Origin of the sequence: Thalassobellus citreus (assembly GCF_044385915.1) — a bacterium.
Lineage (GTDB): Bacteria > Bacteroidota > Bacteroidia > Flavobacteriales > Flavobacteriaceae > Thalassobellus > Thalassobellus citreus.
This window is the reverse complement of record NZ_JBISCC010000120.1, coordinates 230,686-285,484: the sequence shown is the minus strand read 5'-3', so window position 1 is coordinate 285,484 and position 54,799 is coordinate 230,686. Positions and strand designations below refer to the sequence as shown.

At 31.1% G+C, this 54,799-nt stretch carries 45 protein-coding genes and 1 pseudogene (1 of these 46 cut by a window edge); 24 read left to right on the top strand and 22 right to left on the bottom strand.

Annotated elements, in window-relative coordinates; genetic code table 11:
• Positions 1-814 (bottom strand): HEPN domain-containing protein (locus ACH5TX_RS06155; RefSeq protein ID WP_439338651.1); only part of this gene is annotated, 814 nt, incomplete at its 3' end.
• A 152-nt stretch (positions 815-966) separates the two neighbouring features.
• Between ACH5TX_RS06155 and ACH5TX_RS06150 the strand changes: the two genes are divergently transcribed.
• From ACH5TX_RS06150 to ACH5TX_RS06085, 14 genes are all read left to right on the top strand, one after another.
• A complete protein-coding gene (locus ACH5TX_RS06150; RefSeq protein ID WP_439338650.1) occupies positions 967-1,185 on the top strand; it encodes a helix-turn-helix domain-containing protein in 219 nt (72 codons plus the stop codon).
• 204 nt (positions 1,186-1,389) lie between these two features.
• The gene (locus ACH5TX_RS06145) at positions 1,390-1,989 is read left to right on the top strand and encodes a restriction endonuclease subunit S (protein WP_439338649.1); all 600 of its coding nucleotides are present in this window, start codon (positions 1,390-1,392) and stop codon (positions 1,987-1,989) included.
• Positions 1,990-2,000: 11 nt separating this feature from the next.
• Positions 2,001-3,512, top strand: coding sequence for a type I restriction-modification system subunit M (locus ACH5TX_RS06140; RefSeq protein WP_439338648.1), 1,512 nt, complete (start codon positions 2,001-2,003; stop codon positions 3,510-3,512).
• Positions 3,512-4,777, top strand: a complete 1,266-nt coding sequence (locus tag ACH5TX_RS06135) for a restriction endonuclease subunit S (RefSeq protein WP_439338647.1) — start codon at positions 3,512-3,514, stop codon at positions 4,775-4,777. Before ACH5TX_RS06140 ends, ACH5TX_RS06135 begins: the two co-directional genes overlap by 1 nt.
• An 11-nt stretch (positions 4,778-4,788) precedes the next feature.
• Positions 4,789-5,325 carry a TIR domain-containing protein gene (locus ACH5TX_RS06130; RefSeq protein ID WP_439338646.1) on the top strand — a complete coding sequence of 179 codons (537 nt, stop codon included), beginning with the start codon at positions 4,789-4,791 and terminating at the stop codon, positions 5,323-5,325.
• A 2-nt stretch (positions 5,326-5,327) separates the two neighbouring features.
• Complete coding sequence (locus ACH5TX_RS06125; RefSeq protein ID WP_439338645.1) at positions 5,328-5,876, top strand: toll/interleukin-1 receptor domain-containing protein; 549 nt, start codon at positions 5,328-5,330, stop codon at positions 5,874-5,876.
• Positions 5,877-5,892: 16 nt separating this feature from the next.
• Positions 5,893-6,672, top strand: a complete 780-nt coding sequence (locus ACH5TX_RS06120; protein WP_439338644.1) for a TIR domain-containing protein — start codon at positions 5,893-5,895, stop codon at positions 6,670-6,672.
• On the top strand, positions 6,663-7,847 hold the full coding sequence (locus ACH5TX_RS06115) for a toll/interleukin-1 receptor domain-containing protein (protein WP_439338643.1): 1,185 nt from the start codon (positions 6,663-6,665) through the stop codon (positions 7,845-7,847). Before ACH5TX_RS06120 ends, ACH5TX_RS06115 begins: the two co-directional genes overlap by 10 nt.
• On the top strand, positions 7,844-8,812 hold the full coding sequence (locus ACH5TX_RS06110) for a hypothetical protein (RefSeq protein ID WP_439338642.1): 969 nt from the start codon (positions 7,844-7,846) through the stop codon (positions 8,810-8,812). Before ACH5TX_RS06115 ends, ACH5TX_RS06110 begins: the two co-directional genes overlap by 4 nt.
• Before the next feature lie 4 nt (positions 8,813-8,816).
• Positions 8,817-9,050: a DUF2188 domain-containing protein gene (locus tag ACH5TX_RS06105; RefSeq protein ID WP_273277734.1), complete on the top strand. Its 234-nt coding sequence runs from the start codon at positions 8,817-8,819 to the stop codon at positions 9,048-9,050.
• A complete protein-coding gene (locus tag ACH5TX_RS06100; RefSeq protein ID WP_439338641.1) occupies positions 9,050-9,397 on the top strand; it encodes a hypothetical protein in 348 nt (115 codons plus the stop codon). The genes ACH5TX_RS06105 and ACH5TX_RS06100 overlap by 1 nt, the downstream gene beginning before the upstream one ends.
• Positions 9,398-9,412: 15 nt before the next feature.
• Entirely contained in the window at positions 9,413-11,074 is a 1,662-nt protein-coding gene (locus ACH5TX_RS06095) for an RNA/DNA-binding domain-containing protein (RefSeq protein WP_439338640.1), read from the top strand.
• Positions 11,075-11,296: 222 nt separating this feature from the next.
• A complete protein-coding gene (locus ACH5TX_RS06090; protein WP_439338639.1) occupies positions 11,297-14,428 on the top strand; it encodes a type I restriction endonuclease subunit R in 3,132 nt (1,043 codons plus the stop codon).
• On the top strand, positions 14,428-15,129 hold the full coding sequence (locus ACH5TX_RS06085; RefSeq protein ID WP_439338638.1) for a M48 family metallopeptidase: 702 nt from the start codon (positions 14,428-14,430) through the stop codon (positions 15,127-15,129). The genes ACH5TX_RS06090 and ACH5TX_RS06085 overlap by 1 nt, the downstream gene beginning before the upstream one ends.
• 330 nt (positions 15,130-15,459) lie before the next feature.
• On the opposite strand, the gene ACH5TX_RS06080 is transcribed toward ACH5TX_RS06085, so the two are convergent.
• Positions 15,460-16,677, bottom strand: a complete 1,218-nt coding sequence (locus ACH5TX_RS06080) for a tyrosine-type recombinase/integrase (RefSeq protein ID WP_439338637.1) — start codon at positions 16,675-16,677, stop codon at positions 15,460-15,462.
• A 370-nt stretch (positions 16,678-17,047) separates the two neighbouring features.
• Here ACH5TX_RS06080 and ACH5TX_RS06075 point away from each other — a divergent pair, with 370 nt between their 5' ends.
• Positions 17,048-18,232, top strand: a complete 1,185-nt coding sequence (locus tag ACH5TX_RS06075) for an aldose epimerase family protein (RefSeq protein ID WP_439338636.1) — start codon at positions 17,048-17,050, stop codon at positions 18,230-18,232.
• A gap of 69 nt (positions 18,233-18,301) precedes the next feature.
• Here the strand turns inward: ACH5TX_RS06075 and ACH5TX_RS06070 are convergent, their stop codons facing one another.
• From ACH5TX_RS06070 to ACH5TX_RS06050, 5 genes are all read right to left on the bottom strand, one after another.
• A complete protein-coding gene (locus tag ACH5TX_RS06070) occupies positions 18,302-19,018 on the bottom strand; it encodes an NUDIX hydrolase (RefSeq protein ID WP_439338635.1) in 717 nt (238 codons plus the stop codon).
• Positions 19,019-19,021: 3 nt separating this feature from the next.
• Positions 19,022-19,864, bottom strand: coding sequence for an alpha/beta hydrolase family protein (locus ACH5TX_RS06065; RefSeq protein WP_439338634.1), 843 nt, complete (start codon positions 19,862-19,864; stop codon positions 19,022-19,024).
• Complete coding sequence (locus ACH5TX_RS06060; protein WP_439338633.1) at positions 19,865-22,624, bottom strand: PD-(D/E)XK nuclease family protein; 2,760 nt, start codon at positions 22,622-22,624, stop codon at positions 19,865-19,867.
• Between the two features lie 78 nt (positions 22,625-22,702).
• Positions 22,703-24,079 carry an OmpA family protein gene (locus ACH5TX_RS06055; protein ID WP_439338632.1) on the bottom strand — a complete coding sequence of 459 codons (1,377 nt, stop codon included), beginning with the start codon at positions 24,077-24,079 and terminating at the stop codon, positions 22,703-22,705.
• A gap of 374 nt (positions 24,080-24,453) precedes the next feature.
• Entirely contained in the window at positions 24,454-27,585 is a 3,132-nt protein-coding gene (locus ACH5TX_RS06050) for a UvrD-helicase domain-containing protein (protein WP_439338631.1), read from the bottom strand.
• Positions 27,586-27,710: 125 nt separating this feature from the next.
• Here ACH5TX_RS06050 and ACH5TX_RS06045 point away from each other — a divergent pair, with 125 nt between their 5' ends.
• The gene (locus tag ACH5TX_RS06045) at positions 27,711-28,319 is read left to right on the top strand and encodes a superoxide dismutase (RefSeq protein ID WP_439338630.1); all 609 of its coding nucleotides are present in this window, start codon (positions 27,711-27,713) and stop codon (positions 28,317-28,319) included.
• Positions 28,320-28,920: 601 nt separating this feature from the next.
• Here the strand turns inward: ACH5TX_RS06045 and ACH5TX_RS06040 are convergent.
• The 5 genes from ACH5TX_RS06040 to purN form a co-directional block, all read right to left on the bottom strand.
• Complete coding sequence (locus tag ACH5TX_RS06040; RefSeq protein WP_439338629.1) at positions 28,921-30,819, bottom strand: amidophosphoribosyltransferase; 1,899 nt, start codon at positions 30,817-30,819, stop codon at positions 28,921-28,923.
• 80 nt (positions 30,820-30,899) lie between these two features.
• Positions 30,900-31,826 (bottom strand): PfkB family carbohydrate kinase, encoded by a 927-nt coding sequence (locus ACH5TX_RS06035; protein ID WP_439336208.1) that lies wholly within the window; start codon positions 31,824-31,826, stop codon positions 30,900-30,902.
• A 56-nt stretch (positions 31,827-31,882) separates the two neighbouring features.
• Positions 31,883-32,521: a ribonuclease H1 domain-containing protein gene (locus ACH5TX_RS06030; RefSeq protein WP_439338628.1), complete on the bottom strand. Its 639-nt coding sequence runs from the start codon at positions 32,519-32,521 to the stop codon at positions 31,883-31,885.
• A 6-nt stretch (positions 32,522-32,527) separates the two neighbouring features.
• A complete protein-coding gene (locus ACH5TX_RS06025) occupies positions 32,528-33,223 on the bottom strand; it encodes a cyclase family protein (RefSeq protein WP_439338627.1) in 696 nt (231 codons plus the stop codon).
• A gap of 2 nt (positions 33,224-33,225) precedes the next feature.
• Positions 33,226-33,795 carry a phosphoribosylglycinamide formyltransferase gene (gene purN, locus ACH5TX_RS06020; protein WP_439338626.1) on the bottom strand — a complete coding sequence of 190 codons (570 nt, stop codon included), beginning with the start codon at positions 33,793-33,795 and terminating at the stop codon, positions 33,226-33,228.
• Between the two features lie 186 nt (positions 33,796-33,981).
• Here purN and ACH5TX_RS06015 point away from each other — a divergent pair, with 186 nt between their 5' ends.
• From ACH5TX_RS06015 to pyk, 5 genes are all read left to right on the top strand, one after another.
• Positions 33,982-34,215 (top strand): acyl carrier protein, encoded by a 234-nt coding sequence (locus ACH5TX_RS06015; protein ID WP_007647141.1) that lies wholly within the window; start codon positions 33,982-33,984, stop codon positions 34,213-34,215.
• A 12-nt stretch (positions 34,216-34,227) separates the two neighbouring features.
• On the top strand, positions 34,228-35,478 hold the full coding sequence (fabF, locus tag ACH5TX_RS06010; protein WP_439338625.1) for a beta-ketoacyl-ACP synthase II: 1,251 nt from the start codon (positions 34,228-34,230) through the stop codon (positions 35,476-35,478).
• Between the two features lie 96 nt (positions 35,479-35,574).
• The gene (rnc, locus tag ACH5TX_RS06005; RefSeq protein WP_439338624.1) at positions 35,575-36,315 is read left to right on the top strand and encodes a ribonuclease III; all 741 of its coding nucleotides are present in this window, start codon (positions 35,575-35,577) and stop codon (positions 36,313-36,315) included.
• 119 nt (positions 36,316-36,434) lie between these two features.
• Complete coding sequence (locus ACH5TX_RS06000) at positions 36,435-36,920, top strand: IPExxxVDY family protein (RefSeq protein ID WP_439338623.1); 486 nt, start codon at positions 36,435-36,437, stop codon at positions 36,918-36,920.
• Positions 36,920-38,362, top strand: a complete 1,443-nt coding sequence (gene pyk, locus ACH5TX_RS05995) for a pyruvate kinase (protein ID WP_439338622.1) — start codon at positions 36,920-36,922, stop codon at positions 38,360-38,362. Before ACH5TX_RS06000 ends, pyk begins: the two co-directional genes overlap by 1 nt.
• Positions 38,363-38,485: 123 nt before the next feature.
• Here pyk and ACH5TX_RS05990 read toward each other — a convergent pair whose 3' ends face one another.
• From ACH5TX_RS05990 to dinB, 8 genes and pseudogenes are all read right to left on the bottom strand, one after another.
• On the bottom strand, positions 38,486-39,793 hold the full coding sequence (locus tag ACH5TX_RS05990) for a hypothetical protein (protein ID WP_439338621.1): 1,308 nt from the start codon (positions 39,791-39,793) through the stop codon (positions 38,486-38,488).
• A 33-nt stretch (positions 39,794-39,826) separates the two neighbouring features.
• Positions 39,827-42,244, bottom strand: a complete 2,418-nt coding sequence (locus ACH5TX_RS05985; RefSeq protein ID WP_439338620.1) for a TonB-dependent receptor — start codon at positions 42,242-42,244, stop codon at positions 39,827-39,829.
• Positions 42,245-42,519: 275 nt separating this feature from the next.
• Positions 42,520-42,819 (bottom strand): annotated as a pseudogene (locus ACH5TX_RS05980) (DinB/UmuC family translesion DNA polymerase); the annotation flags it as partial.
• A gap of 241 nt (positions 42,820-43,060) precedes the next feature.
• Entirely contained in the window at positions 43,061-43,480 is a 420-nt protein-coding gene (locus ACH5TX_RS05975; RefSeq protein ID WP_439338619.1) for a thioredoxin family protein, read from the bottom strand.
• A 109-nt stretch (positions 43,481-43,589) separates the two neighbouring features.
• Positions 43,590-43,928: an FUSC family protein gene (locus tag ACH5TX_RS05970; RefSeq protein WP_439338618.1), complete on the bottom strand. Its 339-nt coding sequence runs from the start codon at positions 43,926-43,928 to the stop codon at positions 43,590-43,592.
• A gap of 1 nt (position 43,929) precedes the next feature.
• Positions 43,930-44,460 (bottom strand): RNA polymerase sigma factor, encoded by a 531-nt coding sequence (locus tag ACH5TX_RS05965; protein ID WP_439338617.1) that lies wholly within the window; start codon positions 44,458-44,460, stop codon positions 43,930-43,932.
• 2 nt (positions 44,461-44,462) lie between these two features.
• Positions 44,463-44,846, bottom strand: coding sequence for a hypothetical protein (locus ACH5TX_RS05960; RefSeq protein ID WP_439338616.1), 384 nt, complete (start codon positions 44,844-44,846; stop codon positions 44,463-44,465).
• Between the two features lie 74 nt (positions 44,847-44,920).
• Entirely contained in the window at positions 44,921-46,018 is a 1,098-nt protein-coding gene (gene dinB / locus ACH5TX_RS05955) for a DNA polymerase IV (RefSeq protein ID WP_439338615.1), read from the bottom strand.
• A gap of 81 nt (positions 46,019-46,099) precedes the next feature.
• Here dinB and ACH5TX_RS05950 point away from each other — a divergent pair, with 81 nt between their 5' ends.
• From ACH5TX_RS05950 to ACH5TX_RS05940, 3 genes are all read left to right on the top strand, one after another.
• Positions 46,100-46,570, top strand: a complete 471-nt coding sequence (locus ACH5TX_RS05950; protein WP_439338614.1) for a CYTH domain-containing protein — start codon at positions 46,100-46,102, stop codon at positions 46,568-46,570.
• Positions 46,571-46,590: 20 nt separating this feature from the next.
• Positions 46,591-47,136, top strand: coding sequence for a YciI family protein (locus ACH5TX_RS05945; protein WP_439338613.1), 546 nt, complete (start codon positions 46,591-46,593; stop codon positions 47,134-47,136).
• Positions 47,137-47,231: 95 nt separating this feature from the next.
• Positions 47,232-48,011 carry an endonuclease/exonuclease/phosphatase family protein gene (locus ACH5TX_RS05940; protein WP_439338612.1) on the top strand — a complete coding sequence of 260 codons (780 nt, stop codon included), beginning with the start codon at positions 47,232-47,234 and terminating at the stop codon, positions 48,009-48,011.
• Positions 48,012-48,045: 34 nt separating this feature from the next.
• On the opposite strand, the gene ACH5TX_RS05935 is transcribed toward ACH5TX_RS05940, so the two are convergent.
• Entirely contained in the window at positions 48,046-53,547 is a 5,502-nt protein-coding gene (locus ACH5TX_RS05935) for a DUF8693 domain-containing protein (RefSeq protein ID WP_439338611.1), read from the bottom strand.
• 166 nt (positions 53,548-53,713) lie between these two features.
• A protein-coding gene (gene pbpC, locus ACH5TX_RS05930; protein WP_439338610.1) for a penicillin-binding protein 1C crosses the window boundary here: on the bottom strand, positions 53,714-54,799 show its 3' end. 1,266 nt of this gene lie beyond the right edge of the window; only the last 1,086 of its 2,352 coding nucleotides appear in the window; its start codon lies off the right edge, out of view — the gene reads right to left on this strand; the stop codon is at positions 53,714-53,716.

Here is a 54,799-nt window from a genome sequence, read left to right as displayed (position 1 = left end):
CTTTGATATCTTTAGTATTTGATACTTCAACAATACAGGTGTTCAGTTTGTTTTTGAATAGTGACGTAGCCAATGCTTCCATTTTATGAGCTTTCTCTAATATTTTATGGATTTGCTCCAAGTTGATATGGTAATTGTTTTCATAGCGTGTTGTTATATAAGCATCATCCAATAATTTTAAAAGGTTTTGCTCCTCTTCTATTTGTGTATTAAAAAGTTTTCCTAGTTCAGGTGCAAATGCTTTTACATAGGTTTGAAGCTCTTTAATACTATGGCTTTTGCGTTCCTTACCCATTATAAAAAGAGCAGCAAAGCGAAACCATAATTCTATATGTTGGTGTAGCATATAGGCGGCATGAGAAAGATTATTTTTTTCAATAAAAAAGGTCGCGCCCTCCAAAAACACAGTCATTTTATGACATTCTTTTTCGAAAGTCGATTGCATGTTGTTTAGTGTTTTTTCTGGTATATGGTATTCATGAAAGCTATCTAATTCATCATCAGTATTATGAAATACTAGTTTATTCCAAGTACATCCATGAACAAAAAACAGGTTTTCTTCTTTTAACTGTTGATGGGCATATTCAAACGAAAATATTCGGTATAAAAAATCTGTTTCGTCCTGAAATATTTTAGAAACCATTGTCGATAATTCTTGGGTTAAGGAACTACATTTTCCTTTTAGTATTATAATTAATATAGGCTTGATGGTATCTTCTTTTTCTATTCTTGTCTCGTAGATATATTTAATTTCCAAAAGGGAGTTTAGTTTATTTAGAATATTTTTTTGTTTAGTAGAGCTTTTATCATCCATATCTTTTTCTTTTGAATGTTAGACTTCTTAATAATTCTTTAGATTATCTAAACAAATCTATATATAATCTATCAAAATTCAAAATAAAACTTTAGAAATTCTATATTTTTCTATATTCAAAGTACATTTATCTATACAAATTCGAAATATTTATGACATCTTTAGGACTATATCTTACAAAAAAATCAGTGAATAGAGCAATGGTTTCAAGGCGTACTGGAATCAGTCAAGCTAGACTTTCTCAATTGAGTTCTAACGAATCAACTAGACTCCGTGCTGATGAACTTTATTTAATTGCTTTGGCTATTGATGTTGACCCTGGTGATTTATTAAAGGATGTATGTAGCGAGCTTAAGTTGCTGAAAGAGTAAGAATTTCTTCAAACAAAGTATAATATCATCTGTTCTAAAAAAATGAAACCACGTTTTTGTCTTTAAAACCTTGGAATTTATAAAGTAATTTGCCTAGTTTAATTCTAAAGAGCATAATTTACAGTATAACGATTATGTATATTTATTTTTACATGTATTGATATTTTATGTATATTTGCAGTATAGTAATTATGTAAATTATTTATGCAAGTCAAAAATACAACATTAAAAACAATTTTACAGGGAGAAGGTATTTCTTCAGGGTATTCTTTTCGTGGTAAGATTGAAGACGATTCTAATGGCCAACTAAAGGTAGTACAGTTAAAAGATTTAATCAATGATTACACGGCTATTGGTGAAGAATGCTACAAGGTGTCTGCAGAAGGTATTAAGGAGAAGTACATCTTAAAAGATGGCGATATTCTTTTTATTTCTAAAGGTCAGAATAATAATGCTATTGCTTTTACTTCTCATAATAAGCAAGGAACATATATAGCATCTTCCGCTCTTTTTGTAATTGAAGTAAATCAAACAAAAGCAAATCCTAGTTTTATTGCTTGGTACATCAACCAGTCGCCAGTTCAAAACTATATTAAACAAAATCTAACGGGCACCTATACACCCACAGTTAATCGTAAAGTCGTAGAAAATATTCCAATACAACTTCCTAATATAGAAGAGCAATCTAAAATTGCTGCTTTAGGGGTTTTAGCGATTCAAGAAAAAACGCTACACACTAAAATTCTAGAACGTAGAGAAGTCTTAATCAACAATCAATTATTAAATCATATTAACAAAAGATAATTTAACTAAAAATGACAGATAGAAAACCATCCCAAGATCAAATAAATGCAGCATTATGGAATGCTTGCGACACCTTTAGAGGTGCTTTCGACTCTTCCGAGTACAAAAATTACATCCTAGTATTTATGTTTATCAAATACTTAAGTGATGTTTGGGAGGATCATTATCAAGAATACAAAGAAATGTATGGTGATAATGAAGAACTTATTCAACGTAAATTAGGCAGAGAGCGTTTTATTTTGCCTAAAAATTGCACCTTTAAATACATTTATGAAAATAGAGATAATCAGGATATTGGTGGTATTATAGATAAAGTACTTGGTCAAATAGAAGAACAAAATATTGAAAAATTAGATGGCGTATTTCGTAATATTAGCTTCAATTCAGATAAGTTGGGACAAACAAGAGATCGTAACCGTCGTCTAAAAAACTTAATTAACGACTTTGCGCAACCAGAACTAGATTTTCGTCCATCACTTTGGGATGGAAAACAGGATATTTTAGGGGATGCCTATATGTATCTGTTAGAAAAATTTGCTTCTGGAGCTGGTAAAAAAGGCGGTGAATTTTTTACACCTAAAGAAGTGTCTGGGCTACTTGCAAAATTAGTAGATCCAAAAGAAGGCAATCGTATTTTCGATCCTACCTGTGGTTCAGCATCTTTATTAATTAAAGTTGCTGAAGAAGTTAAGGATAGTGAGGGAAATCCAACCAATAATTTTGCACTCTATGGTCAAGAATCTAATGGAGATACCTGGGCATTAAGTAAAATGAACTGCTTCTTGCATAGTATGGACTCGGCTCAAATTGAGTGGTGCGATACCATTAATAACCCAAAACTTATTGAGAACGATAGCTTAATGAAATTTGATGTGGTAGTCGCAAATCCACCATTTAGTTTAGATAAATGGGGTCACGAAAATGCCGAAACAGACCGTTACAAACGTTTTTTAAGAGGGGTGCCACCAAAGTCTAAAGGCGATTATGCCTTTATTCTGCACATGATAGAAACCGCATTACCAACAGGTAAGGTAGGTGTAATTGTGCCACATGGCGTATTGTTTAGAGGGAGCGCAGAAGGTAAAATTCGTCAAAATTTAATTGAAGAAAATCTTTTAGAAGCAGTTATTGGCTTACCAACCAACCTCTTTTTTGGAACAGGGATTCCTGCAGCGATTCTAATCTTTAACAAAGCAAAAACAACAGATAAGGTCTTGTTTATAGATGCTAGTAAAGAATACCAAGATGGTAAAAAACAGAACATACTGCGTAAGCAAGACATCAATAAAGTTGTAGACACGTTCAAACAGTTTACAGAAATAGAAAAATACAGCCATTTAGCAACACTAGAAGAAATAGCCGAAAATGATTTCAATTTAAATATCCCACGCTATGTGGACACCTTTGAGGAAGAAGAACCTGTAGATATAGCGGCAACACAACAAGAAATTGAAAGACTTGAAAGCGAGTTGGTGGAAGTGCGTACGCAAATGGATAGTTATTTAAAAGAATTGGGGCTATAATGAAGCACAACACCGACACAACACCGACAAAAGTCCAAAAAGATGCCAAATTAGGAGTCATTCCTGATGGATGGATTTTTAAGACTTTGGATGAAATCGGAAGCTTTACCAAAGGAAAAGGTATTAGTAAGAGCGAAATACTAGAATTATGTGATTCTGGTTTTTCTTGCATTCGCTATGCGGAAATATATACCAAGTACCATAATTATACAGATGTATTTGAGTCTAGAATAAATGATGAATCTGCTAACAATAGTAATGAAATAAAATACGGTGATATTTTGTTTGCAGGTTCTGGTGAAACTTTGGAAGATATAGGAAAGGCAATTGCTTATTTAGGTAATGAAAAAGCATATGCTGGTGGTGACATAATAATTTTTAGACAAGAGAATGAAGACTCAAAATACCTTGGGTTTTTAATGAATAACGATTTTGTTAGGTCTCAATTACACAAATTAGGTCAAGGACATTCCGTAGTTCATATTTATGGCAAAAGTCTTAAAAAAGTTAAAATCCCAATCCCACCACTACCAGAACAACAAAAAATAGCACAAATTCTTGCTACTTGGGATGTAGCTATAAATAAGCAAGAAGCTTTAATAGAAGAAAAGCAGTTGCAAAAAAAAGCACTTATGCAACAATTGTTAACTGGTAAAAAACGGTTTGCTGGGTTTAATGAGAAGTGGGAAGAAGTAAGATTGGGTGAGATTTCAAAATCATTTTCAGGCGGGACACCTTCAAGTAAGAACTACGATTATTACAATGGTAATATACATTGGATAAAATCTGGAGAATTAAATCAGGTCATTATAACAGATACAGAAGATTTTATTACGGAATTAGGTCTAAAAAACTCTTCAGCTAAAATAGTTCAGCCAAAAACACTTTTAGTAGCAATGTATGGTGCTACAGCAGGTGTTTGTGCAATTACAGAAATCAAAGGAGCGATTAATCAAGCTGTTTTAGCAATTATTCCTTCAGAAAAAATAGACAATACATTTTTGTTTCAAAAATTGAGAATGATAATGCCATCTGTTGTTCACGCTATGACTCAAGGTGGTCAACCTAATTTAAGTGGTGGTATTATAAAAAAAGTTAAAATCAAAATTCCTGAATTCATAGAGCAACAAAAAATAGCAGAGGTTTTAACAGCTGCGGATAATGAAATAGATGCCTTAAAACAGCAATTAAAAAAACTAAAAAATCAAAAACAAGGGTTAATGCAGCAGCTGTTAACGGGTAAAATTAGAGTAAACACAAATTAAAATTAAAATCAATGCTAAAACCGACGAGAAACTTTTTTGTGAGCTACCACCATGATTATGATCAGGAGTTTGTAACAAAACTTCGAGAGATTAAACAAGGTATGAAAGTAGCAGATTATTCTCTTAAAAATGATATATCTGATTATTCAGATGAGCAGATTTATAAAGTAATCAGAAATAAAATGCGGTCTTGTTCAGTAACCATTGTTTTAATTGGAGAGCGCACAGGATATAGAAAATGGATTGATTGGGAGTTATGGGCTTCATTAAGAGCATATAAAAATAGTAAAGACCCTAAAAAGTCTTTTAAACCAAACGGTTTATTGGCTATTTACCTGCCAACAGCAACACATTCAGTACCTAAAAGGTTAAAAGCCAATATAGATTCTGGTTATGCGGTTTCAATGAGGTGGAAAAATGTTGAACGTGATTTAGAAAGTAAAATCAATTATGCCATTTGGAAGCGTAATAATGCTAGCCACGAAATAAGAAATAATATGGAGAGAGCAGATAGAAATGCCATTAACTTTTTTGGAATTAAACTATAGATATGGCAGGTATAAATAGGGCGTTAAGCTTAAACGAATCTAAAGCAAGGGTAAATCTACTAGGAGGTGTTAAATGTGTGTTTATAAGCCATCATAAAAGCGATTTAGAATACTGCAAAAAGGTAGCAGCATATATTATGAAAGCTGGTATTGATGTCTATTTGGATGAGTATGATTACGACTTGAAGCATCAAGTACAAACTAATAATCCAGCAGGTGTGGTTCGTTGCATAAAAAAAGGGATTAATAATAGTACACACATGCTTTGTGTTATTTCACCTAAAACTATTTATTCAAAATGGGTACCATGGGAAATAGGCTATGGTTATGATAAAACAACATTAGGTGCTTTAACATTAAAAGGAATTTCTGCTACATTGTTACCAGACTACATAAAAACAGTTCCGGTAATTAGAGGCACTAAATCATTAAATCAATACATATCTAATATTACAGGCTATAGCGAAGGCTATCTTGAAATGTATAATTACATAAACAAAAACAGTACAATAGGCCACTCACTTGATGATGTAATGGATTGGCAACTTTAAATTAAAAAGTAAGAATATGGAATATTTAATATCAAAATTATCCTTTAGAGCTGATGGACAGCTTATAGAAGATGTGTTAATTAGCCCTACTGATGGCTCAACAGTTAATGACTTTGAAATACAAAACCGTAATTGGTTAGTACAAAAATATAATCAAGGGCATACAATAGGTGGGGTTTTCAAAAGCACAAATGGTAATTGGTTTAGAAAAGGAAGTTTTAGAATGGAAGACGGATATTTTAAATGGGGTTACGGTTTACCAAGAAATATTTCAAAACGCAATGTTTTTGTTAGCTATTATCATAATGACGATCAGGAAAAGAGAGAACATTTCGATAATTTATTTAAAGATTTAATTATTAACCAATCGGTTATGATGGATGAAATAGATGGTGAAAATAGTGACGATTATATCCACAGGTTAATAAATGAAGGTTATATGAAAGATACAACTGTTCTTGCAGTGTTATTAGGTCCAAATACCCAATGTAGAAAACATGTTGACTGGGAAATTGGCGGAGCACTAAACAGAAAAGTAGGAGATAGATATGCTGGTTTATTAGGGATAAGGCTTCCTTCGCATCCAGATTATGGGTTAGGAAATACATATAATGAAGACAATTATTCAGAAAGATTTATGGCTAATATAGAATCAGGCTATGCAGTTGTAATTGATTGGACTGAAAATAGAAAAAAACTACAAGATGCTATCGAATTGGCTTTTTCTAGAAGAAGTGAATCAGACAAAATTGTGAATGCAGGTATACTAAGATTAACAGAAAACTTATGCGAATGAAAAAATTTAAAAGCCCATTATCCATCTATGTCTTGTGGCATCCAGAATTCAAAGAAGGTAAAGAATATGCAGAAAGTATTTATAACACCTATAGTGGTGAAAACGGTAATATAACACACAGTAAATATGATATACCCGTACATTACAGGACGAAGCCCTATAATAAAGAAACCTTTGTTAAAATACCATTTTCAGAATCTGTTAAAAATGCACTTATAGTTTTGGTGGATGAGCATATGTTTAACGATTCTAATTGGACAATTGCAATCGACAAATTATTAAAATCAAAGCCAGCTAACACTCGGGTATTTCCAATTGCTTTTAGTGATTATGCTTTTGATTTAAACCCTGAATATTTAAGTGTTACTCAATTCATCAAGACTACACAGAAAAATCCATGTTCTGGTAATGATTTTGAAAGTAATAATAAGATTATTAAATACAGGCTACTGGAAAGTATAGCTAAACTTTTATTTAATGTAAAAGATAATTACGATACAGCAGAGCATAGCGATCCACCCATTAAATTATTTATTTCACACGCAAAAGATGATGGTGAAGATTTAGCCATAAAGTTTAGAAATCATATTTATAGCAATACTAAATTGAAAGCCTTTTTTGACGCTAACGATATAGCATATGGCCATCAATTTGAACAGGAAATAACAAAACATATTGATCATTCTGCTTTCGTAATATTCAATACTGATATATACTCAGATAGAGAATGGTGTAGAAAAGAGATAATTATTGCTAAAAGATATAGATGCCCAATTATAGGTGTAATTGATATCAAAAAGGGAGAAAGAAGAAGTTTTCCATATAGTGGAAATTTTCCTACTATTACTTGGAATAACAATTTCGAGGAAATTATAAATCTAATATTATCACAAGTAATAAGTGATAAATACAACGAGCTTTATTTGAAATCTATCGTTAAGATGTATGATTTAGAAAAACAATATAGTTGCTTAGTGCTTCCCAAAGCACCAGAATTATTTAATTACATAGACATCGAGAATCTGAAAGAAGAAAATAAAGAAGTTAAATCTCTTATTGTTTTATATCCAGACCCACCAATAGGTATCGAGGAACTCAGTTTACTAAATGATGTGGACAAAAAAATTAAATTTATAACACCTCTATTGCTGCCAACATATATTCCAGAGCTATGAAAAAAGAGAATAAAAAGATCGTAACTACTAAAGATTTAGATAAACATGTTACTAAAGAACTAAAAGATTCATCTGAAGAAAAAGAAATTCATCTTTTTGATGGTCAAAATGTTGCTATTTCAATAAGCGATAGTCCTGAAATAGAACATTTAGGTTTCTCATTAGCACATCAAAGAAATCTAATAACTGAAACAACAAGGTTTTTAATAATTCATGGAAGCAGTTTAGTTTATGGTGGTGATTTACGTCAAAATGGTTACACGAGATTATTCTCTAATCTAGTACATCAATACAGGCCTAGCAAAGAGGTTGGTAAGTTGTTTTTTAAAAACTATTTCAGCTTTCCTATTCATTTAAAACTCACAAAATCTGATATCTTAGAATTTAAGAAAAATGGTGTTTTACCTGTTATTGTTGACCCGCCAAAAAACTTAGATATTGACAAATCAATGCCTTATGTTCCCGTAGGCAATGACAATCTTTTCATATGGGCAGAAAGTCTCACAAAAATGAGACAAGAGATGCAGAACGATACAGGTGCGAGAATTTTTACAGGTGGTAAGATGTCTAATTTTAAAGGTAAATATCCAGGTCTTTTAGAAGAGGCAATTCTTGCACTAGAAAATAATATACCTGTATATTTTATGGGAATATTTGGTGGTATAACATTACGAATAATAGAAGGACTTAATGGACAAAAACCTGAAGAGTTAACTATTGAATGGCAATCATCTCAAAACCAGAATTATGAAAAATTTGTTAATTATTATAATTCCAAAAAGAGTGAAGATAGAATAGACTACAAAGAGTGTATTAAGTTTTTAAATGAATATACTTTAGAAAAATTAAGCAAAAATAATGGTTTGTCTATAGAAGAAAATAAACGTTTGTTTTCTTCTATACACACTTCTGAAATTATTTTTCTAATAATGAAAGGTCTTACCAATAAGCTAAATAAAAAATAAAACAATGCCAAGAAAAGAAAGACACGTGGTTTCTAACCCAGATGGAGGCTGGGACTCAAAAAGAGAAAAAGCACAAAGAGCTTCAAAGCACTTTGAAACTAAAAAAGAAGCGATGGACTGGAGCAGACAAAAAAGCAGATCTGAAGGTTCAGAATTAATACCGCATAAACGAAACGGTCGTATCCAAAACCCAGACAGTCATGGCAATGACCCAAATCCACCAAAAGATAAAAACTAATGAAAGTATTATTAACACAAATATTGGGTTTATGGCGCTGCACTGATGGGAATATTATTATAGATTTTTATGTACGTCAATATGATGAAAGAATACAAAGAGGATTGTCATTTTTTACTGTGTACACTGTAAATGGCAATAATCCGGGAATAAACTATGAATGGCAAGGTATTCCAACAGTGGTTAATGAACCAGAAGAATTACCAGTAATTCAAATAGATAATTTAAATGCCACAGAAGCAGAATCTAGATATCAAGATATTACGATATGGAGTTTTGAAGACAATCAAATGACATTACAATTTGGTGATGGTACTAGATTAACATTTCAAAAAATGGGAAGCTAATTTTATTTAATAATTATGACAATACAACAACTCATAAAACTCAAAGAATCAGAAGATAAAATAGAATTCAAAGAGGCAAAAACACAATACAATTATAATAATGGTCGGAAATCAGTTCTGGGTTATGTATGTGCATTAGCAAATGAAGGTGGAGGAATTCTTGCTTTTGGAATAAAGGAAACAAAACCATATACCTTGGTAAACTCTCAAGCTTATACTGGTAGGATAGGTCAATTAGAGCAGAATATTTATAGAGACAAAGGAATAAGAGTTAAAGTTAGTGAGTTGTTTGATGAAGATAATAATCGTGTTGTTATTATTGAAATTCCCTCTAGACCAATTGGTAAAATGCTTTATTATGAAGATGTAGCATTAATGCGAGTTGGTGACAGGTTGGAGCGAATGAACGAGGAAATGTATGCTTCAATTGTAATGGAGAAAGAACCAGACTTTTCTGCAAAAATATGTCCGGAACTTACTTTGGGAGATATAGACGAACGTGCAGTGGCTATTCTTAAAGAAAAATATGCCATAAAACAGAAAAATCCTGAATTTAGAGAATTACCAACTGATCAAGCCCTTAAGGATTTAGGCTTAATGACTAATGAGGGGTTTACGTATGCTGCATTAATTCTATTGGGTATAGAAGAAGCTTTAGCAGTCTATTTGCCAAATGCCCAGATAAATATTGAATACCGAAAAACACCCGAACAGACACATTTCGATAAACGATACATGTATCTAAAACCATTATTTCTAGAGATAGATGATATTTGGTCGCAGCTAAACGCGCGCAACCTAGACCATAAAATAAACGAAGGGCCCTATAAGTTTGATATACCTTACTTTAATGAAGAGGTTATTCGTGAAGCAGCACTTAATGCAATTGCACATAGAGACTATACGATTAACAGTGAAATTGTAATCAAACAATCACCAGATAAAATTACAATTACAAATGCTGGTGGCTTTCCAAAAGGAGTGAATTTAGAGAATTTATTGACTATTAATAGTACACCAAGAAGCAGATTGTTAACCGAAATTCTTGAAAGAACAGGACTAGTAGAACGTTCCGGCCAAGGAGTTGATAAAATATTTAGAATAACATTGTCTGAAGGAAAACCAAGACCAGACTATTCAAAGTCCGATTTATTTCAAGTAGAGCTAACACTCAATGCTGCAATGCAAGACAAAGCATTCGCAATGTTTATGAGAGATGTGCAAACCAAAAGAGGAGAAGATAATCCAATAGGAACATTTAAAACAATAGCCTTACATAATATTAAAGAAGGAAAATCTGAAGGGATAAATAATGAAATACTAGAAGAACTAGAAAAAGAAGAATTAATTAAACGTTCTGGAGGCTCTACAAGTGAAAAGTATGTATTATCAGATGCTTATTTTGATATTAAAAATACACCTTCTGATATAGGTGGTTTTAGACCTATAGATTTAACTAGGGTCCTTGAAGTTATTAAAACAAATGCAACACCTAAAATGTCTGATTTTGTTGAAGCTTTTAAAGAGGATTTGTCTAGAGATCAAGTTAGATATCTCATTGATAAACTAGTTGATGTTGTTTTAGATAAGAAAGGTTCTGGTAAAGGAACATATTATCAATTGAAAGGAGGAGTTATTGATTTAAATAATATAACCGATATTTTAAAAGGTGGCTAAAGTAGTTCCCCAAAAACAAATAAAGTTTCCCCAAAAACAAGTACTAGAGTTAAAGCTGTAATAAAAGAGTTAACTAATGATGATAGTGTTTTTTTTAGGGTTTACAAGGTTTTTAGGTTAGTGGTAGGTTTTTTTTATATGAAGTTTCAATTCCCCAAAAAACCAACATAGTTCCCCAAAAACAAATACAATTCCCCAAAAGGGAAATAAAAGAATAAAATAATGGCAGTAAATTATAACGAGTTTCAAGATTCACAATTACCGGCAATAAAGTTGCTAAAAAAACTCAACTGGCAATACATCACACCAGAGGAAGTCTTTAAAGCGAGAGGAGAATTGCTATCTAATGTTATTTTAAATGATATCCTCGCAGAACAACTACACAAAATTAATCACTTTGAATATAAGCGGGAAAAGTATAAATTTTCTACGGGCAGTGTTCAAGGAGCAATAAATGCATTAAAAAGTGTACCTAATGAAGGCGTAATAAAAACTAATGAGCATGTATATGATTTACTAACCTTGGGTAAAAGCTTTAACGAGACCGTAAAAGGAGATCGTAAAGCTTACACCATGAAATTCATTGATTGGCAAAATCCAGAAAACAATACGTATCATTTTACCGAAGAGTTTGTTGTTGAGGGGTTAAAAGGTAAACGTCGTCCAGACATTGTGTTATTCGTAAACGGAATTCCTTTTGTGGTCATAGAAAACAAAAGAAGAGATAAAAATTTATCACTTGATGAAGCCATTTCTCAAAATGTAGGAAATCAAAAGGAGGAGGCTATACCAAAACTATTCCATTATTCACAAATCCTTATAGCGGTACAACCTAATGCCGCTAAATATGCAGTAACAGGCACCGATGCTAAATTTTGGGCAGTTTGGAAAGAAGATGTAGAAAATGAGGTTCAGAAATTACTAAAACGTACAGTTAATAATACCCAAGCTGAAAATAGATTGGTAACAGAACAAGATAAAGCATTATTCGCGCTATGCCAGCCAGAGCGTTTACTCGATATGGTGTATAAATATGTCGTGTTCGATGGTCCAGATAAAAAAATATGTCGTTACCAACAATATTTTGCAGTTCAAGAAACCATAAATAGAATAAAACAGCGCAATAAAGAAGGAAACCGAAAAGGTGGTGTCATTTGGCATACTACTGGTAGTGGTAAATCATTAACAATGGTCATGCTATCAAAAGCTTTGGCATTAGAAGAATCTATTGAAAACCCTAGAGTTGTTATTGTTACAGACCGCATTAGTTTAGACAAACAAATATTTAAAACCTTTATAAATTGTGGTAAGAGTGTCAAAAAAGCGAAAAGCGGTAGTAACCTCATTGAACTGTTACAGGATAAAGGTAGCGAAATCATTACTACTATTATCGATAAGTTCAATATAGCATCTAGCAGGATAACCTTTAAAGAAGAATCTCAAAACATCTTTGTATTGGTAGATGAAAGTCATCGTAGTCAATACGGTACTGCCCATGCGCAAATGAAACGCTTGTTACCTAATGCCTCTTATATTGGTTTTACCGGTACACCCTTAATGAAATCTGAAAAGAATACCTCTAAAAAATTTGGTGGGTTCATTCATAAATACACCATCGATCAAGCAGTTAAAGATGGCGCAGTCCTACCACTTTTATATGAAGGGCGTTCAGCAAAACTATCAATTAATAAAGCACAAATAGATAAGGGCTTCGAAAGACTTTCAGAAAATTTAAGTGAAGATGCGCAGAAAGACCTAAAGAAGAAATTTTCATCAATTAATAAAATATTTGAATCAGAACATGTAGTCAATGAAATCGCCTACGATATTTCAAAGCACTATACACAAAACTGGCAACAAGAGAAAGGTTACTTTAAAGCACAATTAGCAGTGCCTAAAATTGATACTGCTATTAAATACCAAAAGTATTTTGAAGCACAACTAGATCCAACATTAAAAATAAATACGCGCGTAGTATTTACACCACCAGATGGTAGACAAGATAATTACGATGTGTGGTCAGAAAGCAGTAATGAGTCCAGAAATTATTGGGATCAATTGATGGCAAAACATAGAAATCAAGAAGAATATGAGAGTTGGGTTTTAGATAAATTTCATGAGGAATCACAGGAAGTAGAATTAATAATCGTGGTCAAAAAACTATTAACAGGTTTTGATGAACCAAGAAATACCATATTATATCTTGCACGACCTTTGGTAGCACACAATTTATTACAAGCAATAGCAAGAGTAAATAGATTGTTTAAAGGGAAAGAACATGGTCATATTATTGATTATGTTGGTGTTCTTGGTAAGTTAGATGAAGCACTAACAGAATACAGCGCATTAGAAGATTTTGATGATGAAGATTTAACCAATGCCTTGGTTGATATTAAAGAAGAAGTTCGTAAAGTACCTGTGAGGCATGCAGAAGTAGCTGACATATTTAATGAAGTCTATAATAAGAATGATATTGAAGCACTGGAACGCCATTTAGCCGAAAAAGACTTACGGGATGAGTTTTATGGCAAGCTATCCAACTTTGCAAAAACGCTACAAACAGCTTTAGCATCGGATGAGTTTTATCAGGAATTCACAACACAGCAAATAGGATATTATAAAAGCGAATTAAAGAAATACCAAAGCTTAAGAATTTCGGTGCAATTTCGTTACGCTGAAGTCGTGTCGTACAAAGAGTATGAACCTAGGATTAAAAAATTATTAGATACCTATATCGATGCAGACCATGTTGAGGTATTAACATCCGATTTAAACATTTTTGATAAGCAGAAAGTAGAAGAAGCTCTAGAAACCTATGGTAAGTCACCAGCTTCAAAAGCAGATTTTATTGCGCATCAAATGAAGAAGGTCATTACCGAAAACATGGAAAAAGATGAAGCGTTCTACAAAAAGTTTTCAGATTTAATTGAAAGAACAATCCAAGACTTTAATGAAGGTAGAATTGATGAAGCAAAATATCTAGAAACCATTTTAAAAGCAAGAACAGATTTACAAGATGGTTATCAAGATGGTATTCCAGATATTTTATTACATAAGCCAGAAGCAAGAGCATTTTTTGGAGCTCTAAATGCTGTTTTGTCAAACAAACATGACGATAATGTTGTAAAAGGTATAGCTGATAATTTAGCGAATGCATCAGTGTCTATTTCCAAAATAGTGGAAGAATTAACCATTAGAGATTGGAAACGAAATCTAGACGTGCAAAGACAAATGGAAAATGATATTGAAGATTATTTAATAAGTCATCGTAAAGATTTAGGCTTGGAAATAACCTTTGATGAAATTGATAGCATATTAGAGAAATGTTTAAAAGTAGCTAAAAACAATTTTTAATGCATTCTATCAATTACGGCACCAAAGAATTGTTTTTTGAATTAAAACAATCAGAAAGAAAATCACTGTCTATTGAAGTCTATCCAGACAATTCAATAAAGGTATTAGCACCTATAAAGTCAAACTTGGCTGAAATAAAAAAAGTGGTATTAAAAAAATCCAGATGGATAATTAAGCAACAGAACTATTTTGAACAATTTCTTCCGAAAACACCAGAACGCGAATATGTTTCAGGAGAAACACATTACTATTTAGGCAAAGGGTATCTTTTAAAAATAAGACCAGGAACTAAAAACAGTGTAAAGCTTAAAGGCGGGTGTTTTAATGTGATGTATCATGGCGGAAATTCACAGGAAATAACCAAGAATCTATTAGCAAAATGGTATTACCAGCATGCTGAAAAGAAATTTTATGCTTTAGCAGAGGTGGTGTTTCAAAAATTCAAAGAGTTTGAAGTAGAACAACCAAATCTTGAAATTAGACGAATGGCCAAACGTTGGGGAAGCTGTCAGAAAAACGGAAAAATAATCATCAATCCAGAAATTATAAAAGCCCCAACTAAATGCATTGAATACGTAATAATACATGAGATGTGCCACCTAGTCCAATTCAATCATAATAAAAAATTCTATAATCTATTGTCTCAAAAAATGCCAAATTGGGAGAAATGGAAAAATAGATTAGAACAAAAATTATCTTGATAATCAACTTCTTAGGTCTTTATTATGTGAAAAATTTTGACACTTCTTGATTGCCAATTCTAGATTTTACGTACCATGAGCTATAAATCCAATTTTTATAGCTCAAATCAATGTTTTTGTACTTAAATCAAGCTATTTAAAAAGTCTTTTATTTTCTAAAATTCAATCATTTTTCATTTTTTTATTATTTTCATGTAACATGAAAAAACAAATACAATGAAAAATTTGATATATATATAAATTTGGAGTTCCTTAATATTCTTAGTAAAAATGGTTCATAACACATAAATGAATAACGCACAAATTGCAATATGATTTAGTTTGGTCATCCTATATGGTAACTAACTTTTTATTATAATCATCTAATACTTCACTGGGTAACGATTTAAGATAAATTTGAGTGGTTGTTAAGCGATTATGTCCAAGCATAGCAGAAATGGCTTGTAAGGGAACATCGTGTAACATAGCTTGAGTAGCAAAGCTATGACGAGACACATAAGATGTTACTCGTTGTTCAATTTTACATTTTTTTGCAATTTGCTTTAGCCCCTTATTATATACTTTACGAGCCCATAACACGTCTTTGTATTGAAGTTCGTATGTATCTCTTTTGATAATGGGAAATATAAAATCGGATTTATCCTTGTTTTTAGTGTAAAAGGTAAGTATCTCTTTTAATTGAGGTGTGATTTTTATATCATATGGTTTGGATGTTTTTCTTCTGAAGAATTTTATGCGGTTATCTACAATGTTTTCAAGTTTCAAAAATGCCATATCAATAAATGAAACACCATAAAGCATATACGACGTTAAAAAATAATTTCTATAATGAAATAGATTATCTGTTTCTTTTAATTGTAACAACATTATTGATTTGATACTGTTAATATCAAGAGCCCTTTTTTCAGTTGGGGTTGTTTTTATTCTATAATTTGTAAAAGGATAGGCTTCTTTCGGGATAATGCCAGCCTTAATAGCTTTATTATAAATAGCTCTGATAGTTTTCATATAAACAGCCAGTCCATTAGTAGAATTTCCTCTAGAATAATGAAATTGCTCAAACTTTTTTAGAAACTCATAATTAACCTCATTAAATTTTAAGTCATTACCCTTATTGAATTTTTTCAATATTTTAGTTACAGCATAATAAGAATTTGCATTTCCATAACGCTCTACCTTTTTAAGGTCTTCGATGATGCTGTTACTATACTCAAAAAACGAATTGACAATAACCTTTTTAGTGATTTTATTTTTTAATTGTGATATAGATAGATAGTTAAGTTCTTCCGTTTCATTCAATTTGTCAATAATATTTATTGCATGCACTTTTGCTTTTAATAGTTTGTTGTTTAATTTTTTTACGGTTTTGGAATCACTATAGGAATTTTTTATTTTTTCGCTTCTTTCATCCCAAAAATTTAATTGTACAGACGTTCCCATTCGTATAGACGTGGTTTTACGGAAATGACTTAACCTTAAAATTATTGGAAAGGAATTGTCATTTTTTTTTCTGCGGGTATCTAAAGAGAGTTTTATATTTGTGTTCATGGTACCCAAAGATATAAAAAAATTTGCACGCAATTTGCACGCAAACCGTTGATTTCATATGATATCAATTAAAACCAAAAAATATCAATTATCTGATAATCAATATTATATGATGTAATTTGGTTGCTGTTGATACCCCATTCGCAACTCTGGCAGTCAAGAGGTCATGGGTTCGAATCCCATCTTCTCCACGTTTTAAAAGCTTTAAAAGTTTAGACTTTTGGAGCTTTTTATTTTAGTGTTGAATTAATAATTTTTTGAGTTCGATTAACATATTTTTGGATATGTTATTTATTTTTAAGTAATTTATAAATGTTTTTATGACACTTATAAATAAATTTAATAAATCAACTAAATAAAAAAGGATATTATGAATAGATTTAAAAAGAGTATCTATGCTTTTTCTCTAATGGGAATAGCGCTTTTAAGTGTGCAATGTAAAAGTGAAAAGAAAAAAGATATAGAAGAAACACCTCAAAAAAAAACAGAAAATATGGTAACAATTTCAAAGGAGGCCTATGGTGTAACATCAGATAGCATTGCCGTAGATAAGTATATAATGAAGAATGAAAAAGGCATGGAAATTAGTGTCATTACTTATGGTGGCATTATTACCTCTTGGACAGCACCAGACAGAAATAATAATTATAAAGATATTGTTTTAGGGTATAATACTTTAGAGGAGTATGAAAAAGAAACACCATTTTTTGGTGCCTTAATAGGAAGATACGGTAACCGAATTGCAAAAGGTAAATTTTCATTAGATGGAACTGAATATACATTAGCGACTAACAATGACACAAACCATTTACATGGTGGTGATAAAGGGTTTGATAAAGTAGTTTGGAATGCTGCTGAAACAAAAACAGATAGCACAGCATCATTAGTACTTACGTATTTAAGTAAAGATATGGAAGAAGGCTACCCAGGGAATTTAGAAACTAAAGTAACTTATACGCTAACTAATGACAATGAATTACAAGTGGTGTATGAAGCAACTACCGATAAGAAAACGATTGTAAACTTAACACAACATTCATATTTTAACCTAACGGGCGATTTTTCTAAAACAATATTAGATCAAGAAATTACTATAAATGCAGATAAATTGGTGCCAGTTGATGCTACATTAATTCCAACAGGAGAATTGACTGATGTAACAAACACACCTTTTGATTTTAGAGTGCCAAAAGCTATTGGAAAAGATATTAATGTAAAAGACGAACAATTAGAAAGAGGTTTAGGTTACGATCATTGTTGGGTGTTAAATAATCAAAATGAAGGTGTAAGACTAGTAGCATCTGCGTATGAAAAAGAAAGCGGAAGACTTTTAGATGTTTATTCTGATGAGCTAGGTATTCAATTATATACAGGAAACTTTTTAGATGGTACATTACCTAACAAACAAGGAGGAACCTATGCACATAGAACAGGTTTTTGTTTAGAAACTCAGCATTATCCAGATTCTCCAAATCAAGAAAATTTCCCAACTACGGTATTAAACCCTGGAGAGAAGTATATTTCTAAAACATCATTCAAATTTTCTGCAAAATAAATTGTAAAGGTTTAAATAAAAATTATATAAAAAATCCCCATAATGATAGCATTACGGGGATTTTAATTTTTATTTAAAAAGAGAAAAATTAAAACCATTTTCCTCTAACTTTTTATATTTTTTATAATCAAATTTATATAAAAAAGCACCTTTTTTAGAGCCAGACATATCCTTTTCGTTTAAAGGAATAAGGAGTTTTAAAGAGAGTAATTTTTTTCTAAAATTTCTAGAATCTAGTTTCTTTTGATGAATGACCTCATAAAGATTTTGTATTTGTGGAATGGTAAACTTTTTTGGTAATAATTCAATACCAATAGGGTAAAATTTAGATTTTCTACGTAAACGGTTTAAAGCGTCTTGAACCATTTCATTATGGTCTAAAACAAGCTCAGGAAGCTTATCTACTTCATACCAAAGGGCTCCATGTTTATCTACAAGTTCTTTATCATATTCATCTATGCGAATTAAAGCATATTGCCCAATAGATATACAGCGTGCTCCAGAATCTCTATCAACCTCAGTATAGGTTTTTAGCTCTTCCATAAAAATATTATCAAGCCCTGTAATTTCTTTTAAAACTCTATGAGCTGCTTGAGGTGCTGTTTCATTAGGTTTTACAAAACTACCAATAAGTGATAATTCGCCTTTTAAAGGATTTACAAGTCTTTCAAAAACAAGAAGTTTTAAAATGCCTTCATCAAAACCGAAAATAATACAATCTGTAGCAATAAATATTTTTTCAGCATTTTCATACCAATTAATTTTAGTTATTTGTTTAGTTGTCATTATTTATTGCTTTAAAAAGTCTGTGGTTATTTTTATTACTTGGTTTAAATGATCTGGTAATGAATCTTTGCTCCAAGGATGTTGGGCTCCAAAAACATGATTAGCACCTTCTATAAGCTTTAATTGGCTATTAGAATTCCATTTGTGAAGGTTTTCTGCTTCATCAATTAATACGCTTGTATCATTGGTGCCATGAATTATTAAATGGGGTATGCTTAAATTAGATACTGCTCGTTTTATAGTTAGGCGTTCTTCATTTTTTATAAAGTCTTCGTAAAACTGATAATAATGTGGCATTTGTTGCTTGGTGCGTCCGTTTAAAACGTATTTAACACCGTCTTTTTTCCATTGTTTTAAATCGCCTGTTGTTGATGTTCTTTTACGAAAACTACTAACACCTGCTAAACTAATAACTTTTTTAATTCGATTATTTTCTTCTGCTTTTATAGAAACTATACCTCCGGCTCTACTGTGTCCTATTAAGTTAATATTTGTTATGTTTGAAATATTCTTTATAATATCATTCTCAGAAACCCAATTAATTACAGATTCTAAATCGTCTAATTCTTTTGTGTAATTATTATTCCCAAAAGCTTCAAGGTCTGGAAAATCTATGGGCTGTTCTATAGTACCGCCATTATGAGAAAAGTTGAATTTTATAAAACAGAAATTAGCTTTAGCATAAGCTTCTGCCATTACATTCCAAGGGCCCCAATCTTTAAAGCCTTTATAGCCGTGACAAAATATGATTATTGGTAGGTTTGTTTTATTTTGAAGATACGTAACATCCATCAAAATAGGTTTTTGATGCTTGCCTTCAATTATAAAATCTTGTTTTAAAATCATTTACACTTCTTTTTCTGTAAAAGGAATATTAATATTACAAATCTCTAAAATAAGATGTTTCAGTTCTTTATAAAAATTATCGAGGGTTTCATTCGTAATTAATGTGTCTTTTTTAGCATGATTACCAGGTTTATCCTTTTTAGCAAATTTTAAAAATCCAGCACTTAAGTTTTTAAAAGAAATAATGCCAGCTTCAATAGGAAGGTTTACATCTTTAGAAAGTTGCATCATATAGGCATAAGTTAGTATTTGAAAGCTTTTGCTATATTTGGTATAATCTGTATTTATGTCTTCCCAATTTACAACTTCCACCTTATTTTGTTCTACACGACCAGTTTTATAATCTATTATTCTGGTTATGCCATTGTATGCGTCTACTCTATCTACTTTTCCTGTAAGTATTACCGGGAAATCTAATTCTGGTATATCAATTTGTACTCTGTTTTCTAACTCTATAGCAAGTATTTTTATCTCGTTACCAGCTTTTAGTTCTTTCATTTCCATGTCTAAGAAATTAGAAACATAGCGTTTAGCAATTTCATAAATAATTAGATTTTTCCCTTTAGTGATGTCTCCTTCTTTATAAACATCAGAAAAATGATGTGTTACGGTTTTATCGATATCTTTTTTAAGATTTTTGATAATTTCAATTGATAAAAACGTACCTATTAAAGGTTTGTAGAAATCTTCAAGAGTATTATGTACAACGGTTCCTAAAGTGTTGGCAGCAACAGTTTCTTCAACATCATTATGTTCTCTAATTTTTAAAATTTTTTGATAATAAAAATCAATAGGATTCCTAATATAATTTGTTAGTGATGATGGAGAAAACCCTTTTTCAGCAAGTTCTTTAAGTTTTAATTGTAAATCAGGTGTCTTTTCAACAACATTTAGAGTAGGCGTAATAACAGGAACTTGTGGTGCTATTATTTGATGATTAATATGGTGAATACCTTCTAATTCTAATTGTGTAATAAATCTGCTTTTTTCACCACCAGTTAAAATATCGGCTTCCGTATTGTAAAGAATATAAACGTTTTTTGCGCGCTGTAAAAGGCGATAAAAATGGTAGGTGTAAACCGCATCTTTTTCTTTATAAGTAGGTAAGCTGTTTTCTATTTTAACATCAAAAGGAATAAAAGAATTATTACTTTTTCCTGACGGAAGTACGCCTTCGTTAACAGATGATATAATAACGGTTTCAAAATCTAAAACACGAGATTCTAACATCCCCATTATTTGTAAACCTTGTAAAGGTTCGCCTTGAAAGTCTAAGGTTTCAGAGCTTAATAATTCTTTATAAATACTAAATAAGGTTGATACATCTTTAATATGATTATAATCTGTATTTAATCTTATAAGCTCATTAAATAATTCGTTAAAACGAAATAAATATTCTAGTGAAAGTACGTTAGAATCTTTGTCGCTATCTAAATAGTTTTTTATGGTTAGTATTAATTGTGAGCAGTTTTTTAGAGCTAAATCAATTGATGTTTCCCAATTGGAAAATAACAAATCAATAATTTTAGTTGACCTTTTAGCTATTTGTTTTAAACGAACTGTTGTTAAATAAACAATATTATTAGCATCTATGGTTTCTATTATTTGTGATGCGTAATCTACATCGTCAATTAAGAATAAAGGTCTTATAAATTGATGCGATAGAATATTTATTACATCTTTATAATAGAAAGTGTTTGATTGGTTTTTATGAATATGAAATAAGGCTTCAAAAAGCGAGGATAAAGGAGTATTTTTTAATGGAAACCCCATGGTTATATTTAGGGCTTCTATGTTTTTAGGAATTGAATTTAATACAGGAATTAATAAGTTTTCATCACCTAAAATAACGGCTGTATTTTGGAGCGACTTATTTTCATTTTGTATTGATTTTAATAAGGATCCAATATATTTAGTTTGTCCTATGTTTTTTGGAATTCCAAACACTGAGATGTTTTTTTCTTTCGAATAATTAGTAGTTACCCAATTAAAAGGATTGTTTTCAAAGTGTTTCCATTTTGTTTTGTGTTCTCTTGTAAATAAAGCTGCATCATGCTTAGGATTGTTTATAAAAACAGTATCAATATCCCAATAGGTTTTTGCTAGTTTGTTTTCAAGGAGTTCTTGTATTATGGTTTCTTCTGCCGTATTTAGAGCGTTAAAGCCTAAAAAAACATGTTGCTTTTCAGAATTATTGCCAATATAATTTTTTAAATTATTAACTGCCTGTCTATAGATTAAACCTTGATAACCTATGTTTTGCTTTAAAAGCGCTTCTGTAAAGTGATTATAATAGTTGTAAAGTTTATTCCAAAAGGATAGATAGTTTTTTACAAACTCTGTTTTTTCTTCTTCTAAAGACCAGTGTTTTAAATCTTGAATAGCACTTAAGTAATTAAATATTTTATCTTGAGGAATTAAGTATCTGTCTATTTCATTAAAATCCTGAAGTAATATTTGTGCCCATTTTGAAAAGGATTCAAAAGAATCTTGCTTTTCTTTTTTTGTTAGTTTAGTATAGCTATTATAAAACTCGAAAAGGAGTTCGGTATTTGAAACTGTTTTTAGTTGAGAGAGTTCTTCAACAAACTCTTCAATGCTAATTATTTCAGGAGCAAAAATGGTTTGGTTAGTAGTTTTTGAAAGTTGATGCTTTAAAAACACACCAGCTCTTTTACTAGGAAGTACAAAGGTTACTTGAGAAAGATTTACATAGCTATTTTGTAAATCTTTTAAAACATCAAAAATGAAAGTTGTCATTCTATAAAAATAAAAAACGCTTCGGATATCCGAAGCGTTTTTTGTAAAACTTATTTATTAAAACTATTTACTAGTTTTTTATTTTGCTAAGTTAATTTCAACACGTCTGTTGTTAGCTCTACCTTTACGAGTCTTGTTAGAATCAATTGGTTTAGCTTCACCATATCCAAGAGCAGATAATCTAAAAGCATCAATACCATGACCAACTAAGTATTCTTTAACAGAATTAGCTCTAGAGTCAGATAATCTTTGGTTTAGTTTTTCACTACCAACACTATCAGTATGACCTTCAACAGTAAATTTAGCTGTAGGGTATTCTTTTAGAATTGCAATAATATCAGCTAATACAGCCTCAGATTGAGATTTGATAGAAGCTTTACCTGTATCAAATAAGATAGTTTTAGCATACTCATTAAGAGTTGCTTGAACTTCTTCACTTACTTCAGGACAACCATTGTTAGCAACAGTACCTTTAACAGTAGGACATTTATCATCTTTGTCTAAAACGCTATCACCATCAGTATCTGGCCAAGGACAACCATTGTTAGCAGCAGGACCAGCAGTGTTAACACATTTGTCATCACCATCAGTTACACCATCACCATCAGCATCAGGACATCCAGCTAAAGCTTTTAATCCAGCAACAGAAGGACAGTTATCATCTTTATCAGCAACACCGTCACCGTCAGCATCAGGACATCCATTAAGTTCAGCTAAACCAGCTTCGTTAGGACAAGAATCTTTGCTATCTTCAATACCATCACCATCAGTATCAGGACAACCATTGAAAGCTTCTAAACCAGCAACATCTGGACAAGCATCATCTTTGTCATATATACCATCACCGTCAGTATCAGTTCCACCAAATTTGATAGAGATACCAGCAGTATGTTGGAAATGTGTTGTTAAGTAATCTTCAAAAGCATGTTTATATGAAGTTTGAATTGTTAAACCAACATTATCATTGAACCAAACATTTAAACCAAGAGTTCCGTTTAAGGTACCAGCTCCAACTTCATCAATCCAAGTGTAACCACCTCCAACTCCTAAATAAGGATCAAGAGTAGTTCCTTCTAAGAAATTGTACTTGATAGTACCATCAAGACCGTAGTAAGATAAATCATCTACTTTGTTTGTTGTGTCAGGGTTAACGCTAATGTCTCCCCATTTATCAATTTTATTTAATGAACCAGCAACTCCAAAAGAGAAACCATCACCTACGTATTTAGATACAGAGATAGTTGATAAAGAAGGTAAGATGTTCCAGTGATCAGTTACATTGGCGAATTCATCAAAAATAGTTTCACTAAAAAGACCGCCATCTCCATTAGGATAAGCGTCTACAGCGTTTGCCCCAATGCTAATTTGCCATGGGTTGTTTTGGTCTTGCGCATTAGCGTTGCTATAACCAAGTACAAGCAACATAGCGAACAATAATCTGCTAAGATTTTTCATATTCAAAAGTTTAATTTTTAAGTGTTAATCGTGAACAAAAGTAAGTTGTTAAATTTTATTAACAAAGATAAATATATAAAAAAAATGGATAAAACTACTATTCATCGATAGTTCAGAACGATTTTAGATAATATTTTTTGTTTTTAAACCTCAATGAACCCTTTAAAATTCGCTAATAGATGCTTTTTTAATCATGAATAATTTACTGTGAGTAGATTCCTCTTTTTTGTCTTAAATTTTTTAAAAAATTAAGGTTGATAGCCCAATTTTATTCGTTTAAAAGCAGTTTTTCAATTTTTAAAGCTTTTTTGAGTGGAAAAATCAGATAAGGATTTAATTCAAAGAATCAGTATTTATAAATTAATAAGGGAAGATTATATTTCTTTTACTTTAATATCACTATTTGTGTATATCAATATTTTCTTTTTTACAGTGATTTCCATGTCTTCTAAAACATCTTGGTATGATTGCAATTGTTGTTCGTGCTTTTTGTCTACTATTCCTGTTTTATAATCAATAATTGTAGCTTCGTTATTCGAATTTATTACAACTCTATCTGGTCTTAAAACCATACCATCTTTAGTAATAATATCACGTTCATTATATATAATGTAACTTGAGGTGAAATATGTTTCTAATAATGGATGGTTTACAATTTGTAATGCGGTGCTTTTTATAATGCTTGCTTGTTCGGTATTTATAGTACCTGTATTAGTAAAATCTGCTATTACAGAATCAATATCTGACTCTGTATTTATATGAGCCATAATATTATGAATAAGATTTCCTTTCTCTATAGCTTCTTCTTGATTAGTATCCCATAAGAATCCAGATTTTGTAACTACTTTTATATTATGATCTTCTTTTGAAGTAGATATAAATTCTTGCTGAATATTTGTTTCTTTTGATTTTAAGATATTTTGCGTATCTCTTTTCGGGTTTCCAAAAGTATAAACCAATTGCGAATCATTCCAAACATTAATATGTTGTAAATAATTTATAAATAGCCCTGAATATTTTTTTGATTTAGCATCGCCTTTTAATGCACTATCATTTTTGGTGATGATGTACAATTGTTCGGCAGCACGTGTTAAACTTACATAAAGTAAATTTATGTTATCTAATTCTTGTTCCGATTTGTGGTTGGTGTATATATGTAATCCTGCTTCACCATAATATTCAAAATCTTTATTATAATTTAATAAGGTGTGCGAAAAGCCATTGTATTTTTCTTTGTCTAACGGGAACCACTCTTTAGGCTCTAATTCTCTATAAATATCTAAATCGGCAAAAGGAAATATAACAACAGGAAACTCTAAACCTTTAGACTTGTGAATAGTCATAATTTGAACCGCATTTTGTCCTTTAGGAGATATAATACTTAAGCTTTCTTTTTTCTTTTCAAAGTAGGATAAAAATCCAGAGATATCCGATCCTTTTTTTTGTGAAAAATCTAAAACAATATCTAAATAAAATTGAATGTAAGCATTAGATGTTTTAACCAAATTAAATTCACGTACAATGGTTTCGGCTAAATCATAAAGAGGTAGCTGAAGCAAAGCGTTATTATTTATAAAGACATGGAAAGCTTCAAAACTTTCAAATAAATCAGAAATTGATAAATTAATATGATTGATAAAGAATTCGTGCTTGTCTTCAATATCAAATAAAGTTGTTAGATAATTTAAAGCTGAAATCTTTTTTTCGTTATTTTTTGGTTGAATTAAAAGCGTTAGTAAATCATTTATGAAATTTACTTCGGTAGAATTTGAAATAAGTAAGGTCTCTGATGATACAATGGGTATTTCATGCTGACTTAAACAATTTGCCACAGCGACACCTTCTTTTTTCTTCCTTACTAAAACACAAATATCTTGTAATGTGTAATTGTTTTCTAAACAATTAGTAATGGTTCTTAAAACGCTTTCTGAAAAGGCAAGATTTCTATCATCGTCTTTATCAATATCTAAAAAAGATAATTCTACATAACCACTTTCATCTTTTGAGCTGTTTTGAGGGGCGTGTTCATAAAGTGTTTCGTAATCTTTTTTACTAAAAACGTGAGATGAAAGAAATTTAAAAAAACCATTATTAAATTGAACGACTTCTTTTAAACTTCTATAATTTGTTGGTAGATTTTTAACGCTTTTTTCAATGTAAAACGGATTATCATTATTAAACAAGCCAATAAATTGTTCTGCTTTTCCACCACGCCAACGGTAAATAGCTTGTTTAGCATCGCCTACTAACATAGTGCTTCCAGTGTCGGTTGCTAATGAATTTCCTAAAAGCGGAATTAAATTATTCCATTGCATTTCTGAGGTATCTTGAAACTCATCAATAAAATAATGATTAAACTTTTCACCTATACGTTCGTAAATAAAAGGTGTTGGCTGGTTTTTAATTTCGTTACTAATAATAGTATTAAATTCTGAAATCAGCATTTTGTTCTGATCTTCTTTCAGCATTTTTAATTCGTTATTAATAGCGTTTAAAACTGATAATGGTGTTATGTTTTTATAAAAGCTTTTTAAAAATTTAAGGTGAAAAACGGCTGTTTTAGTTTCGTTAAAAGCAGTAGCTATTTTAGGTTGAATTTGTTCTATTATTGAAGCTATTTCGCTAGTAACACGTTTTGGGTAAAGTGTTTTTGTTTCTAGGTCTTCTTGCCATTTGGCATTAAAATTAACATCAAAAATGGTGTCGGCTAATTTTTTAAAATGTTTTGGTAAATAGCTTCCAGAAAAATCGTTGAATTCTAAACCAGCTTCTTCAATTAAAGTTAAAACGCTTTTAGCATTATCAATTATAGTTGTTTCTAAAACCGAAATCTCTTTTTTTAACTGTTTTTTTAGCACCTTAAAATCGTCTAAGGTTTTGTCTTTTAATGTTTCAATAAAAGGAATGTCGTTTTCATTAACCAGTAGTTTTGCAATCTTATTAAAATCAAAAGACACATCCCAACTTTTATCGTCATCGGCTTTTTCAATAGCAAAATCTATTAAAATTTTTGTTAAGGCATCATTTGTTCCTGCTTTAGCTATAAGACTATCCACTGCTTCGTTTAAAAGAGCGTCTTGGTCTAATTCAACTTCAAAATTTAAAGGTAGTTTTAAATCATGCGCAAAGGTTCTAATCAATTTATGTGTAAAACCATCAATAGTCGATATATCAAAAGCAGCATAATTGTGTATAATAGTATTTAGCAGTTTTTTTGATTTTTCGTGAATCGTTTTTGGTTCCATCTCCAATTCTTCACAAATGCTTTGAAACATACCATCTGAAGATTCTAAAATAGCAGCATCAGAAAATTGTTTTAAGGTATCAATAATACGGTCTTTCATTTCGGCAACCGCCTTATTGGTAAATGTAATAGCTAAAATATTTTTAAAAAGATAGAGGTTACTCGTCCTAAATAAAATTTTTAAATAGGCTTTTACTAGCGTAAAGGTCTTTCCGCTGCCAGCAGAAGCGTTATATATAGTGAAAGGTTGACTTAGTTGCATAAAACAAATTTGCATACAAGATAAAAACTATCGATGGTTCAATAACAATTTATTATTTTTAATTGACCTGTTTTATGTGTAAATTTGAAATAAATTAAATATTAATATTTTAAAACAAAAAAATTATGGCTTTTGAATTACCAGAATTGGGATATGCTTATGATGCTTTAGAGCCTCATATGGACGCCCGTACTATGGAGATACACCACTCAAAACATCACCAAGGGTATACAAACAATTTAAATAATGCTATTGCAGGAACAGATTTAGAAGGAAAGACTATTGAAGATATTCTTGCAAATTTAGATATGGATAATGGAGCTGTTAGAAATAACGGTGGTGGTTTTTATAACCACTCATTATTTTGGACGGTTATGAATCCAGAAGACAGAGGATATTTATCTGGAGAATTAAAAGATGCTATTGAAGCAGCTTATGGTTCTAAAGAAGAATTTATTGATGCTTTTTCTAAAGCTGCAGCAACACGTTTTGGGTCTGGTTGGGCTTGGTTATGTGTGCAAAAAGGTGGTAAAGTAGAAATTTGTTCTACACCAAACCAAGATAACCCGCTAATGCCTGGTGTTACTTGTGGAGGAACTCCTATTTTAGGATTAGATGTTTGGGAGCACGCTTATTATTTAAACTACCAAAACCGTCGTCCAGATTACATTAAAGCATTTTTTAGTGTTATTAACTGGAATGAAGTTGAAAAACGTTACGCTGAGGCAAAGTAATAATTGCTAAATCGTTAAATATATTAAAGCAAACTCTTAATTGGGTTTGCTTTTTTTATGGCGTTACTTTTATTCTTAATTTATTTCTGGAACAAATTTGGCTATCTTATTATTCCTGCCAAATTAGGAATCAATAATAAGCTAGAAACTTGTTTTTATAGGTCGTTTTAATTTAAAATAAAAAAGATTTTCATCTATCATGAAAATTCTATAAAATGAAAAAGGCAGACGAATGTCCACCTTTTTGCCCCAAATCTACCATGAACTTAACCTACTTATGTTATGGTTCAGCAAAGATATAAGAGTAAAAAGGATTAATAAAACATTTTAGTTAAACTGCTCATATATTGGCTTAACAGAAATAGTGAAAGAATATATTGCTGAAAGCGATTTTTAAACAAACGATAGGGCATAAAAAAAGGCGAACAGATGTTCACCTTTTTTTGCCCCAAATCTACCATGAACTTAACCTACTTATGTTATGGTGATACTAATTTATGTGTATTTTAAGTAATCTGATTATTTATTAGATAAACGGCATTTTTCTTGGTTGAAACGTGTTTTATTCAGTTTGTGTGTTATAAAATTATAAAAATCTGAATTAATAAGCACGTTCATTATTGCCTTCGTAAAAATTGATAAAAGCACGGTTTACAACTCTATTACCTCCTGCTGTAGGATAGTTTCCTGTAAAATACCAATCTCCTAAATGATCAGGACATGCTTTGTGTAAATTTTCTACAGGTTGGAAAATAATTTTCACTTCTGCTTTTATAGTCTCATCGCTTAACAATTCTGAAATTTTATCAGATATCTGTTCATCTGTAAATGGATCATAAATCTCTTTCACAAAATTCTGAACATTTTTATCTGCTAATTCTGTTTGTTCGATACATTTATTATAGACGTTTTTTACTATATGATATTGATTATTGTCTTTTAATAACTCTAAAGCGGCTCTAAAAGCTACTAGGCTTTCAAGGTTTGCCATATCAATACCATAACAATCTGGATATCTAATTTGTGGTGCCGACGATACAACAATAATTTTTTTAGGATTTAAACGATCTAGCATTTTTAAGATACTCATCTTTAAAGTAGTTCCTCTTACAATGCTATCGTCAATAATAACTAAGTTGTCGGTTGGTTTAATAACACCATAAGTAACATCGTAAACGTGTGCTACCAAATCGTCTCTACTACTGTCTTCAGTAATAAAAGTTCTAAGCTTTACATCTTTAATAGCTATTTTTTCAACGCGAGCGTGTTCAGATAAAATTTCGGTAACTTTTGCTGCCGATAAAGAACGTTGCCCATTTAAAATAGCATTTGTTTTTGTTTTATTAATAAATGCTTCAGCAGTTTCTACCATTCCAAAAAAGGATGTTTCAGCAGTATTAGGAATAAAAGAGAATACCGTATTTTTTGTGTCATTATCAATGGCTTCTAAAACTTTAGGCATTAATAATTTTCCAAGCATTTTTCGTTCTTGGTATATTTCGGCATCACTACCACGTGAAAAGTAAATACGTTCAAAAGAACAAGATTTCTTTTCTAAAGGTTCTAATATTTGTTTTAGTCTTACTTCACCCGATTTTTTAGTAATAATAGCTTGTCCTGGTTCTAATTCTTTTACGTCTTCAAATTTTACATTAAAAACCGTTTGAATTACCGGACGTTCTGATGCTACAACTACTACTTCGTCATCTTTATAATAATAGGCTGGTCTAATTCCGGCAGGGTCTCTTAAAACAAAAGCATCACCATGTCCTATAAGTCCTGCCATTGCGTAGCCACCATCCCAGTTTTTGGCAGCACGTCTTAAAATTTTTGCTACTTTAAGGCGTTCGGCAATAAGCGGAGAGGCTTGTTGTTTGTTGTAGCCTTCCTTTTTTAGGTCTTTATAAATTTTGCTTACAGCATCGTCTAGAAAGTGACCAATTTTTTCCATAACAGTGATGGTATCGGTATACTCCTTTGGGTGCTGTCCTAATTCTATAAGATTGCTAAAAAGCTCTTTAACATTGGTCATGTTAAAGTTTCCTGCCATAATTAAGTTTCTGTGCATCCAGTTATTTTGTCTTAAAAATGGATGTACACTTTCTACGCTATTTTTACCAAAAGTACCATAACGAACATGACCTAATAAAACTTCTCCAATATATGGGATATGTTTTTTTTGTGCAGCAACATCGTCCATGAATTCTGGATGTGCTTTTAATTCGTTATTAACACGTTCGTTAATTTGAGCAAAAATATCTTGAATAGGTTGCTGAGCAATAGAGCGTACTCTACTAATATAGCGTTCGCCAGGTTTTGTGTTTAATTTAATGCTTGCAAATCCAGCACCATCTTGACCACGATTGTGCTGCTTCTCCATCATGAGATACATTTTGTTTACACCATAAAAGGCACTTCCGTACTTTTCTTTATAAAATTCTAAAGGTTTTAAAAGTCTTATTACAGCTATTCCACATTCGTGTTTTAAGGCATCACTCATAATTATAAATGTTTTCGCTTACGCGGAAATAATAAATTTTTATTTTTAATTAAAAACGCACTCTTTTAGAGCGCGTTGTATTATGATAATTCTATTTCAAATTGCGTTAATTGTTTAAACTGCAATAATCGCTTATGGACTTCTTCATTTGATAAATTCTGCATGCGCTCGGTTCCAAATTTTTCAACACAAAAAGATGCTAATGTAGATCCGTAAATAACAGCGTTTTTCATATTTTCAAAAGAAGTATCTCCTGTTTTTGCAATATATCCAGCAAAGCCTCCAGCAAAGGTGTCACCTGCTCCGGTAGGATCAAAAACTTCTTCTAAAGGTAACGCAGGAGCATAAAAAACATTATGATCATGAAACAATAAAGCGCCATGTTCTCCTTTTTTTATTACAACATATTTAGGACCCATTTCATGAATCTTTCTTGCCGCAACTACTAATGAGTATTCACCGGTTAGTTGTCTAGCTTCTTCATCGTTAATGGTAATAATGTCTACGCGTTTTATAACGTTTAGTAAATCGTCTAAAGCACAGTCCATCCAAAAATTCATGGTATCTAAAATAACCATTTTTGGTTTAGTCGTCATTTGGTCTAATACACTAGATTGTACTAGCGGGTGTAAATTACCAAGCATAACAACTTCTGCATCTTTATAATCTTGCGGAACCACAGGGTTAAAATCGGCAAGCGTGTTTAGTTCTGTTGCTAAGGTATCGCGCGAGTTCATATCGTTATGATAACGACCACTCCAAAAGAATGTTTTGCCTTCTTTAACGATTTCAATTCCTGAAACATCAATATTTTTATTTGATAATAAATCTAAATATTCTTGCGGAAAATCGCCTCCTACAACAGAAACTGCAGCGGCATCAACATTAAAATGTGAAGCAGATAAACCTATATAAGTTGCTGCTCCACCAAGTATTTTATCGGTTTTTCCGAAAGGTGTTTCAATAGCATCAAAAGCTACGGTACCTACTATTACTAATTTACTCATGAAAAGAGTTCTAATTTTTTTGCAAAGATAAGTTATTTAGCTAGTAAAAACCGAATTTATTTTCTCCCAAAATCGGCAGGAATTTCACCCCAAGCTTTGGTTTCCCATTTTACAATAACCGTTTTGTAGGAATTGTTTTTTAACCAATCAATAGCTCTGTCTACTAAATCAAAAACAGGTTTGTTTTTTGCGTTACGTTCAAGTTTTGTATTGCAAGTTTTCTTTTTTACCCAACTCATAGCAGTTCTAGAATCGGTATATAGAATACGGTCGCTATTGTTTTTTTTTAGAATTGCTAAACCATGCACTAAGGCTAGAAATTCTCCAATATTATTGGTGCCTTGTTCAAAAGGGCCTTGAATAAATAGTTGTTTTTTTGTTTTGGTATCTACACCGCGATATTCCATAATGCCTGGGTTTCCGCTAGAGGCAGCGTCTACCGAGATAGAATTATAATTAGGTTGACCAATTTTTTTTAATTGTTCATGAGATAATTCACTTTTAAAACCTTTATTTTTTCCGATGTAATCGAAATAATTACCTTCTAAGGCTTCTTTAGCAGCTTCTAGAGTTGAGAAAGATTTATATTGAGCACCGGGATAATCTGTTATTTGCTTTTTGCAAACATTCCATTTTTCAAAAACACCTGTTTTATGTCCTTTCCAAACCGTGTAATATTTCTTTTTCTTCGACATAAAAAGTTATTTTTCAAAAACAGCTATAGCTCTAACAGGCGAGCCTGTTCCTCCTTTTATTTTTAAAGGTAATCCAATAAAACGAAATCTTCCACGTCCTATTAATTTATATAGGTTAATCATGTTTTCATAATGAGTAAAGCCTAATTCTCCACAAATGTGGTGTACTTGTTTATTAGAAATTCCAGGAACTCCTGGAGACATTGTCTCAACCCCGAATGCAGATATTTTTTTGTTTCCAAGCCATTTTGCTGCTTCAATTGAAATGCCAGGACCTTTATTCCAATTATTAGTATTAAAAGCTTTTCTATAATGATCTGTATAAATTAATACGGTATCTCTTTCTTTAATTTCTATATTTTCTTTTTTACAAGCGTTTTTTATGTCTTCTATCTCTATTAATTCTTTGAATGTTTTATTTGAAAAATCTAAACAAATACCTTCAGTATAAAACATAGATAAAGGCATCTTATCTATAGATTGCCCCTCATATTCTTTTGCCATATGATTAATAGCATCAACATGAGTGCCTGTATGTTCGCCAAGTTCTAATTTATGTACTGCAGGCGTTTGGGTTGTTGGGTTAGTTTCTCCATTCCAAATTTCATGCGTATTATGTATTGCCATTTTTACTTGAGGCAAATCTTTATAAACAGGCATGCCTTCATAAATTTCTTGACTTAAATCTATAATTTCTGTCATTTTTAATTTGAAGATAATAATTTCTCAACAACCTTAGGAAAGTGTTCCATTTCTAATTCGTGAATCTTAGCAGCAACATCTTCAGCAGTATCTGTTGAAGTTACTTCGCATTTCGCCTGAAAAATTATAGCACCTTCATCATAATGTTCATTAACATAATGTATGGTAATACCTGTTTCGGGTTCTTTGTTATCAACAATAGCTTTATGTACATGCATCCCATACATACCTTTACCACCGTAATTTGGTAATAAAGCAGGGTGTACGTTTATTACTTTGTTAGGGAATGCATTTAAAATGTTTTCTGGAAACTTCCATAAAAAACCTGCTAAAACAATAAGGTCTGGTTGCGATGCTTTTAAAGCATTAAGAACATCCTCTGTTTTTGTAAAGGCTACTTTGTTAAAAGAAAGCGCACTAACACCAAGTTTTTTACATCTGTCTAAAACTTTGGCATGAGGATTGTTAGTTAATACCTGAATAACAGAAGCATTTTCTCTGTTGTGAAAAAACTTAATTAGATTTTCAGCATTAGTACCACTTCCGGACGCAAAAATTACAATACGTTTCATTTTACAGACAATATGTTATTATTATTCGAACAAAAAAAAGAATAATTATTAACAATTAGAAGGTAAAATAAAAATACTTCAAAGTAATTTTAGTAAATTACCATCACATTTTTAAATTAAAGGTGTGTTTTAAAAATAAAGTTTTTTATTTTTGCCAACTAATTAAAACATTTAAATTAAAAGATTATGTCAGACATTGCATCAAGAGTAAAAGCGATTATCGTTGATAAATTAGGAGTTGATGAAAACGAAGTTGTAACAGAAGCAAGCTTCACAAACGATTTAGGAGCCGACTCTTTAGATACTGTAGAGTTGATTATGGAATTCGAAAAAGAATTTGATATCCAAATACCAGACGATCAAGCTGAAAACATTGCAACAGTTGGTCAAGCTATATCATACATAGAAGCAGCAAAATAAGCAAAATACTTTATGGAATTAAAGCGAGTTGTAGTCACAGGATTAGGGGCTTTAACACCAATAGGCAATACCAAAGATGAATTTTGGGACGGTTTAGTTAGTGGTAAAAGTGGTGCTGCGCCTATAACGTATTATGATACCGAGAAGTTTAAAACAAAATTCGCTTGCGAATTAAAAAACTTCACCGCAACAGACTTTTTTGATAGAAAAGAGGCTCGTAAAATGGATAAGTTTGCACAATACGCTATGGTAGCTGCAGATGAAGCCATTGAAGACTCTAAATTAAATCTTGAAGAAGTTAATAAGTTACGAGTTGGTGTTATATGGGGGGCAGGCATTGGCGGATTAGAAACCTTTCAGCAAGAAGTGTTAAACTTTGCTGCTGGTAATGGTTCTCCAAGATTTAACCCATTCTTTATTCCTAAAATGATTGCTGACATTGCGCCAGCAAACATCTCTATAAAACATGGTTTTATGGGGCCAAATTACACAACAGTTTCTGCTTGTGCATCTTCTGCTAACGCTATATTTGATGCTTTAAACTCAATTCGTTTAGGGTATTGTGATGTTATTGTTACAGGAGGAAGTGAAGCAGCAGTAACTATTGCCGGTATGGGTGGTTTTAATGCGATGCACGCCTTATCTACTAGAAATGAAAGTCCAGAAACAGCTTCTAGACCTTTTGATGGATCCAGAGATGGTTTTGTTTTAGGTGAAGGAGCAGGTGCTTTAGTTTTAGAAGAATATGAGCATGCAAAAGCAAGAGGAGCAAAAATATATGCTGAAGTAGCAGGAGGTGGATTATCTTCTGATGCTTATCATATGACAGCGCCTCATCCAGAAGGTATTGGTGTTGTTGAGGTAATGAAAAATTGTTTAGAAAATGCAGGACTTAAACCAGAAGATGTAGACCATATTAATACACATGGTACATCTACACCTTTAGGTGATGTTGCCGAACTTAAGGCAATTTCAAAGGTATTTGGTAGTCATGCAAAACAAATAAATATTAATTCTACAAAATCAATGACAGGACACCTTTTAGGTGCAGCAGGAGCTATTGAAGCTATTTCGGTTATATTGGCAATGGAGCACAGTATTGTACCTCCTACAATTAACCATACTACTGCTGATGAAAACATTGATCCAGAATTAAATTTAACTTTAAACAAGGCTCAAAAACGTGAAGTTAATGTAGCTATGAGTAATACCTTTGGATTTGGCGGTCACAACGCTTGTGTATTATTCAAAAAAATAGATTAAATCCCGAATGAAATAAACCATAACATATATTAATTTTACAGTAGAATGAAACATGGTTTATTACATCTGACATTAATTTAAGATATTTATTATCAGATGAAAAACATTCGTAACATATTAAATTCCCGTTTCAAACGCAACGGGAATTTTTTTATGCAAATAAATAAAATTCTTGGGTTCAAGCCTAAGCACATAAAAATCTACGAAAAGGCCTTTACACACCGTTCTATGAATATAAAGGACAGTAAGGGTAACGCCATTAATTATGAGCGCCTAGAGTTTTTAGGCGATGCTATGTTAAGTTCGGTAATTGCGTCCCATTTATATCTTGAAGTTCCTAGTGGAGATGAAGGCTATTTAACTAAAATGCGATCTAAAATTGTAAGTAGAGAGCATTTAAATGAGTTAGGTAAAGGTCTTAAGTTAATTGATTTAGTTCAAAGTAAAATACCACAAGGTCAGTTTGGAGATAATATTCATGGAAATTTATTTGAAGCTTTAGTAGGAGCTATTTTTTTAGATAGAGGCTATAAATATTGTGAAAAATTTATTTTTAAGCGTGTTATTATACCTTATGTAGATATTGAAACTCTTGAAGGCAAGGTAATAAGTTACAAGAGTTTATTAATTGAGTGGTGTCAAAAGGAAAAGAAAATATTTAATTATAATGTTTATGAAGATACTGGAAATGATGAGGTTAGGCATTTCTCAGTAAAGCTCTCAATAGACAATAAAATTGTAGCTAAAGCAAGAGCTACATCAAAGAAAAAAGCAGAAGAAAAAGCTTCTAAACGCGCTTTTTTTGCATTTCAAAGTCGAATGTCTAAAATGATTTAAAGAAAGTTCTTTAAAAACAATTTACTACAACGTTTTAGTTATCTTTATCGTTAAGATTAGGTAAAATGTATCATTACTAATTTTTATAAATACTATATTTACGCTTTTTATTTAAAGTTATGGCCATTCATAAGCTTGTTCTTGACGATGTTTTTGATGAAGTATTATGCACTTTAATAGCAATTCATTGTTCGCTTGAAGATTATCGTTTAGCATATCTTCTTAATAAGCATTTGGGAATAACTTTAAAAAGAAAAGCATCAGATTTAGATTATGATAAAGGAGCATCAACATATTCTATTTTTGAATGGGAAAATAAAAAACAATTAACAAAATGGAATTTGGTTTCTAATGTTTGTAAAACAGAAAGTTTACAACAAATAAATTATGAATCATTATTTGAAAACCAAGAAAAAATAATAAAAACAACTCATTTAATACCAGAATATAAGCGTGTTAATTATTTTTTAAAAATAGATAACGAGTTCGATTTAAGTAAAGAAAAATATATTTTAGATAGTATATTAAAAATACCTCAAATTGCAACAGCTTATAGTATTGATAGTAGTCAATTAAAATCAAAAGATAATTTAATTTTTAGCTAATGCCGATAAGAAAAAAGACCAAAATAGTAGCAACATTAGGACCAGCTACCAGTACCAAAGAAGTTTTAAAAGGAATGCTTGAAGAAGGTGCTAACGTATTTAGAATTAATTTTTCTCATGCTGATTATACAGATGTTGCAGAACGTATAAAAATGATAAGAGAACTAAACGAAGAGTTTGGTTATACTGCTGCCATTTTAGGAGATTTACAAGGGCCAAAACTTCGTGTAGGAGTTATGGAAGAAGATGTTTTTGTAAATCCTGGAGATGAAATAGTTTTTGCAACAGGAGAGCGATTTGTAGGTACAAAAGAGCGTGTTTACATGACTTATGAAAGGTTTCCTCAAGATGCAAAACCTGGAGAGCGTATTCTTTTAGATGACGGAAAATTAATGTTTGAAGTTGTTTCTACAAATAAGAAAGACGAGGTAGTTGCACGTGTTGTTCAAGGAGGTCCTTTAAAATCTAAGAAAGGAGTTAATTTACCAAACACAAATATATCTCAACCAGCTCTTACAGAAAAAGATATTGAAGATGCTATTTTTGCTATAAGTCAAGATGTAGATTGGATTGCACTATCATTTGTACGTCATGCTGAAGATTTAATGCAATTACGCGATTTAATTAATAAACATAGCGACCAGAAAATACCAATTATAGCTAAGATTGAAAAACCTGAAGCTGTAGAGAATATTGATAAAATTGTGACACATTGTGACGGTTTAATGGTAGCGCGTGGCGATTTAGGTGTTGAAGTTCCAGCGGAAGAAGTACCACTAATTCAAAAGCAATTAGTATTACGTGCTAAAAAGGCTAGAATTCCAGTAATTATAGCAACTCAAATGATGGAGACTATGATTGATAGTTTAACACCAACAAGAGCTGAAGTAAATGATGTTGCAAACTCAGTTATGGATGGTGCTGATGCTGTGATGCTTTCAGGAGAAACATCTGTTGGTAAATATCCAGTGCAGGTTATTAAGCAAATGTCTAATATCTTGAAAAGTGTTGAGGATTCAAAACTTATAAAGGTACCACAATTGCCACCACATATTCGTACGAACCGTTATATTACAAAATCTATATGTTATCATGCCGCTAATATGGCAAACGAAATTAGTGCAAAAGCGATTTCAACACTAACAAATAGTGGGTATACAGCATTTCAAATTTCAGCTTGGAGACCATCATGTCATATTTTAGTATTTACTTCAAACAAACGTATATTAACACGTTTAAGTTTACTTTGGGGTGTTCGTGCTTTTTATTACGATAAGTTTGTAAGTACAGATGAAACTATTGAAGATGTAAATGCTATGGCTTGTAAAAAAGGGTATTTAGATGTAGGCGATATGTTAATTAGTTTAGCAGCTATGCCTATTCAAGAAAAAGGAATGGTAAATACATTAAGAGTTACAGAAATTACAAACTGTAGTTTTTAGTAAAAGAGATTTATATACAATAAAAAAACTCCAATAGATAATTTATCTATTGGAGTTTTTTTGTTTAATATTTAATATAAACAGATGCGAATTTTACATCACATCTGTTTATATTGTTTTATTTTAGAAAAGCCCTATATACGAAGCATCTGTTGTTCCTGTTTCTAACTTTGCACCTTTAGTATACCCGTCAACACTAGTAGATGTAGGATCGAAAATATAAACATGACCTTCTCCTCCTAATGATGCTAAAGCCATATATAATTTTCCTTCAATAACACTAGCCCATTGGTATTGACGTAACCATAAGTCAATTGGAATATTCATTGTAACTGCTGTTTTGTTGTATAAATCAACACGAACAATATCCCAGTTAGAACTAGCACTATCTCCTTCATCTGTATTTAAAACAGGAATATAGCCAATACCATTTCCAACATAAAACCAACCAGTATTAGCTTCTGCATTATGACCTAAAAGTGATTTAATATTGAACTTCCCATAAGAAGTATCATAAGCACCATTACTAATCTTTAACATAGACACATCTCCCGAGGTAACTAATTGGTATGTATCCCCATTTTCATCTTTATGAGCTACTGGTGTTCTGTAACCGTTGGTAGGTCCTTCTGCTAGAGTAGAAATTAAAGTTGCTGGGTTTTCTAATGAAGGATAATCTATCACTAAAGTTTCAACATTTTCATAAACCATTGTGCCTCTAGCATCTGTTAAAGGATCGTATATGCTTTTCGCTACACCATAATATAATTTTCCGTTGGTAACAACAGGAGCATCAATTCTTGAAACGTAAATTCCTTTAGCAGCTTCAGTTTCACTTAAAGGAAATTCGAATGATGTATTTTCTATAACCGACATGGTTTGTAAATTTACTAAGGCCATGGTAATTGTCGCTTTTGTTCTTTTGTATATTGGACTAGCAGCACTTGGATCGTCATATAAATTTTCGGTAGCAACTGCGTGAAGCATAGCGTAATTTTCATCAATTTTTGTCCAACGTGGGTATGCAGTTCCCATCACAGTTTGGATATCGGTGGTTAAACTTAAGCTGTAGTTTTGTCCGCTGGTATAATCATATTTTGAAATTTCTCCACCACCATAATTTAAGTTGAATAAGGTTTTACCATCATTTGATGAATAAACTCTAGAAGTACGTGTCGATGGTACTTCGAAACCATAATTTTTAAAAGTAAATGTTGTATTAGGGTCATTAAGTTCTTCTACTGTTGCTCCTTGTGTATATGTTGCAGAATTTCCTGTAGAACTTGATCCTACAACTAAATGGTAAGAACGTAAGGTTGATGCATCTGGTATTTCTGGTGTATCGTCATCGTTTGTATCACAAGAAAAAGTAGTTATAATTAATGCAGTAATACATGCGAGTTTTAAAAAATTTTTAAAATTGAAATTCATACTATTTGTTATTTATATTAAAATTATTGTTTGTTATAAAATTGAAAATGTAAGTTTTCCATAAAAACCTCTTCCTGGTTTTTGAAGCGCGTAGTTGTCGAAAATTTGATTATCAAATATGTTTTTAACATCGAAACTAAATGTGATTTTATCTTTAGGGAACGTGTATGCAAAACCAGCATCGTGTGCTATTTGTGTTGGAATTACCGTTTTTCCATTGCCGCCAAGAGTACTACCATGTCTAAAGAATTCATGTACATATAGTAAATTGGTATAACACGAAAGGTTAGATCCTTTTTGAAAAAGATTCTTTTTGTTTAATCTTAAATTATAATTCATTGTAAAATAAGGCGTATTCGATAGCCTTTCATAACTTGGTGTAATAGGATTTCCATTAATATCATAAGTTACATTGTAATCTCGGGCATTAAAAAGAGAAGTGTTTCCGCTAAAAAAAATCATTTTATTATAATTGTAATTTAATTCAAGATCGAAACCTTCTGTATAAATTTTTCCCACATTCGAGTTTTCAAAAAACTCTTCATCGTTACCAATAGGAAATTGCATAATTAAATCTTCAGTATCTCGAATAAATATGTTTGTAGTGATGCCTAGGGTATGTTTTTTTAATTTTAAGTTGTTATAGGAAATTCCTAAATTATAATTTTTACTATGTTCTGGTTTTAAATTAATTGAAGCGTTTATGTTAGCAGCAACATTTCCAAAAACTTCACTAGCTTCAGGTAACCTAACTGCTTTTTCAGCAGAACCAAATATTGAAAACTTTGGGGTGATGTTATAAGATATTACACCTCCATAACCTAAATTATCTGATTTTACATTGTTTTCCTCAATTTCTATATTTGAAGAGGATGTGTTATCTGTACGAGTTCTTAATTTTGAAGTTCTATTTATGTGGTAAGACTTTGCAAAAAATGTAGTGCGTAATTTTTCATTAAAAGCTACATTTTCAAAAGAAAGAGATAGAATGTTTTTCATATACTTACGCTCTTCCTTTAAATCATTTTCTATGGCAGGTAACATAGGGTCATCAGAGTCTCTAGTAAATGTATTTAACAAATGATTTACCTGAATGGTATTATTTTCTTTAATTCTATAGGTTAAGTTTGTTCTAGTATTAATAGTTTGGTCAATATCTTTTTGAAGCGTTGGGTTACCAGCTTCGGCTCCTGAAATCCAAACATCTGGGTCGTTGTAATAACTTGTTGGGTGGCCTAACCAGCTGTATTGCGTAGCAATAGTATCAATTGTTTTTCGGTTAAGTTTAGAAACAGAAGCAAAGGCACTAACATCTAAGTTTTCAACAATGTTTGCTTTAGCATAATCTAAACTGTACATGTTTGTGTTTTGTTTGGTAAACCGGTTGCCATAAACAATTTCCATTGTTGCTGCAGTTTGTATTTGTCTGTCCATATTGGATAGTAATACACCAACCAAAAGTTTATCTGCCCAATCTACATTGGTATAACCAAATTCAGCCTTTCCGCCTTGAGATCTATATCTATCGTGAAATCGTTTTGCTTTTATGTAAACATCTGGTGTACCAGCAGCAAGTGTTACTGCAACTTGATCTCCCCAAACTTTATAATCATTATCGGAGTAATTAAGAAAAGCAGAGGCTCTAGCAGTAAATCCATTTTTGTTATTTCTATAACCGCCATTAATGTCAGAACGGTATGTGCCGAAAGATCCTGCTGAAACAGATGCTCTTAATTCGTTTTTGGTAATGCCGTTTAATACAATATTTATGGCACCGCCCATGGCATCGTCTGATAAATGCGGAGGAACAACACCTTTGTAAATTTCTATACGCTTAATTAACGAAGGAGGAATGCTATTTAGAGAAAATGAGGGTCCAAAATTTCGGACAGGAACCCCGTCTACAAAAATTTTAACAGAATTTCCCGACATACCATTTAAAATATAATTGGTACGAGAACCTAAACCTCCCGATTGACGTACTCTAACACCTGCAGATTGATCTAAAAGTTCGTTAATTTGAATTGATTGTACTGCCGCTTCTTTTGTTTCTATGACATTAACAGCAAAACCTTTTTCTTTAATTTTGTTTTTTACTGTTTTGGTTTGAATAAGTACTTCTTCTAAATTTTGATGTGTTGTATATTCTAATGAGACATTAAAAGCTTTTTTACTAGAATTAAGTGTTATTGTAAAGGTTTTTACATTGGTATTTAATGAGTGAAATTGTATACTGTAGTTTCCGAAAGGTACATTTTTAAAGTAAAAATCTCCGTTTATATCAGAATTTGTTTCCTTTTCAATTTTTTGTCCTTTTAAAAGAATATAAGCACCTAAAACGGGTTCGTTATTATCAAACTTAACTTTACCATATAAATCTCCGTTTTGACTAAAAGTAGAATAGCTTAAAAGCAAGAATAAAAATGTAGTATAAATTTTGACAGGAACCATGATTGATTTTTTGTCAAAATTAACCTTATTTATATTCAGTCCAAATAAAAATAAACGATTTGATGATAATTTATTTTACACCAATATATTGTTGTTTTTTGTAAAAATATGATTAGTATGATTAATGATTTATTAAAAATCAGAATTTATTTTGAATAATTCTAAATAGTCTTGTTGTTGTATTATAAGAGTATGGAAGCATAATTTTAATGAAAAGCAACTAATTTAAGCTTGAAATAGTTAATTGGTTTCATTATTTAGAAAAATGGTTGTAATTAAAATTGAAACTTCAATTGTACACTTACGCTTTTTTGTTTTGGCTTTTTCTTAGTTTCAGTATTCAAGTTAGAAATAGAAATACCTAATAAACGAACTGAATTATTCAATTTTTCTTGATACAATAAGTCTTTTGCAGTTTCTAGAATAATATCTTTATCATTTATATAATAGGGCAATGTTTTACTTCTGGTTTGCAAAGTGAAATCACTGTATTTTATTTTTAAAGTGACTGTTTTTCCTGCGACTTTGCTTTTTATTAAACGCCTAGAAACTTCATCAGCAATGTGTTTTAGTTTAACAGCTATATCTATAAAAGAAAAAGGTATGTTAATAGATTAAGAGTTATATAAATTATGAACTGTAGTTTTTAATTCATCAAGTATTATAAATATTTGGACGTTACCCTTTTTAGGAAAAACTAAAAAGGGTCGCGCTTTCCACTATATTTTTTTTTCGTACCTCAAAAAAGGATGCCGTTTCAATCGCTAGCGCAACTTTTGGGTTAAAAAGAAACTCTTTAAAGTATTTAAGCTACTATTAAATATTATTTATTTCCAAAATTTTGTTACCAAATTCTATAAACTCATTAGGGTTCATATATTTTGTGGTTTTATGAATTAAATTTCCATGATTATCAAAAACAAGGAATGTAGGAAACGCTAATTCAACATTATGAAATTCTAAAAAAGCTATTTGTGTTTTATTGAGCGACTCAAATTCAGATGATTTCATAACTGATTTAGTCCTCTTTATATGTATTTTTCCACAAATCATTTTTTTATTAAAAAAATTGATAACTTTTGAGTTTGTAAATATTTCCTTTTTCATTTTTAAACATGGACCACATCCATCTGAAGTAACATAAACTAATAATAGTTTGTTTAGTTCTTTTGCACTTTGTAATGCACTAGTGAAACTTGTGAATTCAAATAAGAGATCTTTTGTATCAAGTTCCATTTTTAGCTCCTTTTCTACGGCCTCCTTATTTTTACAAGAAAAGATTAACAGTAAGGAAGATATAATAAAGTATTTCAAAATATTTTTCATAAGTAAGTTGTTTTATGATTTAATTTAAAGTGCTAAAAATTTTTAAAAAAGTATTTAATTGTGTAAATAGCACTGTTGTAAAAGTTATTTGAAAGATTAATGCAACAATTTGAGGATTATAACCAAAAATGGGTTCTTTAATGTATAATAAAAGGAATGAAATAACGATTCCAAATACTGTTCCAGCAACAAAACCTATTAATGAGTTTTTTGTTTCTCTATAAGTATTTACTTTATGTTCCTTCCCTTCAATTTTATGCATAGTAATATTTTCAAAATCAGAAAAAGGCATTTCTAATTTACTTTTAGACATAATTTCTTTAAAAAAATATTCTTCTTTTTTATTTAATTTTTCCATTTCAATCTATTTTCAAGTGCCTTTTTATATTAATTCTTCCTCTATGTAATAAAATTTTAATATTAGCAATACTCCAACCTGTAATATCTTGAATGTCTTTTATATTATTTTCTTCTAAATAAAATAAGCGTAAAACCAAACTTTCTTTAGGTTGTAATCTTTTTAAAGCTTCGTTTATATAATACTTTTGATAATCGGTATCTATAACTGAAGAAAAAGAATTATTTTCAGAAATTACATCTGTATATATTTCATTATAAATAATAATATTGCTTTTCTTTTTATTCTGAACTTTAAAAGCTTCGTTTACTATTATTCTATAGAGCCATGAGCTAAATTTGGCTGTCCCTTTAAATGTATTTAATTTAGAATATGCTTTAATAAATGCAGTTTGTAATACTTCTTGTGCTAGAAATTCGTTTTTAACTATTGATATTGCTAATGAGTAGCCCATGTCTTTATAATTCTTTATTAAGAATCTAAAAGCGTCTATATCTCCTTGAAGAACTTTCTCAATATAAGTATCGTCCATACTTATTTGTCATCTTTTTTTTTATCAAGATAATGTGCTAAAATCATACCTATAGCTCCAAAAATGTACATAAATAATAAGGAGATTGTTCCACCACTATACAAAAAACGACTTTTTACAAAGGTTTCTTCCCCAGTAAGTTCTGGTTTAAAAAAATCAAAATATTCTATTATACCTCCTAAGAATGTGCCAAGACTTCCACAAAGTAATATGACACCAATTTTTAGCCAAGGAAAGTTAAACGTTTTACGTTTGTATGGCTCAATCCCTTTTTCAATCATAAGCAACCGTTCTTTCGTCTTTGCTTTGTGTATAAAATACCATACAAGAAATATGAGAACAATAAATATTAATAATAACAAAGCAAATAAATCGTTTAATGCCATTTTAATGTTTTTAAGGATTCTATTAATTTAGATACTTTAAAAAAAAGAAAGGTTACAAAAAATTGTTTTTTTTTCTAAAACTCAAATTTTAACTGAACGCTCACACTTTTTTGTTCTACTTTTTTCTTAGTTTCAGTATTCAAGTTAGAAATAGAAATACCTAATAAACGAACTGAATTATTCAATTTTTCTTGATACAATAAGTCTTTTGCAGTTTCTAGAATAATATCTTTATCACTAATATAATAGGGCAATGTTTTACTTCTGGTTTGCAAAGTGAAATCACTGTATTTTATTTTTAAAGTGACTGTTTTTCCTGCGACTTTACTTTTTGTTAAGCGCCTAGAGACTTCATCAGCAATGTGTTTTAGTTTCTCAAGCATAAATACTTCACTTGATAAATTTTCACTAAATGTACGTTCTGCAGCTAAACTTTTTCTAATTCTATTTGGTTTTACCTCACTATTATGAATACCTCTAACAACGTAGTAATAATAACGTCCAGACTTACCAAAGTTTTCGTCTAACCATTCTATAGATTTTTGTTTTAAATCTAAGCCCGTAAAAATGCCTTTTTGATACATTTTTTCTGCTGTTACTTTTCCAACGCCGTAAAATTTCCTGATGTCTAGCTGTTCTAAAAATGGAATAACTTCTTCTGGGTTTACTACTTTTTGCCCGTTTGGTTTATTGTAATCGCTAGCTACTTTGGCTATAAATTTATTTATAGATATACCCGCCGAAGCTGTTAAACCAACCTCATTAAAAATACGTTCTCTAATTTCATTAGCAATTAAAGAAGCGCTTGGGTTTCCCTTTTTATTTTCGGTTACATCTAAATAAGCTTCGTCTAGCGAAAGAGGTTCTACTAAATCGGTATAGTCATAAAATATGTTGCGTATTTTTTTAGAGATTTCGGTATATCTATCAAAATGAGTTTTTACAAAAATAAGCTCAGGACATAATTTAATTGCTAAATTCCCAGACATAGCACTTTTCACCCCAAATTTTCTAGCCTCGTAGCTAGCAGCACTTATTACACCGCGTTTACCACCACCGCCAACAGCAATAGGTTTCCCTTTTAAAGTAGGATCATCCATTTGTTCTACAGATGCATAAAAGGCATCCATATCTACATGAATAATTTTTCTAATTGGTAAATCGTTTAACATAGTGTAAATTTAGGCATTCTTGTTAAGGCAAGAATCTCAATTAATAAAATTAATGAAAACCCAGTTTTTGGGCTCATAATTATGATAGAAATAGAACGAAAATTTTTAGTAAAATCTGATATTTATAAAGAAGAAGCTTTTAAAAAAACGAGAATTGTTCAGGGTTATTTAAACTCTCATAAAGAAAGGACTGTTCGTGTTAGGTTAAAAGGAGATAGGGGTTTTATAACTGTTAAAGGACAGTCGTCTAGTAATGGTTTATCGCGTTTTGAATGGGAAAAAGAAGTTGGTAGTTTAGAGATAGAAGCTTTATTAAAACTTTGTGAATTTGGTGTTATTAATAAAATACGTTATGAAGTAAAAGTTGGAAAGCATATTTTTGAAGTAGATGCGTTTTTTGGAGATAATGACGGTTTAGTAATAGCTGAAGTTGAATTAAATAATGAAAATGAAACGTTTGAAAAACCTAATTGGTTAGGTGAAGAGGTTACAGGCGACATAAAATACTATAATTCATATTTAAGTAAGCACCCTTATAATACATGGAAATAAAAAACAAATACTATAGGCACATGAAAAATTTTGTTTTAACAATAGCACTTTTAGTTTTCTTTTGTTCTTGTAAAGAAGAGGTTAAAGAACCTGTAATAGACGCTAAAGACGTAGCAATAGAAAAACTAGAAAAAGTAATAGATTCATTAACAGATATTACAAAAGAACCTATTAAGTTATCTATAAAGGACAAGAAAAAAGCATTAACAGTAAAAGGGTTTAAAACCTTTGATTATGTTGATGAGAAAACTCAAGATACTGTTTTAATGCAACAATATTTTATGGTGTTTTTGAAAAAGGGACTTATTCGCGGTCAAAATGAAGAGGAAGCTGAAGAATTACAAAAAGGGCATTTAGCACATTTAAAGAAAATGTATGATTTAGGTTATGCCGATATTTCTGGCCCTTTTGGTGATGATGGAAATATTAGAGGGGTTACCATTTATAACGTACCAACACTTAAAATGGCTGATAGTTTAGCTCACGCAGATCCTATGGTAAAAGCAGGGCGTTTAGAAATTGAAATACATCCGTGGTGGGCAGCAAAAGAAAAGTCTTTAAGATAATAATTAAACTTATTAGGTTTGTTTTACAGTTTATTAATGTTGTATCTATTGTAGCATTATTATCTGTACATTTTATTATAAAGGAGCGCACTTTTTTGTCTTCTGTAATTTTTTATGCACTTCCTTTACCTGTTATTATTGTTATAGTTTTATTTATTTCCATTGTTCTAACTAAAAAGTGGAGACGTTATAATTTAATACTGGCTTCAATATTATTATTGGTATGGTTAAGTAAAAGTTTTAAATTACATATTCCAGATGATATTAAAGAAACAGACTTAGAAATAGTTTTTTGGAACGCTTCTAGAGATAACGATTTTCAAATGGCATTTAATAAAAATGGACATTTGCCTGATGTAATGGTTTTAGTAGAATCTAAAAAAAGTGATAGTGAAGAATTTAAACAAAAATATCCTAATTATTATTTTTATAAATCAGACAGAGAGATATTCATTTTTTCAAAAACACCAATAGTTATTGAGAGTGAAAATAAATCTAAGTTTAGTACAACAGTTATAAATTTTAAAACATCGGGTGTTAATTTTTATGCCGTTGATGTTACAGGAAGCTTTGATGTCCCTAGAAAATGGGGGTTAGCATTTGTAAATAAGAGTATTAATAAAAATAAGAACACCATTGTTTTAGGAGATTTTAATACGCCTTATGAATCTTTTTATTTAAAGCAACTTAAAAAAGATTTTAATCAAGCATTTAACGAAAAAGGGAATGGTTTTAGAGAAACTTGGTTTAACAATATTCCTTTGCTTTCTTTAGATCATATATGGGTTTCAAAAGATTTAAAAGTTTTAAAAACCGAAAAATTTTATACTACTGAATCAGATCATAGTATGTTGAAAACGTATGTTAGAAAGTAGTTTTTTTAATATATATTAAGTACATTATCATTGTTTAATGAGTTATAATCATATTTTTAGACTCGCTAAACGTATTCGTTTTTATAATAAATACATAAACTCCTGTAGTTATGTTTATAGGAATTGTAATGTGTCTTTCAATAGTATTTAATTCTTTTTCAAATACTTTTTGACCTAACATATTTATTGCAGAAATGCATTGAAGTTGTTTATTTTTTAAATTGTCGATAGTTAATGAAGCATTTGATTTATTATAAAATAGCGTGAAAAAGTCTTGTGAAATTACATCTGTAACAGATAATATTTTTTTAGTAAAAACAATTTCAAAACGATCATTAGTTATTCCTGATTTAGCAGTTGTAATATAGTTTGATGCTCTTAAGTCATGAAAGGTGTCATTATCTTTTAAATACAATTTAACATCATCTGCTACATTTTCTAAAGAGGCGATACTTATTTCTATTAAACCTCCTTCTTTTGTTTTTACACTAATAGGTAGTGTTGTGGTATCTGTAATGGTATCAATTCCTTGAATGATATAATTATTATTCATAATTTTCCAATACATATCTTCGGTGTTGTCTTCTATTAAAAGACCATCATAACCCCAATCATAACCTATTGTTGCTTTTTTGTCAACTGTTGTAAGTAGTTGGCGAATATATCCTTTTGGAGATTTATACTTTATTTTAATTTTAGGTCTTAAATCTTCTAAGTTTGAAGTTGATGTTTTAGATTCTTTTTTGTTGGAATTTTTTAAGAAGATTGAATTTGTATTACCTGCTTCTGTTACAAAAACTCTTTGATCGTTTTCAAACTTGGTATCACCTGTTGTAGTCGCAGTAACAAAAAAGCCTTGACCAACAGGAATATATCGTTTAGGTATTTTTATTGCTATACCAGATTGACTAACATCTGAATCTGGAGTTGCCTTATTGCCATCTATAGGTGGGGTGCCTCCAGAAAAATTATATAATCCATATCCGCCTTGGTATTCGGCTAAAATATGAGACCCTCCTCCATAATGTTCCCAAAAATATAGGGTGCCATTTAAATGAGGGTTGTCATTTAAAAATTCAGCTCCGTCAATAGCAGAAGGGTATGGGTTACCAATTAAATAATCATTGCCTGCATTGATGGTTAAACTTATTTCGCCATTATTTGGTGTGCCTTTAAATACATAATTTTTTTCTGTAGTTACACTTCCAGTTCCTGGGCCTTTCATAGTGTAACCTTCACCAACTAGCATCGTTCCTGTGCTTTTTACTTGTTGCCATTCAGAATATGTATCAGTAAGTCTATTATCAAATTTCCAAATCCAATAGTCTGAAATTTGAATAGGGTTTGTAGTATTATTACCGTTATATCCAGATATAAAGGAAATGGAATTAGGATTAAGAGGGTCATCACCATTTTTTAAAACACTAGCTATAGTATAAGTTTCATCTCCATCAATAGAAGAATTTGGATTAGATGTGTGTACAGGTGAAGACCAGTAGTTGTAAGTGTATAGGTTTTCTGTACCTTGTTGATCTCTTTCTAAAGTTCCATTAGCAACCAATAAACTATTTTGAGTTTGCACTAATTGAGATTCGCCTTGTAAATCTATTTCACCATTTAAACTTATGTACCAAGTGTTTTTAAGTTCTACATCATTATTTATTTCTAATTTTTTACTGCTGTCTATAATTAAGCCTAAAGTAGTATGCGTATTTGATGTTGTAATATTGTTTTTAATGTTTACAATAGACCAATCTTTATTGGTCGATTCGTTGTGAATATCCCAAACATCTCCATGTAGCCAACTTGATTGGTTAGACCAATCTCCATCTTTAGTTGTTTCATAAGGAAGTGGTGCGGTTTGGTAATAGATGTCTTTTATGTTATAAATTTTAGCTCCAGTTCCTTCGTCTATAGCTGTTGTTGTTTTGTTATCTAAAATATCATCTTTATAACTATCCATTTTAAAATAACGGATTAAAGATGAATTTAATGATGTTGATATATCTTTTGGGATTATTTTACCTTGATTAAAATTTTGATTTTCATCTAACTCTTGGTAGACCATTTTTTGAATTTCACCTTCAGATAAACTTTCATTAAAAATACGTACTTCATCAATATCACCTTCAAAATAATTGCTATCTGTATCTGGAGTTCTACCTATGGTTAAGCTAGATGTGTCTGAAGGTAAACTTCCTGAAATACCAACTGTGTTTATTTCTTCTCCATTAAGATATAATGAAAATGCTCCAGTGGTACTATTATAAGAAGCCGCTACATGAATCCATATGTTTGTTGATAGTGTTGCAGAACTTGTTAAGGTTGTTCCATTTGCTAGAGCAGTTAAATTACCACCATTGTTAATCATTAAATAGAAATTATCTTGACCTATAATATATCTATCTCCAGTTGCTCCAGCTGCTATTTTAATCCAAGCCATTATTGTACCATTTGCCCAACCATCAATTACAGAAGAGTCTTCTACGTAATCATTACGGCCATCAAAAAATAAGGTGTATTTATCATCTAAATCTCTTGGTGATCCGTAAGTGTTTGTGTCTGTGTCAAAAGTATCTAAAATACCATCTAAATCGATATCTGTATTTCCATCAATGATGCCATCATTATTTGCATCATAGGAAGTATAGATTGTTGTGTCAATATCATCAATTCCTGTTATATCATTATGTATATCTAAATAATCGGGAATTGTATCACCGTCAGAATCTAAAGGAGTGTTATATGCACTACTACCATGGTCATTACCATCGGCATCTGTATCATTGTTGTCAATTATGGATAATATACCATCACCATCTAAATCATCATTATCTATTCCAGAACTTATATCTGTTCCATTTCCAAAACCATTGCCAGATATATCTACATCTCCATAGCCATCATATTCTACAGTATCAAAAATACCATCATTATCAGAATCTAAGTCAATGTAATCAGGAATGTTGTCGCCGTCAGAATCAATTGTAGCAGCACCTGATTCATAAGAGTCATGTACGCCATTTGAATTTGCATCTATCCAGCCTGTTCCTAATAGTGTAGCATCTTTATCTGTGTCTAATAATCCTAATTCAACTACATTTGGAATACCATCATTATCATTGTCTAAGTCAATAGTATCTGCAATGCCATCACCATCAAAATCACAGAAATATTGCACTACGTAAATATCATCAATAGCAAGGTCGTTTCCATTTCCTCCTGCTTGGGCGTTGCTTAATTTTACTGTAAATTGAGTATATGTTGTGTTAAAGGTTGTTTCAACTTGTACCCAATCACCACTTGGTCCAGTAGTAGGTAACGGGCCTGATAATGTAGATGAAATAACATTTCCATTTGGGTCTAATATTTCCATTAAAATTTCGGGCTTTACGCCATTGTTTACTGCATCTAAATTAATTGCAGCAAATCCATAAGTAATGTCAATGTTTGGCTTAACACCATAAATCTCTGCTTCATAAAAAGTTCCAGGATTTTCATCGGCATTGAAGATAGCCATTCTTCCATTAGTATTTCCTGTATGGTCTCCGCCTTGATACCAAAAAAAGGGAGAGTAGCTTGCTACATCTATACCTGCATTATAATATACCGTGTATTCACCATTATTTAAGTCTGGAGAACCACTATCTCCTGTACATAAGCTACCAGTGCCGTCTTCGTAACAATACGTAGAACTTGCACCATTAAAATTACCGTTAATAAGTATTCTGTTTGTACCAGCACCAAAATTTTCGTTTAAGAAAACTATTTTAGAAACAGATGTATTAGGAAACGTTTTACATGATGAATCTTCAAATGAATCTAGTAGCCCATCATTATCATCATCTTCATCAATATTATCAGGAACACCGTCTCCGTCAGTATCAGGAAACGTTTGTGTTCCTTCCCCTTCTATTAAAAAGGTATATGGATTTTGATCTGTATCGTTATTTGAAATTGTTATGGTAGCTTGTTTAATTCCAATGGAAGTAGGATTGAAACTTATTGTAAAAGTAGTAGATTCTCCGTATGCTAATGAGGTAGTTAAAGGTTGTTGAGAAACTGTAAATTCTGTTGATGCTATAGTGAAATTTACTATAGGACTTCCGTTTAAAACTAAATTTGATAATCCATTATTTGTTATGGTAAATGTTTTTGTTTTTGTTGTACCGTATGTATCTACAGAACTAAAATTTGTATCGTTTGATATTGAAGAGCTCAAAGCCCCATTAAGAATTTCATTTCCATTTCCTGAAACATTTATTAGGGCATTTGGGTCAAGAGTACTTGGGTCAACCTTTATATCTATAAGATAATCTTCAAATTCTTCTGGTTGAGAATATAAATTACCACAAGGGGCTGTAGAAGCCCAATATTTTCTAGCTCCAACTCGCATTATGGTTTTACCTGTTGTAACACCTGCTGGTACAGTAAATGTTAAGTTTCCAGTACTTTCTCCTGCAGTATCAGCAACTTTTTCATCAGTATCGGTAAAGTCGCCATCGTGATTATAATCTATATAAATATCCCAACCCATATTGCTTCCCATTACAGAAATTGATGCAGTATAAGTTTCATTAGGAAATAAATCTAAAGCAGCTACTGTTGGAGAGAAATCTTGATAACCTCCATTATCTCCAGAAGTATTATTTAAAGTTGTTTCTCCAACTAGATTTACATTGGTAATGTAGTTAGTGCCATTCGAATTTGAAGTTGGAGTGCATTGTCCGTATGTCACACTTATATTAACTGTAGCTGTTGAACAATCTCCGTTGGTATCACATATATTATAAGTAAAACTGTCTGAGCCTAAATAATTTGTGTTAGGTGTATATGCAAAAATGCCATCAGAAACTTCGGTTACAGTACCATTACCAGGAGATGTTTGGATAGTAAAATCATCTAAATCTCCTCCATCGGTGCCAATAATATCATTTGTGCCAACATTTATTTGGTTTGAAGTACTATTAACTAATACAGATATATCATCATCTTGAGGAAAAGGGTTTGGAGGTGGAATTAAATTAACGATATAGTCTTCAGTTTCTCCATTATTAGAGGAAGTAACACAAGCAGGAGGATTGTTCCACCAGCTTACCATATTTATTCTTAATCTTAAATTTCCTAATGTTGCAGTTAAAGGAACGGTAAAAGACGTATTTTGTGGCGATATATTTGAAGTATTAGAGGTCCAGATTGTTTCATTACTATCATCAAAATCACCATCATTATTATAATCAATCCATACACCATATCCTGCTTCATCCCAAGAATTAGTTATTTCGTTGTGAATTGTTAAGTTATATGTTTGTCCTATTTGTAAATCAGTTGAAATTGCTGTGAAATCTGAATAGCTATTTGATGTACTTATATAAGTAGAAGAGTTATTAATAGTGTTTAATTGAACTCTATTTATATGAAATTGAGTTGGATCACCAAAACTAGAGATACAATGCTGTGCACAAGCAAAATTAATACTAAAAGAAATAAATAAAACAGTAAGTATAGAGTTGAGTAAGCTGTAGGGTTTTTTCATTGTTAGGTCTGAGAGAATGAATCTAACTGTTGATTTAAGTTAAAATCATTGTTTTTTAAGATTTGGGTCTTAAAATAGTTTAGGTTTAACAAAAATACATGTATTTTTAAGAAAATCAAATACATTTTAGGGTTTATTAAAACCTGAATTAATGATTGTTTTGGGGTTATTCAGAAATTGTAACCCATCGTTTGGCCTCATTACCAAATTCATCAACAACTGTAATTAGGTGCTTACCTGTTTTAGGAATTATAGCTAACTCATGAATGTCTTTAGTGCTGCCAATAAATGTTTCATCTACATACCAAAACACCGTACTTTCAGGTTTTGAATGCGCTATTTTTAAAATGAGGTCGTTTGTTTTTCCATCAAAGTCTTTGGGCAAAAAAATACTGTTATTTTCCTTGGGATAAATAAATTCAATAGACACTCCGTTTTCTCCTAAACAATCACTTCTAAATTTAGGTAATGGTTTATAAAACGGATTTTTAGTTTTGTAATAATAAGCCATTAATGGAGGGAGTACAAACCATGATTTATGCTTTATGTTATTAATGTCTTCGCATGAAGAATTTACTTGAAATGTTTCTGTTTTATCTAAATGCACAAGAATATGATAAGGGCAAGGTTTTGTTTTTAACCCACTAATTTGAATGTATTTAGTTTCCACATCATCACAGTTTTGAGATGCTCTATAGCCACTTTTTTTACAGATAGATACTTCTTGCATGTCATCAAAAGGTTTTGAAAACCAATCGCTGTTTGGTAACAAATTGAACACATCAAATAAAATGGGAGCAGCAGTTTGCACGCCAACAAGTCCTGGACGACCTTCTCCATCGGCATTACCTACCCAAACGCCTACTACATAATCTTTGGTGCTTCCAATAGCCCATGCATCACGAAATCCAAAACTGGTGCCTGTTTTCCAAGCAATTTGCTTAGAGCCATCAAAAAACTCCCAACTTTCATCGCTTTCAGGTCTGTTTACTTCTTTTAAACTTTCGTAAGTTAAATAAATAGAAGCGGCATCAAATAAGGTTTTGTCACTTGTCTTTTTTCCGAAGTCCATATGTTTTGAAGCTAAAAAAGTAGGTTCACAAAATTCATTTGAAAAATACTCACTAGAAGTTTCAGAATAATGATTTAAAGTTGAAGAAAACGCGGTATAACTTTTACATAAATCCCATAAATTACTTTCGGCACCACCAAGAATTAGTGATAACCCATAATGATTGGCGTTATATTTTAA

What these genes read in the sequence shown, in the direction of transcription:
- ACH5TX_RS06025 (WP_439338627.1), bottom strand. Translation starts at nt 33,223, where the DNA reads ATGACAGAAATTATAGATTTAAGTCAAGAAATTTATGAAGGCATGCCT.
- ACH5TX_RS06015 (WP_007647141.1), top strand. Translation starts at nt 33,982, where the DNA reads ATGTCAGACATTGCATCAAGAGTAAAAGCGATTATCGTTGATAAATTA.
- ACH5TX_RS06075 (WP_439338636.1), top strand. Translation starts at nt 17,048, where the DNA reads ATGAATAGATTTAAAAAGAGTATCTATGCTTTTTCTCTAATGGGAATA.
- ACH5TX_RS06145 (WP_439338649.1), top strand. Translation starts at nt 1,390, where the DNA reads ATGCAAGTCAAAAATACAACATTAAAAACAATTTTACAGGGAGAAGGT.
- ACH5TX_RS06140 (WP_439338648.1), top strand. Translation starts at nt 2,001, where the DNA reads ATGACAGATAGAAAACCATCCCAAGATCAAATAAATGCAGCATTATGG.
- ACH5TX_RS06110 (WP_439338642.1), top strand. Translation starts at nt 7,844, where the DNA reads ATGAAAAAAGAGAATAAAAAGATCGTAACTACTAAAGATTTAGATAAA.
- ACH5TX_RS06085 (WP_439338638.1), top strand. Translation starts at nt 14,428, where the DNA reads ATGCATTCTATCAATTACGGCACCAAAGAATTGTTTTTTGAATTAAAA.
- ACH5TX_RS06095 (WP_439338640.1), top strand. Translation starts at nt 9,413, where the DNA reads ATGACAATACAACAACTCATAAAACTCAAAGAATCAGAAGATAAAATA.
- ACH5TX_RS06050 (WP_439338631.1), bottom strand. Translation starts at nt 27,585, where the DNA reads ATGCAACTAAGTCAACCTTTCACTATATATAACGCTTCTGCTGGCAGC.
- ACH5TX_RS05950 (WP_439338614.1), top strand. Translation starts at nt 46,100, where the DNA reads ATGATAGAAATAGAACGAAAATTTTTAGTAAAATCTGATATTTATAAA.
- ACH5TX_RS06070 (WP_439338635.1), bottom strand. Translation starts at nt 19,018, where the DNA reads ATGACAACTAAACAAATAACTAAAATTAATTGGTATGAAAATGCTGAA.
- ACH5TX_RS05975 (WP_439338619.1), bottom strand. Translation starts at nt 43,480, where the DNA reads ATGGAACTTGATACAAAAGATCTCTTATTTGAATTCACAAGTTTCACT.
- ACH5TX_RS06130 (WP_439338646.1), top strand. Translation starts at nt 4,789, where the DNA reads ATGCTAAAACCGACGAGAAACTTTTTTGTGAGCTACCACCATGATTAT.
- ACH5TX_RS06035 (WP_439336208.1), bottom strand. Translation starts at nt 31,826, where the DNA reads ATGAGTAAATTAGTAATAGTAGGTACCGTAGCTTTTGATGCTATTGAA.
- ACH5TX_RS06120 (WP_439338644.1), top strand. Translation starts at nt 5,893, where the DNA reads ATGGAATATTTAATATCAAAATTATCCTTTAGAGCTGATGGACAGCTT.
- fabF (WP_439338625.1), top strand. Translation starts at nt 34,228, where the DNA reads ATGGAATTAAAGCGAGTTGTAGTCACAGGATTAGGGGCTTTAACACCA.
- ACH5TX_RS06030 (WP_439338628.1), bottom strand. Translation starts at nt 32,521, where the DNA reads ATGTCGAAGAAAAAGAAATATTACACGGTTTGGAAAGGACATAAAACA.
- dinB (WP_439338615.1), bottom strand. Translation starts at nt 46,018, where the DNA reads ATGTTAAACGATTTACCAATTAGAAAAATTATTCATGTAGATATGGAT.
- ACH5TX_RS06065 (WP_439338634.1), bottom strand. Translation starts at nt 19,864, where the DNA reads ATGATTTTAAAACAAGATTTTATAATTGAAGGCAAGCATCAAAAACCT.
- ACH5TX_RS06115 (WP_439338643.1), top strand. Translation starts at nt 6,663, where the DNA reads ATGCGAATGAAAAAATTTAAAAGCCCATTATCCATCTATGTCTTGTGG.
- ACH5TX_RS06045 (WP_439338630.1), top strand. Translation starts at nt 27,711, where the DNA reads ATGGCTTTTGAATTACCAGAATTGGGATATGCTTATGATGCTTTAGAG.
- ACH5TX_RS06080 (WP_439338637.1), bottom strand. Translation starts at nt 16,677, where the DNA reads ATGAACACAAATATAAAACTCTCTTTAGATACCCGCAGAAAAAAAAAT.
- ACH5TX_RS06135 (WP_439338647.1), top strand. Translation starts at nt 3,512, where the DNA reads ATGAAGCACAACACCGACACAACACCGACAAAAGTCCAAAAAGATGCC.
- ACH5TX_RS05960 (WP_439338616.1), bottom strand. Translation starts at nt 44,846, where the DNA reads ATGGCATTAAACGATTTATTTGCTTTGTTATTATTAATATTTATTGTT.
- rnc (WP_439338624.1), top strand. Translation starts at nt 35,575, where the DNA reads ATGAAAAACATTCGTAACATATTAAATTCCCGTTTCAAACGCAACGGG.
- pyk (WP_439338622.1), top strand. Translation starts at nt 36,920, where the DNA reads ATGCCGATAAGAAAAAAGACCAAAATAGTAGCAACATTAGGACCAGCT.
- purN (WP_439338626.1), bottom strand. Translation starts at nt 33,795, where the DNA reads ATGAAACGTATTGTAATTTTTGCGTCCGGAAGTGGTACTAATGCTGAA.
- ACH5TX_RS06040 (WP_439338629.1), bottom strand. Translation starts at nt 30,819, where the DNA reads ATGAGTGATGCCTTAAAACACGAATGTGGAATAGCTGTAATAAGACTT.
- ACH5TX_RS06000 (WP_439338623.1), top strand. Translation starts at nt 36,435, where the DNA reads ATGGCCATTCATAAGCTTGTTCTTGACGATGTTTTTGATGAAGTATTA.
- ACH5TX_RS06105 (WP_273277734.1), top strand. Translation starts at nt 8,817, where the DNA reads ATGCCAAGAAAAGAAAGACACGTGGTTTCTAACCCAGATGGAGGCTGG.
- ACH5TX_RS05985 (WP_439338620.1), bottom strand. Translation starts at nt 42,244, where the DNA reads ATGGTTCCTGTCAAAATTTATACTACATTTTTATTCTTGCTTTTAAGC.
- ACH5TX_RS05965 (WP_439338617.1), bottom strand. Translation starts at nt 44,460, where the DNA reads ATGGACGATACTTATATTGAGAAAGTTCTTCAAGGAGATATAGACGCT.
- ACH5TX_RS06060 (WP_439338633.1), bottom strand. Translation starts at nt 22,624, where the DNA reads ATGACAACTTTCATTTTTGATGTTTTAAAAGATTTACAAAATAGCTAT.
- ACH5TX_RS06055 (WP_439338632.1), bottom strand. Translation starts at nt 24,079, where the DNA reads ATGAAAAATCTTAGCAGATTATTGTTCGCTATGTTGCTTGTACTTGGT.
- ACH5TX_RS06090 (WP_439338639.1), top strand. Translation starts at nt 11,297, where the DNA reads ATGGCAGTAAATTATAACGAGTTTCAAGATTCACAATTACCGGCAATA.
- ACH5TX_RS06125 (WP_439338645.1), top strand. Translation starts at nt 5,328, where the DNA reads ATGGCAGGTATAAATAGGGCGTTAAGCTTAAACGAATCTAAAGCAAGG.
- ACH5TX_RS06100 (WP_439338641.1), top strand. Translation starts at nt 9,050, where the DNA reads ATGAAAGTATTATTAACACAAATATTGGGTTTATGGCGCTGCACTGAT.
- ACH5TX_RS05970 (WP_439338618.1), bottom strand. Translation starts at nt 43,928, where the DNA reads ATGGAAAAATTAAATAAAAAAGAAGAATATTTTTTTAAAGAAATTATG.
- ACH5TX_RS05990 (WP_439338621.1), bottom strand. Translation starts at nt 39,793, where the DNA reads ATGAATTTCAATTTTAAAAATTTTTTAAAACTCGCATGTATTACTGCA.
- ACH5TX_RS05935 (WP_439338611.1), bottom strand. Translation starts at nt 53,547, where the DNA reads ATGAAAAAACCCTACAGCTTACTCAACTCTATACTTACTGTTTTATTT.
- ACH5TX_RS06150 (WP_439338650.1), top strand. Translation starts at nt 967, where the DNA reads ATGACATCTTTAGGACTATATCTTACAAAAAAATCAGTGAATAGAGCA.
- ACH5TX_RS05945 (WP_439338613.1), top strand. Translation starts at nt 46,591, where the DNA reads ATGAAAAATTTTGTTTTAACAATAGCACTTTTAGTTTTCTTTTGTTCT.